64 protein-coding genes, 2 pseudogenes and 1 riboswitch (1 of these 67 cut by a window edge) are annotated in these 51,378 nt (G+C 72.1%); of the genes and pseudogenes, 33 read left to right on the top strand and 33 right to left on the bottom strand.

Features of this window, described 5'->3' with window-relative positions; genetic code table 11:
• The 3 genes from ACFPFQ_RS07715 to ACFPFQ_RS07725 all read left to right on the top strand — a co-directional run.
• On the top strand, positions 1–275 hold the 3' end of the coding sequence (locus ACFPFQ_RS07715; protein WP_379616252.1) for a TetR/AcrR family transcriptional regulator. Its footprint begins 355 nt before the window's first position; 275 of the gene's 630 nt are visible here — the last part of the coding sequence; its start codon lies off the left edge, out of view; the stop codon is at positions 273–275.
• A gap of 241 nt (positions 276–516) precedes the next feature.
• Positions 517–738, top strand: coding sequence for a hypothetical protein (locus tag ACFPFQ_RS07720; RefSeq protein ID WP_379616254.1), 222 nt, complete (start codon positions 517–519; stop codon positions 736–738).
• A gap of 1 nt (position 739) precedes the next feature.
• On the top strand, positions 740–2,023 hold the full coding sequence (locus tag ACFPFQ_RS07725; protein ID WP_379616256.1) for a reverse transcriptase family protein: 1,284 nt from the start codon (positions 740–742) through the stop codon (positions 2,021–2,023).
• Positions 2,024–2,048: 25 nt separating this feature from the next.
• Here the strand turns inward: ACFPFQ_RS07725 and ACFPFQ_RS07730 are convergent, their stop codons facing one another.
• Positions 2,049–2,711: a lysophospholipid acyltransferase family protein gene (locus ACFPFQ_RS07730; protein WP_379616258.1), complete on the bottom strand. Its 663-nt coding sequence runs from the start codon at positions 2,709–2,711 to the stop codon at positions 2,049–2,051.
• 173 nt (positions 2,712–2,884) lie between these two features.
• Between ACFPFQ_RS07730 and ACFPFQ_RS07735 the strand changes: the two are divergent.
• Positions 2,885–4,139, top strand: a pseudogene (locus tag ACFPFQ_RS07735) (ATP-binding cassette domain-containing protein).
• 74 nt (positions 4,140–4,213) lie between these two features.
• On the top strand, positions 4,214–5,365 hold the full coding sequence (locus tag ACFPFQ_RS07740) for an epoxide hydrolase family protein (protein ID WP_379616260.1): 1,152 nt from the start codon (positions 4,214–4,216) through the stop codon (positions 5,363–5,365).
• Here ACFPFQ_RS07740 and ACFPFQ_RS07745 read toward each other — a convergent pair.
• Complete coding sequence (locus tag ACFPFQ_RS07745) at positions 5,362–5,772, bottom strand: DUF3151 domain-containing protein (protein ID WP_379616262.1); 411 nt, start codon at positions 5,770–5,772, stop codon at positions 5,362–5,364. The two genes, ACFPFQ_RS07740 and ACFPFQ_RS07745, sit on opposite strands and share 4 nt — an antisense overlap.
• Before the next feature lie 65 nt (positions 5,773–5,837).
• Here ACFPFQ_RS07745 and ACFPFQ_RS07750 point away from each other — a divergent pair, with 65 nt between their 5' ends.
• Together ACFPFQ_RS07750 and ACFPFQ_RS07755 are read left to right on the top strand one after the other, a co-directional pair.
• Complete coding sequence (locus tag ACFPFQ_RS07750) at positions 5,838–6,746, top strand: hypothetical protein (RefSeq protein ID WP_379616264.1); 909 nt, start codon at positions 5,838–5,840, stop codon at positions 6,744–6,746.
• Positions 6,747–6,836: 90 nt separating this feature from the next.
• A complete protein-coding gene (locus ACFPFQ_RS07755; protein ID WP_379616266.1) occupies positions 6,837–7,250 on the top strand; it encodes a cytochrome P450 in 414 nt (137 codons plus the stop codon).
• Positions 7,251–7,253: 3 nt separating this feature from the next.
• Here the strand turns inward: ACFPFQ_RS07755 and msrA are convergent, their stop codons facing one another.
• Both msrA and ACFPFQ_RS07765 read right to left on the bottom strand, forming a co-directional pair.
• The gene (msrA, locus tag ACFPFQ_RS07760) at positions 7,254–7,784 is read right to left on the bottom strand and encodes a peptide-methionine (S)-S-oxide reductase MsrA (RefSeq protein WP_379616268.1); all 531 of its coding nucleotides are present in this window, start codon (positions 7,782–7,784) and stop codon (positions 7,254–7,256) included.
• Between the two features lie 27 nt (positions 7,785–7,811).
• A complete protein-coding gene (locus tag ACFPFQ_RS07765; RefSeq protein ID WP_379616270.1) occupies positions 7,812–8,438 on the bottom strand; it encodes a TetR/AcrR family transcriptional regulator in 627 nt (208 codons plus the stop codon).
• 50 nt (positions 8,439–8,488) lie between these two features.
• On the opposite strand from ACFPFQ_RS07765, the gene ACFPFQ_RS07770 reads away from it, so the two are divergent.
• Positions 8,489–9,412 (top strand): ketopantoate reductase family protein, encoded by a 924-nt coding sequence (locus tag ACFPFQ_RS07770; RefSeq protein WP_379616272.1) that lies wholly within the window; start codon positions 8,489–8,491, stop codon positions 9,410–9,412.
• On the opposite strand, the gene ACFPFQ_RS07775 is transcribed toward ACFPFQ_RS07770, so the two are convergent.
• Complete coding sequence (locus tag ACFPFQ_RS07775; RefSeq protein WP_379616274.1) at positions 9,395–9,688, bottom strand: carboxymuconolactone decarboxylase family protein; 294 nt, start codon at positions 9,686–9,688, stop codon at positions 9,395–9,397. The genes ACFPFQ_RS07770 and ACFPFQ_RS07775 overlap by 18 nt on opposite strands.
• Before the next feature lie 13 nt (positions 9,689–9,701).
• Here ACFPFQ_RS07775 and ACFPFQ_RS07780 point away from each other — a divergent pair.
• Positions 9,702–10,487: pseudogene (locus ACFPFQ_RS07780) on the top strand (sigma-70 family RNA polymerase sigma factor); the annotation flags it as partial.
• Positions 10,488–11,167: 680 nt separating this feature from the next.
• Here ACFPFQ_RS07780 and ACFPFQ_RS07785 read toward each other — a convergent pair.
• A complete protein-coding gene (locus ACFPFQ_RS07785; RefSeq protein WP_379616276.1) occupies positions 11,168–11,689 on the bottom strand; it encodes a GNAT family N-acetyltransferase in 522 nt (173 codons plus the stop codon).
• A 24-nt stretch (positions 11,690–11,713) separates the two neighbouring features.
• Complete coding sequence (locus ACFPFQ_RS07790; protein WP_379616278.1) at positions 11,714–11,932, bottom strand: hypothetical protein; 219 nt, start codon at positions 11,930–11,932, stop codon at positions 11,714–11,716.
• A 267-nt stretch (positions 11,933–12,199) separates the two neighbouring features.
• On the opposite strand from ACFPFQ_RS07790, the gene ACFPFQ_RS07795 reads away from it, so the two are divergent.
• On the top strand, positions 12,200–12,733 hold the full coding sequence (locus tag ACFPFQ_RS07795; protein ID WP_379616280.1) for a dihydrofolate reductase family protein: 534 nt from the start codon (positions 12,200–12,202) through the stop codon (positions 12,731–12,733).
• A 33-nt stretch (positions 12,734–12,766) separates the two neighbouring features.
• Here the strand turns inward: ACFPFQ_RS07795 and ACFPFQ_RS07800 are convergent, their stop codons facing one another.
• Positions 12,767–13,054 carry a hypothetical protein gene (locus ACFPFQ_RS07800; protein ID WP_379616282.1) on the bottom strand — a complete coding sequence of 96 codons (288 nt, stop codon included), beginning with the start codon at positions 13,052–13,054 and terminating at the stop codon, positions 12,767–12,769.
• Between the two features lie 184 nt (positions 13,055–13,238).
• Here ACFPFQ_RS07800 and ACFPFQ_RS07805 point away from each other — a divergent pair, with 184 nt between their 5' ends.
• Positions 13,239–14,390: a DUF6585 family protein gene (locus tag ACFPFQ_RS07805; RefSeq protein WP_379616284.1), complete on the top strand. Its 1,152-nt coding sequence runs from the start codon at positions 13,239–13,241 to the stop codon at positions 14,388–14,390.
• Between the two features lie 7 nt (positions 14,391–14,397).
• Here the strand turns inward: ACFPFQ_RS07805 and ACFPFQ_RS07810 are convergent, their stop codons facing one another.
• The gene (locus ACFPFQ_RS07810) at positions 14,398–15,567 is read right to left on the bottom strand and encodes a serine hydrolase domain-containing protein (RefSeq protein ID WP_379616286.1); all 1,170 of its coding nucleotides are present in this window, start codon (positions 15,565–15,567) and stop codon (positions 14,398–14,400) included.
• Positions 15,568–15,676: 109 nt separating this feature from the next.
• Between ACFPFQ_RS07810 and ACFPFQ_RS07815 the strand changes: the two genes are divergently transcribed.
• Both ACFPFQ_RS07815 and ACFPFQ_RS07820 read left to right on the top strand, forming a co-directional pair.
• Positions 15,677–16,669, top strand: coding sequence for a LacI family DNA-binding transcriptional regulator (locus ACFPFQ_RS07815; protein ID WP_379616288.1), 993 nt, complete (start codon positions 15,677–15,679; stop codon positions 16,667–16,669).
• 106 nt (positions 16,670–16,775) lie between these two features.
• Positions 16,776–17,240, top strand: coding sequence for a hypothetical protein (locus ACFPFQ_RS07820; protein WP_379616290.1), 465 nt, complete (start codon positions 16,776–16,778; stop codon positions 17,238–17,240).
• A gap of 261 nt (positions 17,241–17,501) precedes the next feature.
• Here the strand turns inward: ACFPFQ_RS07820 and nadE are convergent, their stop codons facing one another.
• Positions 17,502–18,332, bottom strand: coding sequence for an ammonia-dependent NAD(+) synthetase (nadE, locus tag ACFPFQ_RS07825; protein WP_379616292.1), 831 nt, complete (start codon positions 18,330–18,332; stop codon positions 17,502–17,504).
• A gap of 151 nt (positions 18,333–18,483) precedes the next feature.
• Here nadE and ACFPFQ_RS07830 point away from each other — a divergent pair, with 151 nt between their 5' ends.
• Both ACFPFQ_RS07830 and ACFPFQ_RS07835 read left to right on the top strand, forming a co-directional pair.
• Complete coding sequence (locus ACFPFQ_RS07830; protein ID WP_379616295.1) at positions 18,484–18,894, top strand: SgcJ/EcaC family oxidoreductase; 411 nt, start codon at positions 18,484–18,486, stop codon at positions 18,892–18,894.
• A 28-nt stretch (positions 18,895–18,922) separates the two neighbouring features.
• On the top strand, positions 18,923–19,882 hold the full coding sequence (locus tag ACFPFQ_RS07835; protein ID WP_379616297.1) for a sigma-70 family RNA polymerase sigma factor: 960 nt from the start codon (positions 18,923–18,925) through the stop codon (positions 19,880–19,882).
• Positions 19,883–19,897: 15 nt separating this feature from the next.
• Here ACFPFQ_RS07835 and ACFPFQ_RS07840 read toward each other — a convergent pair whose 3' ends face one another.
• Together ACFPFQ_RS07840 and ACFPFQ_RS07845 are read right to left on the bottom strand one after the other, a co-directional pair.
• Positions 19,898–21,214, bottom strand: a complete 1,317-nt coding sequence (locus ACFPFQ_RS07840) for a VWA domain-containing protein (RefSeq protein ID WP_379616415.1) — start codon at positions 21,212–21,214, stop codon at positions 19,898–19,900.
• Between the two features lie 49 nt (positions 21,215–21,263).
• Positions 21,264–21,719 carry a carboxymuconolactone decarboxylase family protein gene (locus ACFPFQ_RS07845; RefSeq protein ID WP_379616299.1) on the bottom strand — a complete coding sequence of 152 codons (456 nt, stop codon included), beginning with the start codon at positions 21,717–21,719 and terminating at the stop codon, positions 21,264–21,266.
• A gap of 86 nt (positions 21,720–21,805) precedes the next feature.
• Between ACFPFQ_RS07845 and ACFPFQ_RS07850 the strand changes: the two genes are divergently transcribed.
• On the top strand, positions 21,806–22,693 hold the full coding sequence (locus tag ACFPFQ_RS07850; RefSeq protein WP_379616301.1) for a sigma-70 family RNA polymerase sigma factor: 888 nt from the start codon (positions 21,806–21,808) through the stop codon (positions 22,691–22,693).
• Here the strand turns inward: ACFPFQ_RS07850 and ACFPFQ_RS07855 are convergent.
• From ACFPFQ_RS07855 to ACFPFQ_RS07865, 3 genes are all read right to left on the bottom strand, one after another.
• The gene (locus tag ACFPFQ_RS07855) at positions 22,686–23,555 is read right to left on the bottom strand and encodes an endonuclease/exonuclease/phosphatase family protein (RefSeq protein ID WP_379616303.1); all 870 of its coding nucleotides are present in this window, start codon (positions 23,553–23,555) and stop codon (positions 22,686–22,688) included. The genes ACFPFQ_RS07850 and ACFPFQ_RS07855 overlap by 8 nt on opposite strands.
• A complete protein-coding gene (locus ACFPFQ_RS07860) occupies positions 23,552–24,805 on the bottom strand; it encodes an MFS transporter (RefSeq protein ID WP_379616305.1) in 1,254 nt (417 codons plus the stop codon). Before ACFPFQ_RS07860 ends, ACFPFQ_RS07855 begins: the two co-directional genes overlap by 4 nt.
• Positions 24,806–24,896: 91 nt before the next feature.
• Positions 24,897–25,514, bottom strand: a complete 618-nt coding sequence (locus ACFPFQ_RS07865; protein ID WP_379616307.1) for a TetR/AcrR family transcriptional regulator — start codon at positions 25,512–25,514, stop codon at positions 24,897–24,899.
• A gap of 103 nt (positions 25,515–25,617) precedes the next feature.
• On the opposite strand from ACFPFQ_RS07865, the gene ACFPFQ_RS07870 reads away from it, so the two are divergent.
• Together ACFPFQ_RS07870 and ACFPFQ_RS07875 are read left to right on the top strand one after the other, a co-directional pair.
• The gene (locus ACFPFQ_RS07870; RefSeq protein ID WP_379616309.1) at positions 25,618–26,301 is read left to right on the top strand and encodes a hypothetical protein; all 684 of its coding nucleotides are present in this window, start codon (positions 25,618–25,620) and stop codon (positions 26,299–26,301) included.
• Positions 26,274–26,498, top strand: coding sequence for a hypothetical protein (locus ACFPFQ_RS07875; RefSeq protein ID WP_379616310.1), 225 nt, complete (start codon positions 26,274–26,276; stop codon positions 26,496–26,498). Before ACFPFQ_RS07870 ends, ACFPFQ_RS07875 begins: the two co-directional genes overlap by 28 nt.
• 7 nt (positions 26,499–26,505) lie before the next feature.
• On the opposite strand, the gene ACFPFQ_RS07880 is transcribed toward ACFPFQ_RS07875, so the two are convergent.
• The 4 genes from ACFPFQ_RS07880 to ACFPFQ_RS07895 all read right to left on the bottom strand — a co-directional run bounded on the left by ACFPFQ_RS07880 (position 26,506) and on the right by ACFPFQ_RS07895 (position 29,267).
• Positions 26,506–27,444 carry a phosphotransferase family protein gene (locus tag ACFPFQ_RS07880; RefSeq protein WP_379616312.1) on the bottom strand — a complete coding sequence of 313 codons (939 nt, stop codon included), beginning with the start codon at positions 27,442–27,444 and terminating at the stop codon, positions 26,506–26,508.
• A 47-nt stretch (positions 27,445–27,491) separates the two neighbouring features.
• Positions 27,492–28,277, bottom strand: coding sequence for a hypothetical protein (locus tag ACFPFQ_RS07885; RefSeq protein WP_379616314.1), 786 nt, complete (start codon positions 28,275–28,277; stop codon positions 27,492–27,494).
• On the bottom strand, positions 28,277–28,606 hold the full coding sequence (locus ACFPFQ_RS07890) for a hypothetical protein (RefSeq protein ID WP_379616316.1): 330 nt from the start codon (positions 28,604–28,606) through the stop codon (positions 28,277–28,279). The genes ACFPFQ_RS07885 and ACFPFQ_RS07890 overlap by 1 nt, the downstream gene beginning before the upstream one ends.
• Positions 28,607–28,694: 88 nt before the next feature.
• Positions 28,695–29,267 carry a TetR/AcrR family transcriptional regulator gene (locus tag ACFPFQ_RS07895; protein WP_379616318.1) on the bottom strand — a complete coding sequence of 191 codons (573 nt, stop codon included), beginning with the start codon at positions 29,265–29,267 and terminating at the stop codon, positions 28,695–28,697.
• A 99-nt stretch (positions 29,268–29,366) separates the two neighbouring features.
• On the opposite strand from ACFPFQ_RS07895, the gene ACFPFQ_RS07900 reads away from it, so the two are divergent.
• The gene (locus ACFPFQ_RS07900; RefSeq protein ID WP_379616320.1) at positions 29,367–30,308 is read left to right on the top strand and encodes an SDR family NAD(P)-dependent oxidoreductase; all 942 of its coding nucleotides are present in this window, start codon (positions 29,367–29,369) and stop codon (positions 30,306–30,308) included.
• 15 nt (positions 30,309–30,323) lie between these two features.
• Here ACFPFQ_RS07900 and ACFPFQ_RS07905 read toward each other — a convergent pair whose 3' ends face one another.
• Positions 30,324–30,689, bottom strand: coding sequence for a DUF4267 domain-containing protein (locus ACFPFQ_RS07905; RefSeq protein WP_379616322.1), 366 nt, complete (start codon positions 30,687–30,689; stop codon positions 30,324–30,326).
• A gap of 89 nt (positions 30,690–30,778) precedes the next feature.
• Between ACFPFQ_RS07905 and ACFPFQ_RS07910 the strand changes: the two genes are divergently transcribed.
• A complete protein-coding gene (locus tag ACFPFQ_RS07910; protein WP_379616324.1) occupies positions 30,779–31,357 on the top strand; it encodes a TetR/AcrR family transcriptional regulator in 579 nt (192 codons plus the stop codon).
• 115 nt (positions 31,358–31,472) lie between these two features.
• Here ACFPFQ_RS07910 and ACFPFQ_RS07915 read toward each other — a convergent pair whose 3' ends face one another.
• A complete protein-coding gene (locus ACFPFQ_RS07915; protein ID WP_379616326.1) occupies positions 31,473–32,234 on the bottom strand; it encodes an enoyl-CoA hydratase/isomerase family protein in 762 nt (253 codons plus the stop codon).
• A 170-nt stretch (positions 32,235–32,404) separates the two neighbouring features.
• Between ACFPFQ_RS07915 and ectA the strand changes: the two genes are divergently transcribed.
• Genes ectA through thpD form a run of 4 tightly spaced genes read left to right on the top strand, consistent with a single transcriptional unit; the run spans position 32,405 to position 35,437 of the window.
• Positions 32,405–32,869 carry a diaminobutyrate acetyltransferase gene (ectA, locus tag ACFPFQ_RS07920; RefSeq protein WP_379616328.1) on the top strand — a complete coding sequence of 155 codons (465 nt, stop codon included), beginning with the start codon at positions 32,405–32,407 and terminating at the stop codon, positions 32,867–32,869.
• 8 nt (positions 32,870–32,877) lie between these two features.
• Positions 32,878–34,140, top strand: coding sequence for a diaminobutyrate--2-oxoglutarate transaminase (gene ectB / locus ACFPFQ_RS07925; RefSeq protein ID WP_379616330.1), 1,263 nt, complete (start codon positions 32,878–32,880; stop codon positions 34,138–34,140).
• Positions 34,137–34,541, top strand: a complete 405-nt coding sequence (locus tag ACFPFQ_RS07930) for an ectoine synthase (RefSeq protein ID WP_379616332.1) — start codon at positions 34,137–34,139, stop codon at positions 34,539–34,541. Before ectB ends, ACFPFQ_RS07930 begins: the two co-directional genes overlap by 4 nt.
• A complete protein-coding gene (gene thpD, locus ACFPFQ_RS07935) occupies positions 34,538–35,437 on the top strand; it encodes an ectoine hydroxylase (RefSeq protein ID WP_379616334.1) in 900 nt (299 codons plus the stop codon). Before ACFPFQ_RS07930 ends, thpD begins: the two co-directional genes overlap by 4 nt.
• 78 nt (positions 35,438–35,515) lie before the next feature.
• Here thpD and ACFPFQ_RS07940 read toward each other — a convergent pair whose 3' ends face one another.
• Positions 35,516–36,325, bottom strand: coding sequence for an SGNH/GDSL hydrolase family protein (locus ACFPFQ_RS07940; RefSeq protein WP_379616336.1), 810 nt, complete (start codon positions 36,323–36,325; stop codon positions 35,516–35,518).
• Between the two features lie 108 nt (positions 36,326–36,433).
• On the opposite strand from ACFPFQ_RS07940, the gene ACFPFQ_RS07945 reads away from it, so the two are divergent.
• Together ACFPFQ_RS07945 and ACFPFQ_RS07950 are read left to right on the top strand one after the other, a co-directional pair.
• Entirely contained in the window at positions 36,434–37,186 is a 753-nt protein-coding gene (locus ACFPFQ_RS07945; RefSeq protein ID WP_379616338.1) for a DUF3159 domain-containing protein, read from the top strand.
• A 36-nt stretch (positions 37,187–37,222) separates the two neighbouring features.
• The gene (locus ACFPFQ_RS07950) at positions 37,223–38,008 is read left to right on the top strand and encodes a hypothetical protein (protein ID WP_379616340.1); all 786 of its coding nucleotides are present in this window, start codon (positions 37,223–37,225) and stop codon (positions 38,006–38,008) included.
• Here ACFPFQ_RS07950 and thiE read toward each other — a convergent pair.
• Positions 38,000–38,677, bottom strand: coding sequence for a thiamine phosphate synthase (gene thiE, locus ACFPFQ_RS07955; protein WP_379616342.1), 678 nt, complete (start codon positions 38,675–38,677; stop codon positions 38,000–38,002). The genes ACFPFQ_RS07950 and thiE overlap by 9 nt on opposite strands.
• A gap of 34 nt (positions 38,678–38,711) precedes the next feature.
• Positions 38,712–38,819, top strand: a riboswitch (TPP riboswitch).
• Here thiE and thiO point away from each other — a divergent pair.
• The 3 genes from thiO (at position 38,811) to ACFPFQ_RS07970 (ending at position 40,907) form a co-directional block, all read left to right on the top strand.
• On the top strand, positions 38,811–39,962 hold the full coding sequence (gene thiO / locus ACFPFQ_RS07960; protein WP_379616344.1) for a glycine oxidase ThiO: 1,152 nt from the start codon (positions 38,811–38,813) through the stop codon (positions 39,960–39,962). It overlaps the preceding riboswitch by 9 nt.
• Complete coding sequence (gene thiS, locus ACFPFQ_RS07965) at positions 39,940–40,140, top strand: sulfur carrier protein ThiS (RefSeq protein WP_379616346.1); 201 nt, start codon at positions 39,940–39,942, stop codon at positions 40,138–40,140. Before thiO ends, thiS begins: the two co-directional genes overlap by 23 nt.
• Before the next feature lie 2 nt (positions 40,141–40,142).
• Positions 40,143–40,907: a thiazole synthase gene (locus ACFPFQ_RS07970; protein ID WP_379616348.1), complete on the top strand. Its 765-nt coding sequence runs from the start codon at positions 40,143–40,145 to the stop codon at positions 40,905–40,907.
• A gap of 108 nt (positions 40,908–41,015) precedes the next feature.
• On the opposite strand, the gene ACFPFQ_RS07975 is transcribed toward ACFPFQ_RS07970, so the two are convergent.
• Positions 41,016–41,510 carry a MarR family winged helix-turn-helix transcriptional regulator gene (locus ACFPFQ_RS07975; protein ID WP_379616350.1) on the bottom strand — a complete coding sequence of 165 codons (495 nt, stop codon included), beginning with the start codon at positions 41,508–41,510 and terminating at the stop codon, positions 41,016–41,018.
• Between the two features lie 48 nt (positions 41,511–41,558).
• Positions 41,559–42,083: a gamma carbonic anhydrase family protein gene (locus tag ACFPFQ_RS07980; protein ID WP_379616352.1), complete on the bottom strand. Its 525-nt coding sequence runs from the start codon at positions 42,081–42,083 to the stop codon at positions 41,559–41,561.
• Between the two features lie 70 nt (positions 42,084–42,153).
• Here ACFPFQ_RS07980 and ACFPFQ_RS07985 point away from each other — a divergent pair, with 70 nt between their 5' ends.
• On the top strand, positions 42,154–43,014 hold the full coding sequence (locus ACFPFQ_RS07985; RefSeq protein WP_379616354.1) for a Gmad2 immunoglobulin-like domain-containing protein: 861 nt from the start codon (positions 42,154–42,156) through the stop codon (positions 43,012–43,014).
• A gap of 77 nt (positions 43,015–43,091) precedes the next feature.
• Positions 43,092–43,733 (top strand): hypothetical protein, encoded by a 642-nt coding sequence (locus ACFPFQ_RS07990; protein WP_379616356.1) that lies wholly within the window; start codon positions 43,092–43,094, stop codon positions 43,731–43,733.
• A 5-nt stretch (positions 43,734–43,738) separates the two neighbouring features.
• On the opposite strand, the gene ACFPFQ_RS07995 is transcribed toward ACFPFQ_RS07990, so the two are convergent.
• The 3 genes from ACFPFQ_RS07995 to ACFPFQ_RS08005 are packed head-to-tail and all read right to left on the bottom strand — an operon-like array spanning position 43,739 to position 46,902.
• Positions 43,739–44,854 carry an XdhC family protein gene (locus ACFPFQ_RS07995; protein ID WP_379616358.1) on the bottom strand — a complete coding sequence of 372 codons (1,116 nt, stop codon included), beginning with the start codon at positions 44,852–44,854 and terminating at the stop codon, positions 43,739–43,741.
• Positions 44,847–45,986, bottom strand: a complete 1,140-nt coding sequence (locus tag ACFPFQ_RS08000) for a vWA domain-containing protein (protein ID WP_379616360.1) — start codon at positions 45,984–45,986, stop codon at positions 44,847–44,849. Before ACFPFQ_RS08000 ends, ACFPFQ_RS07995 begins: the two co-directional genes overlap by 8 nt.
• Before the next feature lie 13 nt (positions 45,987–45,999).
• The gene (locus ACFPFQ_RS08005) at positions 46,000–46,902 is read right to left on the bottom strand and encodes an AAA family ATPase (RefSeq protein WP_379616362.1); all 903 of its coding nucleotides are present in this window, start codon (positions 46,900–46,902) and stop codon (positions 46,000–46,002) included.
• Positions 46,903–47,468: 566 nt separating this feature from the next.
• On the opposite strand from ACFPFQ_RS08005, the gene ACFPFQ_RS08010 reads away from it, so the two are divergent.
• Entirely contained in the window at positions 47,469–47,984 is a 516-nt protein-coding gene (locus ACFPFQ_RS08010) for a transglycosylase family protein (protein ID WP_379616364.1), read from the top strand.
• Positions 47,985–48,090: 106 nt separating this feature from the next.
• On the opposite strand, the gene ACFPFQ_RS08015 is transcribed toward ACFPFQ_RS08010, so the two are convergent.
• From ACFPFQ_RS08015 to moaC, 3 genes are read right to left on the bottom strand one after another with little or no spacing between them, the layout of a single operon-like run.
• Entirely contained in the window at positions 48,091–48,519 is a 429-nt protein-coding gene (locus ACFPFQ_RS08015; protein WP_379616366.1) for a molybdenum cofactor biosynthesis protein MoaE, read from the bottom strand.
• Positions 48,519–49,001: a MogA/MoaB family molybdenum cofactor biosynthesis protein gene (locus tag ACFPFQ_RS08020; RefSeq protein ID WP_379616368.1), complete on the bottom strand. Its 483-nt coding sequence runs from the start codon at positions 48,999–49,001 to the stop codon at positions 48,519–48,521. Before ACFPFQ_RS08020 ends, ACFPFQ_RS08015 begins: the two co-directional genes overlap by 1 nt.
• Complete coding sequence (moaC, locus tag ACFPFQ_RS08025) at positions 48,998–49,477, bottom strand: cyclic pyranopterin monophosphate synthase MoaC (RefSeq protein ID WP_379616370.1); 480 nt, start codon at positions 49,475–49,477, stop codon at positions 48,998–49,000. Before moaC ends, ACFPFQ_RS08020 begins: the two co-directional genes overlap by 4 nt.
• 425 nt (positions 49,478–49,902) lie before the next feature.
• Here moaC and ACFPFQ_RS08030 point away from each other — a divergent pair, with 425 nt between their 5' ends.
• Positions 49,903–50,508, top strand: coding sequence for a transglycosylase family protein (locus ACFPFQ_RS08030; protein WP_379616372.1), 606 nt, complete (start codon positions 49,903–49,905; stop codon positions 50,506–50,508).
• Here ACFPFQ_RS08030 and ACFPFQ_RS08035 read toward each other — a convergent pair.
• Entirely contained in the window at positions 50,498–51,115 is a 618-nt protein-coding gene (locus tag ACFPFQ_RS08035) for a nucleotidyltransferase family protein (RefSeq protein ID WP_379616374.1), read from the bottom strand. The genes ACFPFQ_RS08030 and ACFPFQ_RS08035 overlap by 11 nt on opposite strands.
• 38 nt (positions 51,116–51,153) lie before the next feature.
• Entirely contained in the window at positions 51,154–51,333 is a 180-nt protein-coding gene (locus ACFPFQ_RS08040) for a hypothetical protein (protein ID WP_379616376.1), read from the bottom strand.
• Positions 51,334–51,378: the final 45 nt, after the last annotated feature.

Genomic DNA, 51,378 nt, shown 5'->3' on the forward strand with positions numbered 1-51,378 from the left:
TGGCGCTCGCGAGCCCGGCGCTGGCGCAGCGACGGCTGCAGGCGGGCGAGCACATCGCCCGGCTCGTGGCGGAGCACACGCGCAACGACTACGCGGGCGCAGCGCCCACCGAGCGGCAGCTGACCCTCGTCTCCCGCTTCCTCGTAGGCGGCTTCACCGAGACCCTCACCGCGTGGCTGCGCGACCCCGCCGCCGTCCCCCGCGAGCAGGTGCTCGACGACTGCACCACGCTGTTCCGCGCTGCGCTGGCGGCCGTCGACCGCCTGGCGCCGTAGGCCCGCCCGTCCCAACTCGCGGGCCGATCCATCGCAACTCGCGGGCCCATCCATCGCAACTCGCAGGCACATCCATCGCAACTCGCGCACAGGTGCCTCACGCGCACCGGCGAGTTGCGACAGAACGCCCCGCGAGTTGCGACAGAACGCCCCGCGAGTTGCGGTGGATCGGCCCGCGAGTTGCGACAGGACGGCCTGCGTGCGGGCACCTCGTCGGGGTCCGCCGGTAGCGTTGATCCCGATGCAGCGGCGCGCGGACGAGACGGCGAGCAGCCGGTCGGGACGCTCCTTCGGGAGCGCACCCCGACCGGTCTCGCAGCTCCGGGGCAACCCCGGGGTGCACCACCTCTTCGCGGCACGGCGTCCCGCGCGCGAGGGGCACGAGGGCAGTGCCTGCGGCGCGCGGCCGACGGGAACACCGGTCGTCGGGCGCCGCTGCATCACCCACCGGACGGGCGGCTGAGATGGCCCCCGATCCGCACACCGTCGTCGCTGCCGCGATCGACGGCCCCTGGCGCCTCGACCCGCTCACCGAGCGGCTCGTCCCGCTGCGCGGGTGGCGCGGCCCCGACGAGGTGGGCGACGTCGTCGCGCTGCTGCTGAGCCGCTGGCGGGCTCGGCCGCGCGGCGCGCCGGCCCGCGTGCTGGCCGAGGTCACGGCGCTGCTCGCGGCGCGCCCAGGGGTCCGCCACCACCTCGACGACCGGCCCGAGCCGCAGTGGCGATGGCCGGTCGAGCCCTGGACCGATCTCGCCGGGCTCGCTTCGGGCCTCGACCTCGACGTGGGCGAGTTGGAGTGGTTCGCCGACCGCGGCGGCTGGCTGCACCGCAGCCCCGACGGGCCCCTGCACCACTACCGGCGGCGCTGGACGGCCTCCCGCTCGGGCGTGCCGCGGCTGCTGGAGACCCCCGCTCCGCGGCTCCAGGAGCTGCAACGGCGGGTCGGGCGGCACGTGCTGGCCGCGATCCCGTTGCACGACGCCGCCCACGGCTACGTGCGCGGACGGTCGCCCGTCACGCTGGCCGGGCTGCACGCCGGCCGCCCGATGGTGCTGTGCGTCGACCTCGAGGGCTTCTTCAGCCACGTCTCCGGGGAGCGGATCGCCGGGATGCTGCGCGCTGCCGGCTACCCGGCGCCGGTCGCGGCGGCGCTGGCCGGGTTGCTGGTCACGGCCACCCCGGCCGCCGTGCTGCGCGCCGCCCCGAGTGCCACCGCCGACCTCGCGTGGGAGCCGCGGCGCCGGCTGCTCGACCGCCTCGCGGGCCCGCACCTCCCGCAGGGCGCGCCGACGTCACCCGCCGTGGCCAACCTGCTGGCGTACCGGCTCGACCGCCGCCTCGCCGGGCTCGCCACCGCCGTCGGGGCCGAGTACGGGCGCTATGCCGACGACCTGGTCCTCTCCGGACCGGCCAGCCTGCCCGCCGCCGGGCTCGCGAAGCGCGTCACGCAGATCGCCGCCGAGGAGGGTTTCCGCGTGCGCCCCGACAAGACGCGCACGCTGCCGGACCATCACCGCCAGCGGATCACCGGGCTCGTGGTGAACGCCGGACCGGCGGCCGCCCGCTCGGACTACGACGCGCTGCGCGCCCTGCTGCACAACTGTGCCCGCACCGGCCCCGATGCGCAGAACCGCGCCGACCATCCGGCGTTCCGCGAGCACCTGCTGGGCCGGATCTCCTGGGTCGGCACCGGACGGCCCGCTCGTGCCGCCCGCCTGCGAGCGCTCTTCGACGCGATCAGCTGGTGACCAGGCGGCAATTCAGCCGGGCAACTCAGGCGGCGGGACGCTGGTGGTACTGGTCCACGTACACCTGCTCCGAGAGCATCGAGATGGCGTCCATGATCTCGTCGGTGACGGCCCGCCGGATCATGCTGGAGCTCTCCAGCCCGTCGTAGCGGGAGAAGTCGAGCGGTTCGCCGTAGCGCACCGTGACGCGGTGCAGCCGGGGGAACCTCGCCCCCACCGGCTGCACCCGCTCCGTGCCGATCAGCGCCACCGGCACCACGGGCGCTCCCGTGCCGAGCGCCAGCGTGGCCACACCGGTGTGGCCGCGGTGCAGCCGCCCGTCGAGCGACCGGGTGCCTTCCGGGTAGATCGCGAACGCCCCGCCGGCATCCAGGACGGTGCGCGCGGCGTGCAGTGCCGCGAGCCCCGCCTTGGCGTTGGTGCGATCCACCGGCACGTAGCCCAGCGCCGTGAGGAACGACGCCAGCGCGCGCCCCTTCAGGCTCCCACCCACGAAGTACTCGGCCTTGCCGAGGAACGACACCGGACGCCCCGCGGTGAGCGCCACCACCGCCGTGTCGACGGCGGCACGATGGTTCGACGCGATGATCACCGGCCCGGTGTGCGGGATCCGATCGGCACCTTCGACCTGCGGCCGGTAGAGGAGGCGGGCAAGGGGCGCGAGCAACCAGCGGACGAGCAGATGCACGTGAGCTGAACGATGGCGTTCTTGATCAGGTTCCGCGTTTCGCGAAATCCCGTTGCACACCACCCGGACGGCCGCCAGGCTGGGCGCAACATGGTGATCTGAGCGCAACCCGCACCGCGCCCGCGGCACTCGCCCGGCGGTTGCATCAACCGATCCTTCGGTGGTGTGCGTCCATGCCTTCTGCCCTCACCGCCCACGACGTCGTCAAGGTCTACGGCGACCGCACCGTCCTCGACGGCGTCTCGCTCACCGCCGCTCCGGGCAGGCGCATCGGCCTGATCGGCGAGAACGGAGCCGGCAAGTCGACGCTGCTGCGGCAGGCTCGGGCTGGCGGCGCTGCTCGTGCGCAGGCCGGGCGCGCTGCTGCTGGACGAGCCCACCAACCACCTCGACGACGACGCCGCCGCGTTCCTGGAGGAGCAGCTGCGCAGGCTGCCCGGGGTCGTCGTGGTGGCCAGCCACGACCGCGCGTTCCTCGACGCCGTGTGCACCGACGTCGTCGACCTCGATCCCGCACTCGGCGGGCCCACCCGCCACGGCGGTGGCTGGACCGACTACCTGGCCGCCCGGCGCTCCCAGCGGGCCCGCTGGGAGCAGCGCTACGCGACCGAGCAGGACGAGCTGGCGGCGCTGCGCCACGCCGTGGCCGTCACGGCCCGGCAGGTGGCGCCGCACGATCGCGCGCCCCGCGACAACGCGAAGCTGGTCTACAACTACAAGGGCGCCCGCGTGCAGGCGCAGGTGTCGCGGCGGGTGCGCAACGCCGCGCTGCGGCTCGAGGGCCTCGACCGGGAGCAGGTGCAGCGGCCGCCGGAGCCGTTGCGGTTCGCCGCGACGGTCGGGGCGCCCGCCACCGGCCCGGCCGCGGCGCTGCGCGACATCCGGGTGCCGGGCCGGCTCACGCTCGACGGCCTCGATGTCGGCGCGGCGGACCGGCTGCTGGTCACCGGCGCGAACGGGGCCGGCAAGTCGACGCTGCTCGCGGTGCTGGCCGGGCGGCTGTGTCCGACGAGCGGCACGGTGCACCGCCGCAACGGCCTGCGGGTGGGGTTGCTGGCGCAGGACATCGAGATCGCGCGGCCGGGTCGCACGGCCCGTGCCGTCTACGCCGAGCAGCTGGGCCCCGAGCGGGCCGACACGATCCCGCTCGCCGGGCTCGGCCTCATCGCGCCGCGCGATGTCGACCGGCCCGTCCGGGAGCTCTCGGTCGGGCAGCGCCGCCGGTTGGAGCTGGCGCTGCTCGTGGCGTCCGCGCCCCAGCTGCTGCTGCTCGACGAGCCCACCAACCACCTCTCACCGGCGCTGATGGAGGAGCTGGAGGCCGCGCTCGGCTCGAGCCCGGGGGCCGTGGTTGTCGCGAGTCATGATCGCTGGCTGCGCCGCCGGTGGTCCGGCCGGGAGCTGGCGCTCGCGGTTTCCACCGCTTGACCCGAAGTACTGGAACAGGACGTTCCGCTCTGCTACATTTACGGAACAGATCGTTCCGTTCTACGGGAGGAACCATGAGCGACCAGACCGTCCGTCCCTACCGCGTCGAGATCCCCCAGCCCGTGCTCGACGACCTCGCCGACCGGCTGCGGCGCGCGCTGTGGCCCTCGGAGCTGCCGGGTGTCGGCGACTCCTACGGCGTCCCGGCCGGCCGGATCCGCGACCTCGCGGCGTACTGGCTCGACGGCTTCGACTGGCGCGCGGTTGAGGCGCGGCTCAACGCCCACCCGCAGTTCGTCACGGAGATCGACGGCGAGGACATCCACTTCCTGCACGTACGGTCCTCGCGGCCCGACGCCACACCGCTCGTCCTCACCCACGGCTGGCCCGGCAGCGTCGTGGAGTACCTCGACGTGATCGCGCCCCTCACGGAGCCGGCTTCGGCGACGGACCCGGCGTTCCACGTTGTCATCCCGTCGCTGCCGGGCTTCGGCTTCTCCGGCCCGACGCGCAGCACCGGCTGGAACCGCTACCGCACCGCCCGCGCGTGGGCCGAGCTCATGGCCCGACTGGGCTACGACCGCTACGGCGCGGTCGGCAACGACGCAGGCTCGATGATCTCCCCGGAGCTCGGCCGGATCGACGGTGAGCACGTGGTGGGCGTGCACGTCACCCAGCTGTTCTCGTTCCCGTCGGGTGACCCGGCCGAGTTCGAGCACCTCACGGCGGACGACCATGCCGCGCTCGCGCACCTGCAGTGGTTCATGGACAACAAGTTCGCGTTCAACGTGCTGCAGAGCCAGCAGCCGCAGACGCTCGCCTTCGCGCTGGCCGACTCACCCGTCGGCCTGCTCGCCTGGAACGCGCAGCTGCTGGGCGAGACCCTCGACCCCGACTTCGTGCTGGCCAACGTCGCGATCTACTGGCTCACCGGCACCTCGGGGTCGTCGATCCGCTTCTACTACGAGGACGCCCACGCGGGCGAGCCGCCCGCGGGCCCGACCACCACGCCCACCGGGCTGGCGATGTTCGCGGGCGACTTCCGCTCGATCCGGACGTTCGCCGCCCGCGACCACGCGGGCATCGTCAGCTGGAACTCCTATGACCCCGGCCTGGCGACGGGTGGCGCGGCCGACGCGGCCGGCCACTTCGCCGCGCACGAGGCGACGGACCTGCTGGTGGGCGACATCCGGCAGTTCTTCGCCCAGCTGGGCGAGAGGAGCTAGAGGCCCAACGCGGCGGGTGCCGCCGGGTCGGAGTCGGCGAGGAACGTGGCGGTGCGCTCGGCCTCGTCGGTCTCCCCGATGGCCACCGCGGCCCTGTGCAGCGCGCCGAGCGCGCGCAGGAAGCCCTGGTTGGGCCCGTGGGCCCACGGCACCGGGCCGAAGCCCTTCCACCCGTTGCGGCGCAGCTGGTCGAGGCTGCGGTGGTAGCCGGTGCGGGCGTAGGCGTAGCCGGTGATCGTCTGACCGTCGGCGAGCGCGCGCTCGGCGAGCACGGCCCACGCGATGCTGGACGTGGGGTGGGCCGCGGCGACCTCCTCCGGTGCGACACCGCTGTCGAGCAGCGCGGCTGCGGGGTCGACGGGCAGGAGGGTGGGTTCGGGGCCGAGCAGGTTTCCGTGCAGCGTCATGGCTCCATCTTGCCTTTGGCACGGTCGGGTGGTTCCGGCGCCGTCGAACGGGGAACACTGTGGACGTGGATCTCGATCAGTACGCCCGTATCGGCAGGGGCCGGGGTTTCTTCGCAGCGCTCGACCAGAGCGGCGGGAGCACGCCGAAGGCGCTGGCCTCCTACGGCGTCGACGAGGACGCCTACAGCGGCGACGCGGAGATGTTCGACCAGGTGCACGCCATGCGCACGCGGATCATGACGAGCCCGGCCTTCACCGGCGCGCGGGTGCTGGGGGCGATCCTCTTCGAGGACACGATGGACCGCCGGATCGGGGGCCTGGACTCGGGCGAGTACCTGTGGTCGGTCAAGGGGATCGTGCCGTTCCTCAAGGTCGACAAGGGCCTCGCGCCGGTCGCCGACGGCGTGCAGCTCATGAAACCCATCCCGGCGCTCGACGAGCTGCCGTCCTACCCGATGGGCAGCGGCGACGACCTGACGCCACCGCTTCGAACCCTCGGCCTGCGATTCGGCACTTGGACCGAGACCTCGGGCAGCGCCACCAGCAGCGCTCACGGAATTATCGGAAGGCTGACGAGATCTGCTCGCAGCTCATCGAGCAGCACCCGCAGACGACCGAGGAGGACCTCGAAGCCCCACCGCGCCAACCAGTTGGCCACCGCGCCAACGTCAGGACGTCGGCGCGGTGGCGAAACCCTTGGCGCCGTCGAGCTGGGCGGCCACCGCGCCAACCCCGTAGCCACCGCGCCAACGTCCCGACATCGGCGCCGAGGCCAATTCGTTGGCGCCGTCACCGCCGATCCTCCCGATCACACCCGCTGGCGGCGGATGCTCAGCCGCGAGTTCGCCCTCCGGCGCATCCGCGCGCTCGAGCCGCGCATCACCGCGATCGTCGAGCGAACCGGACACGCTCGGCATGCTGGTGCGCCAGCACCCCGACGAGATCACCCCGATCGCGCTGGCCAACATCGCTGATCTGCTGCTCCTCGCGGGCCACGAGACCACCGCCAGCCTGCTCGGTGTCGCCACCGTGACCCTGCTGCAGAACCCGCGCAGCGCGACGCGGTGCGCAACGACCTCGACGCCGCCGGGCCGGCCGTCGAGGAGCTGCTCCGGTTCTGCTCGGTGCTGCAGATGAGCATCCCCCGCACCGCCACCCGCGACCAGGTACTGGCCGGGCACCACATCGCCGAGGACGACACCGTCATGGTCTCGCTGGCTGCGGCCAACCGGGACCCCCGCCTGCTCGCCGACGGCGACACGCTCGACATCGCCCGCACGCCCGTCCCCCACGTGGCCTTCGGTCACGGTATCCACCACTGCCTCGGTGCGGGCCTCGCCAGGGCCGAGACCGCGATCGCGCTCCCCGCCCTCCTACGACGGTTCCCCGCACTTCGCCTCGCCGCACCCGCAGGCGACATCCACTTCCGGCCTCCCGGGGTGTTCTACGGTGTGCAGACGCTGCCCGTCACCTGGTGAGTGCTAGCGCACGTCGGGGCCCGGTGAGCTCGCCCGGCGCGGGAGCTTCCAGTGCGGGCGGATCACGTGGCAGGTGTAGCCGTAGGGGTGTTTCTCGAGGTAGTCCTGATGCTCGGGTTCGGCCTCCCAGAAGGCATCGGCCGGTGCGATGTCGCTGGCCACGCGGCCCGGCCAGAGCTTGGAGGCGTCGATTTCCCTGATCGTGTCCACGGCGATGGCTCGCTGCTCGTCGGTCGTGTAGAAGATCGCCGAGCGGTAGCTGGGGCCGATGTCGTCGCCTTGCCGGTATCGGGTCGTCGGGTCGTGGATCTGGAAGAAGAACTCGAGCAGCTCGCGGTAGCTGATCTGCTCGGGGTCGAACCGGACCTCGACGGCCTCGGCGTGGTTGCCGTGGTCGGTGTAGGTCGCGTCGGGCGTGGTGCCACCGCTGTAACCGGCCCGGGTCGAGACCACCCCGGGCCGCTTGCGGAGGAGGTCCTGCATCCCCCAGAAGCAACCGCCGGCCAGTATCGCGGTTTCGAGGGGTTCGGTCATTGCGTCTCCTGTTCCTGGGCAGTGCCGTCACGCCGTGGTCGGTGGTGCGCTCATCGCCGCCGCGAGGAACGTGATCGCCCAGTGCCGGGCCGCGCTCGCCGTCGGGGGACAGCCTGCCGGGGGCGGCTGGTTGTGGGCCTCGACGCGGTCCACGGCGGCCACGGCGAGGATCCCCCGGATCCGGAACCACAGCTCGTCGGGGGAGAGGCCGGGTAGGGCGCGCTGGAAGGCTGCCTGGTAGCGATCGCGGACCGCCTCCTCTGCCGGGCCCGTCCAGCTGCGCATCTCCTCGGCCGGGTCACCGAAGATCGCCACGATCAGCCGGGACGTGCGGGCGCCGGACTCGTCGCCGGCCCGCGCGTCGTCGAACAGCGGGCCGGTGAACGCCTCCACGAGGCCGGCGACCGGCGGGTCCGCCGTCTCGGCGAGCAGCCGATCGAGCCCGGCGCCCTGCGCTGCGGTGATGGGATCGACCACGCGGCGGATGACCGCGGTCAGCAGTTCGGCCTTCGAGCCGAAGTGGTAGCCGACGGCGGCCAGGTTCGCCCCGGCGCGGTCGGTGATCGCCCGTACCGAGGTTCCGCGGAAACCGCGCTCGGCGAAGAGGTGCTCGGCCGCGTCGAGGATCTGCGTGCGAGTGTCGATCGGCGCCACGTGTGCCTACTATACAGACGTATGAATAAAACGAATGTATGAATGACCCGGTGAAGAGGGGCGTGGCCGTGAAGCTGCTCGTGTACGGCGCCGGGGTTCTCGGCAGCCTGTTCTCCGCCCGCCTCCACGAGGCCGGGCACGACGTCTCGCTCCTCGCCAGGGGCGATCGTCTGGCGGCACTGCGCCGACACGGCGTGCAACTCGCCGAGGGCGACAGCGCCACCGTCCGGCGGCTCCCGGTGCCGGTTGTCGAGCACCCGGACGGCGGGTACGACCTGACCGCCGTCGTCGTCCGCGCCCACCAGGTCGACGCGGTGCTGGAGTCGCTCGCCGGTCTCGACGGCGACGTGCTGTTCCTGCACAACTGGGCGGCGGACGCGCAGCCGCTGGGCGAGGTGATCGGCCTCGAGCGGGTGCTGCTCGGCTTCCTCACGTCCGGCGGCACGATGGACGGCGATGTGGTGCGCTATCGCGCGAGCAGCCTCCTGACCCGGCTGGTGCCGATGCCGATCGGCGAACCCGATGGCCGCACCACGCCCCGCCTGGAACGGATCGTGCGGGAACTGCGCACCGTCGGGATCAACGCGAAGGCCGAGCCGCAGATGGATGCCTGGCTCAAGACGCACGCCGCGTTCGAGGTGCCGCTCGGGCAGGCGGTGCACGCGGCGGGCGGCCCGGTCGCGCTGGCCGGCGATCCGGAGGCGATCCGCACCATGATCCGTCTCATGCGGCAGCACCTGGCCGCCCTGCCGAACCGTCCGGTACCCCGCGGGTTCGATGCGCTCCGCGTGCTGCCGCATGGGCTGCTCGTGGCCGTGCTGCGGCGCTTCCTGCGGAGCTCGACGGTCGCGCACAGCGGGCTCAACAACACCTCGCATGCGGAGACGGCGGAACTCGCGCGGCTGGCCGAACAGCTGGGTGTCCTGGCGGGGTCCGAGCCGGAACCGCCTGTCGGCCTACGGCCGGGGCCGTAGGCGACCCTGCGATCCGGGCGGCCCAACGATGGAGCCCGCATCCGTCATGCGGTCGAACGTGCCGGGCTCGTAGGAACCGCCCTTGGTGTGCGTGATCGTGAGGAGCCGGTTGGCGGCGTTGATCATGGCGATCTCGGTGAACACGGTGGACTCGCGCCAGGCGGCGACCAGGTTGATCCGGACCGCGGGTTCGCCTGCGGCCGCCAGCTCCTTGGCGTGGGCGTCGACGCAGTAACCGCAGCCGTTGATCGTCGCCCACCGCAACCTGCTGTTCACCGTGGCCTACGAGATGCTCGGCTGGGCCGCCGACGCCGAGGACGTGCTGCAGGAGACCTGGCTGCGGTGGGTGGACGTGGATCTCGCCACGGTGCAGAACCGGCGTGCCTACCTCGTCCGGATCACCGCCCGGCAGGCGCTCAGCCGGCTGCGCACGCTCGGTCGACGCAAGGAGTCCTACGTCGGTCCCTGGCTGCCCCGAACCGCTGCTCACCGCGCCCGACGTGGCCGAGGACGTCGAGCTGGCCGACAGCGTCTCGATCGCGATGTTGCTGGTGCTGGAGACGTTGACGCCGACCGAGCGGCGGTGTTCGTGCTGCGCGAGGTGTCCGACCTGGAGTACGACGAGATCGCGGCGGCCGTCGACAAGACACCGGCCGCCGTCCAGCAGATCGCTCATCGGGCGCGGGGACACGTCGCCGCGCGCCGGCCGCGCGGAGCTGCTTCCGTGGCCGAGACCCGGGTCGCGCTCGCAGCGTTCCAGCGGGCGGTGGAGACAGGCGATCTGCAGGGTCTCGTCGACATCCTCGCACCGGATGTCGTCTTCCTGGGTGACGGTGGCGGGATGGCGCAGGCCGCGCTCTCGCCGGTGGTGGGGGCCGACGAGGTGGCCGGCGTGCTGGCCGGGAGCCGGTTGGCCACGGCCGCCGCCACGGTGCCGCTGCAGCCGGCGCAGGTGAACGGCTACCCGGGACTGATCCTCCGGCTCGACGGCAGGATCGACACGGTGGTGGCGGTGCGCGTCGAGGATGGTCTCATCACCGGCCTCTACGCCGTGCGCAATGCCGAGAAGCTGTCAATCGACGCGATCATCGGCACGCCCCGCACGAGGTTCGTCGGCGGGGCGGCCGGGTTCGCGCGCGTCGAATCGGAGACGCGCCTGTCCCTTCCGATGCGGGCGGGGGCACCGAGGCCCGTGCTCGGCACGGGGGTGTCGATGGTGTTCCTGCTCCCCGGCCTCGGGGAGGCGTTCCGGCTGAACGGCATGGCCGTCGACGACCGCGGCGGACGCATCGCCGTCGACATGACCGAGGCGTACCTGCACTGCGCGCGGTGCGTGCTCCGGTCGAAGCTGTGGACGGCCGTTCCCGGAACCGCTCCTGCACCCGCTGCGCAGCCGGCGGACGGACCGCTCTCCGCCCCGGGTGTCGCCGCATTCTTCGCTGCCTCGCCGTTCGCCGTGATCTCCTCTCGCGACGATGGGGATCGGGCCGACACCAGCCCGCGCGGCGACGGGGCGGGCCTGCTGCAGGTGCTCGACGGGGTCACCGTCGCGCTCCCCGACCGCCGTGGCAACAACCGAACCGACCCCCTGCGCAACCTCATGACCTGGTGCGCAGCGCTGCCGTGGACATCCTGTGGAGCCGGGAACTGCTGCCGGATCTGAACGCGATCGCGGCCGCACCCACGAGGCTCACCCGCCGCGCCATGGACGCGGCCTACCGCTCGGCGCTGCGCGACGAAGGGTACTGAGCGGTCTCAGGCCGTCAGGTCGGCGATGATGTCTTCCATCGTGATGTCCCATCCGTTCGGGTCGAGCGCGGCGGTGATCACCACGACGTCCCCGTCGGGGCGGAGCACCGACCCTGGGAACTCGGCGGCGAACAGGCGACGGGCCGCGATGTTCTCCCGCAGCACCCGCGCCGTCAGCCGGGTGACCCCGACCGCACGACCACGGGCCGCGAGCGCGCTCACCAGCTCCCGACCGACCCCGCGGCGGTGCCACTGGTCGATCACCGCCACCGCGATCTCGGCCTCGTGCGGCGCGCGGGAGTCGCGGATCATGCGGGCGACACCGATCGGGCGACCGGATTCCGACACCGCGACGACGGCGATGTGCCGGCAGTCGTCGACATCGAGCAGTACCCGGCGCATGCCCGCGCTCAGCGTCCGGATCGGCGTGTGGAATCGGAAGAACCGGCTTCGCCGCGACATCCCGGCCATGACCTCATCGAGCAGATCGGCCTCTTTCCGACCCAGCGCGCGAACGACCACGTCCATGACATTCCCTCCTCTCCGTGTCCGTCATTCGGCGTGTCGGCCCGCGGCCGACACGCGCCCGAAGACGCTGATGCGCAGCGCGGCGAACCACGCCTGCAGGCCGATACTGCGGTGGGCGCGATTCGACCGCGGTCGGCGATCGTGCGTGCGCGCAGCCTTTCCGAAGCGCCATCGATCGCCGTCTCGGAGCAGATCTCGGCGGTGCTCGAAGGCCATTGCCGCAATCGCGTCAGACTGGTACATCGGGAAACCTTCCACAGGGAGAACCGCGCATTCGGGCAACATCCCAGGGTGGGACGTCGTCGCTTCCGAATGGCCGGGCCGCCCGCACCTCGGGGGCGACTTCCAGCCTGACCGCAAAAGTCATCAGACGACATGGCCGCTGCGAGAGGGGTTCGCCGCGGAAGCACGGCATCGGTGTCACCGGATGGCAACCCTCGTTCGGACGCGCCGCCGATGAGTTCGGGTGGGCCGGGCCGTCTACCCCTCATGGGCACACTGAGCTACTCGATGAGCATCTCCCTCGACGGCTACATCGAGGATCCGACCGGCAGCATCGCGTTCTCCGCGCCGGACGAGGAGGTGCACCGCTTCGCCAACGAGCAGACCCGCGAGACGGCGGCGTTCCTGTTCGGGCGTGGCCTCTACGACGTCATGGAGGAGTTCTGGACGGCGCCGGAGCGTGCCGACGGCGACGAGGTGGAAGCGGAGTTCGCCCAGCTCTACGCGGCGACGCCGCGGATCGTGTTCTCCGACTCGCTGCCGTCGGTCGCGCCCGGATGTCGGCTGGTGCGCCGTGCCGAAGCGATCGACGAGGTGGTCCGGCTCAAGAGGGAGATCGATGGTGACCTGTCGCTCGGCGGTGCCGGTCTGGCCGCGTCATTGGTGGACCTGATCGACGAGTTCCGCCCCAGTGTGGTGCCGGCCTTCACCGGTGGCGGCAAGCCGTACTTCCCGCTCGGCGCCGACCTGCGGCTGCGACTGGTCGAGCAGCGCGCCTTCCGCGGCGGCACCGTGTACCTGCGCTACGAGCGGATCGGCTGAACGGCGTACGGATGGACGACGCCGGCGAATTGCTCAGTGGCCGCCGGCGAGGTGGCCCGCGAGGCGGGTGTGGCGCAGCCGGCTGTGCGCGTTCATGCCGTTGATGTGCACCGTGGCACCGCGGTCGACGGACCTGGTGGTGATGGCGTCGAGCGTGGCCACGGTGGAGGCGTCCCAGATGTGGGCATCGGTCAGGTCGATCACGACCGGGTCGGGGTCGTGGGCGTGGTAGTGCACCTCGGTCCGCAGGACCTCCGGGGCCACCCAGGCGGGGTGGACGAGTGCGGGCAGCCGGGACCGGAGGCAGGAGGGCGGGATCATCTCGGGAGCTGCAGGCGGCGCACACGGGTCAGCAGCAGGCAGCGCCCGGGATCATCACCGTGGGAGTGGTCATGGCGGTGGCAGGCGTCGCCACGCTCCTCGTGCGCCACGCGATCACGTCCGCGCAGCCTGGAGTCGCGGCGCAGGCCGAGCCGGACTGGTGGACCGACCGTGAGCAGGACCGATGAGCGAGATCGATCCCGTCGACCACGAGCGGAGCGTGCGGCCACGAGCGGAGGCCGGCGACCCGGCCGCGATGGCAGGGTTGGGCTGGGCCCTGTTCGAGCAGGGGAACGACGCCGAGTCGGAGCGGTGGTACGAGCGCGCCGCGCAGGCCGGCGACCTGGCCGGGATGACGGGCGTCGGGTTCATGCTGAACCGGCGCGGCGCCCACGACGAGGCCTGGCGCTGGTGGCGCCGGGCGGCGGTCGCGGGTGACGTGCAGGCGATGGCGAACCTCGCCGCCAACCCGGGCTCCGCGCACCGGGAGGAGGCGCAGCAGTGGGGTTGGCGGGCCGAGGCTGCGCGCCGCGGCGCCCATCCCGACGAGGTGCCTGCCGACGTCCGGACCGCGGCCGCCGATCTCGGTGCACTGCAGGTGACGTTGGGGCGCGACGCGCTGCCGTCCGGCGCGGCCGACATCGGCTGCGGTCTCGTGCTCGCACTCATCCCGGCGGCCATCGGCGTGGTGCTGATCGCGGCCGGCGCGTCGGCCGGCTGGGCGGTGCTGTGCCTCGTCCTCGCCGCCGCCGTCCCGATCCTGTTCGCCTTCGGTGTCCGCGCGACGCGCGGTGACGTCCCCGAACGGGCCTTCGTGTTCGAACGGGGCCTCGTCTGGGGCGACCACAAGGGCGCGCTCACCGTGCTGCCGTGGTCGAGGGTCCGGTTGCTGCGCAACGTCAGGCGGATCGACCGCAACGGCCGGTACGAACGAACCGACTACGCCTACACCGTCGTCCACGACGACGGCACCAGGCTCATCCTGCACACGCCGAAGCTCCCGCAGGGGCACCTCTTCGTGCTGGGCGACACGATCGAGCGCGAGATCGTCGCGAGCCGGGTGCCGCGTGCGCTCACCGCGATCGCCGACGGCAGGCAACTGGCGTTCGGCGGTCTCGCCGTCGACGCCACCGGGATCAGCGCCGGCAAGGACACGCTGCCGTGGCGGGAGGTCGAGGAGATCGAGGTGACCGACCAGCTGCGGATCAAGCGCCGCGACGGGTGGGTGGCCTGGGCGAGTGCCCGGGTGGCCGACGTGCCGGACGTCGCGGTGCTGCTCGTCGTCGCCGAGACGTTGCGGGGCTCCGAGCGCGACCGGAGATCGCTCCGCCCCTGATCCGGGTTCAGCCCAGGCTCGCGCGCACCGCATCGATCAGCGTGGCGACGCGCAGGTCGTTGATGACCTGCAGATCGTTGGTCAGGAAGGCGAACGCCACCCCGGAGTCGCGGTCGGCGAACGACAGCTGCCCGCCGGCGCCGCCGTGTCCGAACGATGTCGGTCCGAACAGGGGCATCGGCTCGCTGGGCACGTTGAAGCCCGTTCCCCAGGACTCCTCGGGCAGCCCAGGGATCCTCCAGAGCGGCTGCCCAGAGGACCGGGTGACGGTCATGTCGTCGAGGACGGCGGCGGGCAGCGGCGTGGTTCCGGGCGTCGCCACGATGGCGGACGACCAGAGGCTCGCGACGGCGCGGGCGGTGGCGATCCCTACCCCGGCGGGGATCTCGGCCTGTTGCAGTGCCGGGTCGTTCAGCCCGGTGCCGTCGCCCGCGGCTTCGGCCGGGATCGCCCCGCCGAGCTGGAACGCGCGCTCGAACCGTTCCCGGTCCGGGACGCCGTCGGGGAGCGTCAGGCTGAAACCGGGACCGGGCGCCAGGTGCGCCACCCGGTCGAGCTCGGCCGCCGGCACGCCGATCCACGCCTCGGCGCCCACGGGATCGGTCAGGTACCGCGCGAACGCCGCCCCGACCGACAGGCCCGTCACCCGCCGGACGACCTCGCCGACGAGCCAGCCGTAGGTCAGCGCGTGGTACTGGTGCGCCTCGCCGGGCGTCCAGAGCGGTGCCTGCGCCGCCAAAGCGGTGACGACGGGATCCCAACGGAGGAGGTCGTCGCGGGTGAGGTCCTGCACGGGGTAGGACAGACCCGCCCGATGGGCCATGACCTGCCGGACCGTGATGGCGTCCTTGCCGGCCTGCGCGAACTCCGGCCAGTAGCGCGCCACCGGTGCGTCGAGGTCGATCAGCCCCTGCTCCACGAGCCGGGCCACCAGCAGCGCGACCAGGCCCTTCGTCATCGAGAACATGACCGACGTGGTCGACTCGACCCACGGACGGCCGGACCGGACGTCGGCGGACCCGCCCCACAGATCGACGACGGTGGTGCCGTCGACGATCACGGAGAGGGCGGCCCCGCCGCGCGGGCTCTGCTCGAGCGCCGTGGCGAAGGCGACACCGACCTGCTCGAAGCCCGGCGCGACCGTTGCGGCTGTGCGGGTGATGGCGATGTCGTTCACGGTCGTCCTCCGGCGCGGATCTCTAATACGTATTAGCTGGGTGTCAGCCAGAACGTACGGAGCCGACCAGGCGTGCGCAAGCTCCGTGAGAGACTTTCTCCGGAGGACCATGAGCAGGATCACGAGCCAGGACGTCGCGCGCGCGGCCGGCGTCTCGCAGACCACGGTGAGCTTCGTGCTCAACGGTCGCGACCAGGGGATCTCCGCGCAGACGCGGAAGGCCGTGCTCGATGCGGCCGATCGGCTCGGCTACGTCCCCTCGGCCGCGGCACGATCGTTGCGCAGCGGCCGCAGCAACGTCGTCCTGTGCACCCTGCCACCACTGCCCGTCGCGCAGGCCATCGAGGAGTTCAAGAGCCACCTGACCGCCGCCCTGCGCGAGGCGGGCTACACGTGTGTGTTCGCGCAGGTCGGCGACGTCGACGGGCCCCTGTCCGACATATGGCGGCACGTGCACCCGGCGGGGGTCCTCTCGCTGGGCACGCTCACAGCGGCCGACGCCGCGGCACTCACCCGCGCCGGCATCCCCTTCATCGACGGCGTCCTCGACCCGGACCGGCCGGCAGGCAATGCCATCGACCAGCCCGCGGTCGGGGCGCTGCAGGTGCACCACCTCGCCGAGCGGGGACATCGGCGGATCGGTTTCGGGGCCGTCTCCGACCCGCTGGAACGCCCGTTCTGCGAGCCGCGCCTCGCCGGCGCGCGGCGGGCGTGCGCCGAGCTGGGGCTCCCCGCCCCGGTCGTCGCCTCGCTGAGCTACACGCGCGACAGCGCCCGCAAGGCGCTGGCCACCTGGACGGACCCGGGTGCCGCCGTCACCGCGGTCGCGGCCTTCAACGACCTGGTCGCGGTCGCGGTGCTGGCGTCCTGCCGGGCGGTCGCCGTTCGCGTCCCCGATGATCTGGCGATCGTCGGCGTGGACGACCTGCAGGTCACCACGCTGGTCGAGCCCGCGCTGTCCACGGTGGTGCTCGATCTGCGGTCGTCGGCGCGGCGCCTGGCCGGGCGGCTGCTGTGGGAGCTGCCGGATGCGCCGTCCGGCGTCGAGCAGCACGACCTGCCGGTCTCCCCGCTGCGGTTGATCCAGCGCGAGAGCAGCTGACACCGCGGTCGCCGGTCTGGTTCGGGGTGCCCCGGGGCTAACCCAAGGGAGCAGTGCGGATGCGCTCTCGTGACAGGGCCCAGGCGCCGACGACTACGCTGGATCCATGTCCCGACCTGCCGCGGAGGAACCGCGCCGTCGCCCGTCGCCCCCCGCCGCGCTCGCGGGGCTCGTGGGTGGTGGCGGGATGCGGCGGATCTTCGTCGACGGGCTCGGGGTGTCGGTTCCCATGCCGTCCTCGGTCCGGCGCCTGGTGGTCACCGATGACGTGGTCGGGGCGTTCCTGGTGGAGCTGGGCGGCACGCTCGCCGGCTGCGCGGGAACGCTCGATGGCATCGAGTCGGTGGGGCCTGCCCGCGCGCCCGATCCGCGGCTGGTGGCGGCGCTGAAGCCGGACCTGATCCTGTCCGGCTGTGCCGACGGCGCCCACGACCTCGCCGATGAGCAGCTGGTCGTCGCGCTCTGGCGGATCGCCCCCGTCATCGCCGTGGATCTCGGGCGCCGGGTTGCCGCCGCGGCGGACATGCGGGCCCTGCTCGGGCTGACGGCCGGGCCGCGCGCCTCCCGCTGACCCGAACCTGTCGCCGGCACCCCGCCCGCCCCATGTAGTGATGCGGCGAGCGGGGCACTGGAGCACCGCCGGTACGGCCGGGCACAGCACATCCGGCGGCCACGTACCTGGTCCCGCTTCTCGACCGGGCACATCCGGCAATCGGTCCGGGCCGCAGCACGGTTCGGATCGGCGCGGGGGTTCCACCTGATCGGATGCCCGATTCGGCCGGTTCTCCCCCGCCTGCCGTAGTCCGGCCACCGGAATGCGCCGATCGGGTCATCAGGACACGGCGATGGGCTGCGCTCGCTTGTGGACGGTGCGACGGTGCCATCCGATGATCGTCTCGGCGGCCTTGTCGTCGACCGGCAGCCCCTCGAGGAAGTCGTCGATGTCGTCGTAGCGGATGCCGAAGGCGTCCTCGTCGGGCAGCCCGGGCGCCGACGACTCGAGGTCGGCGGTGGGCACCTTGTGCACGACCTGGGCCGGGGCGCCGAGGTGCTCGGCCAGCGCTCGCACACGGCGCTTGGTGAGCCCGGACAGCGGCGTCGCGTCGCAGGCGCCGTCGCCGAACTTGGTGAAGAAGCCCATCACCGCCTCGGCGGCGTGGTCGGTGCCCACGACGAGCCCACCGATCGCGCCTGCCACCGCGTACTGCGCCACCATGCGCTGGCGGGCCTTGATGTTGCCGTGCAGGAAGTCCTCGCGCGCCGGGTCCGGGAAGGTCGTCTCCACCTTGACCGATGCGAGCAGCGCGTCGCTCGCAGGCGCCACGTCGACGATGATCGTGCGGTCGGGGGCGATGAACTCCAGCGCCCGCTGCGCGTCGGCCTCGTCGCGCTGCACGCCGTAGGGCAGTCGCATCGCGACGAACGTGGCCTGCCCGCCCGCGGCCCGCACGCGTTCCACGGCGAGCTGGCACAGCCGGCCCGCGGTGCTCGAGTCGACGCCGCCGCTGATCCCGAGCACGAGCCCGGCCGCGTTCGACGTGGCGAGCAGGTCGGTCAGGAACCGGATGCGCCGCTCGACATCCGTTGCGGCATCGAACGAGTGGGGGACGCCCAGCTCGGCGATGATCAGCTCCTGCAGGTACCGGCGGTCGAGGTCGCTCATCCGCCCAGCCTTGCACGATGCCGTTGGCTGAACAGATGCACGGCTCCGGAAGGGCGTTGCCCCGCGCGCGGTGAGTTCCGGCCCCGGCGCCGGTATGTACTGGGGAGTTCGCCGGGGCACCCCGTGGCGGACCCTTCGCAAGGGAGAACCGATGTCGGACGTTCGCGCGATGGACGAGGCTGCCATCCGGGCCGTGCTGGTGGACTCCTACCGGGCGTGGGAGGCAGGCGACGCCGCGGGCATGGTCGCGGACTACACCGCGGACGCGACCGCCATCATGACCGGCTCGCTCCGCGACAGCCGTGAGGTGATCCGCGAGAGCATGGCGCTGGCGTTCGCGGGCCCGCTCAAGGGCAGCTCCACCTACAACAAGCAGCTCAGCCTGCGCTTCGTCGGCAGGGACGCCGCGATCGTCGTCAGCGAATCGGGGATCCTGTTCGGCGGGGCGACCGAGGTCCCGGACACTGGCAAGGTCAACGCGACCTGGGTCCTCGAGAAGCGGGACGGCCGGTGGATGATCGCTGCCTATCACAACAGCCCCGCGCTGGCGCCGCAGCGGTGAGGCAGTTGCCGCGGAAAGGGGCGTGGGCGTGACGACGAAGGTGGCGGGCTTCGATCGCCGGGTCGAACCGTTCCGGACGGAGCTGCTGGCGTACTGCTACCGGATGCTCGGCTCGTCCCAGGACGCCGAGGACCTGGTGCAGGACGTCTACCTGCGGGCGTGGCGGTCGCGGGAGCGCTACGACGAGACGCGCAGCTCGTTGCGGACCTGGCTCTACCGGATCGCGACGAACGCCTGCCTGACCGGCTTGGAGGTTCGCGGGCGCCGGCCGCTGCCGTCGGGGCTGGTGGCCGCGTCGGACCCGCTCGCACCGCTCGTGCCGGGGGAGAACGCCTGGCTCCAGCCCCTGCCGGACTCCCTGCTGGACGCGGGCGACCCGGCCGGCACGGTCGTCGACCGCAGCAGCGTCCGGCTGGCGTTCGCTGCCGCCCTGCAGCACCTCTCGGCGCGTCAACGTGCGGCGCTGGTCCTCCGTGACGTGCTCGGCTTCTCCGCGTCCGAGGCGGCGGAGATCCTCGGTGCCACCGTCGTGTCGGTGAACAGCTCCCTGCAGCGGGCGCGTACCCGGATGCAGGAGGTCGGGGTCCGGCCGGACCGGCTCAGCGAGCCGTCGGATGCCGAGCAACGTGCCTGGATCGATCGCTACATGACGGCGTTCGAGCACGCCGACGTCGAGGGGCTCAAGCGGCTGCTCACCGAGGACGTGCTGATGGAGATGCCGCCGATGCTCAACTGGTTCGTCGGCCCCGACAACTACGGCCTGTTCATGGAGTGGGTCTTCGCGGCGGCCGGCACGGACTGGTGCCTGAAGGTGGTCGCGGGCAACGGCCAGCCCGGTTTCGCGGCCTATCGGCGTGTCGATGACGGATACGAGCTGCACACGCTGCAGATCTTCACCGTCACCGCCGAGGGCATCAGCCGGAACTCGGTGTTCCAGGACTCCGAGATCTTCGCGTCCTTCGGCCTGCCGACCAGGCTCGACGGCTGACGGTGTGCGGCAGCGTCAGCCTCGCACGATGCCGTGCTCGCGCGCCGCCCTGATCCAGGAGGGGAACTCCGACAGGAGCCGGTCGTAGAGATCGGCGTCCGGGAGCCGGTCGATGTCGTCGACGGCGAAGAAGCCGACGTTGTCCACCACCCGTCCCGGCAGCGTGTCGAACTGCTCCAGCACCCCGAAGGCGGCGCGCCCGAGCCCGACGAACTGCCAGAACACCGGCTCGGCAGCCGCGGCCCGCAGCTCGTCCTCGATCTCCTTGTTCTTGTACACACCGCCGTCGGAGAAGAACAGGACGAGCGTGGGTTCCGCGACCGGTGCGGCCCGCACGAACTGTCGCACCTCCGCGATCACCTTCGGCTCGTCGTTGGCGATCCCGACGGTCTTCATGTCGATCTGGCCCGGCTTGAGCCGCCGCTGCTTCATCAGCGCCCCGACCCGGACGTGCAGCCGGATCCACTCCGGCATGTCACCCAGCTGCAGGTCGGGGAGCCGCGCCGGCCGCGAGGCGAACGTCCAGGCCTGCATCTCGCCGTCGTCATCGAGCTGCGCGGCGACGGCGGCCATCCGCTCGACGACGCGCGCCACCGTCAGGTTGTTGTAGAGCGTGGTCATCGACCCGGACGCGTCGAGCACCAGCACCACACGCGCCCGCAGCCCGCTCGCGCCGCGCTTCTCGAGCGAGATCGCCACCTGCTGCTTGCGCAACGACAATCGCTTGCGCATGTCGACGGGCAGCTTGTCCTCACCCTTCGTCATCCGCGGTGCGGGAGCGCCCATCGGTGCCGGTGCGGGCGGGGCCGCCGCGGCCGGTGGCTCCTCCGCCGCCACGCTGATCCCGAAGTCGGTGGCCAGGCCGCCCAGCCCGGACGCGTAGCCCTGACCGACGGCCCGGAACTTCCATCCACCGCCGCGGCGGTAGAGCTCCCCGCCGATGAATGCCGTCTCGGTGCTGGCGGTCATCGGGAAGTCGGCAACCGCCGCCCCCGACGCCGTGTCGAGCAGTTGCAGCCGCAGCCCCTGGACCTGCCCGAACGTGCCGCCGTCGGCCGAGGCGGCGAGCACCACCCGCTCGATGTCGGGTTCGATCCGACGCAGATCGACCTGCAGCGCATCAGCGGTGGACTGCTTGCCGAGGTGCTGCACGGCACCGGAGTCGTGGTCGGGCTGGTTGTAGAAGATGAAGTCGGCGTCGTTGCGCACCGCACCGGCGGCGGTGAGCAGCAGCGCCGACGCGTCGACGTCGGGAGCGCCCGGGCCGCCCGTCCAGGACAGGACGGCCCGAACGGCCGGTACGTCGATGGGTACGTTGGCGCCCTTGCTCATCACGGTCACACCCGCCGATAGTGCCCGACGCGGGAGCGCCTCGTGTGCGCTACCAGGTTCCGCCGGCGACCTGGCGGGTCGTGGCGTTGATCCGGTTCCAGATGTTGATCAGCCCGATCGAGAGCACGATCGAACCGAGCGCCTCCTCGCCGAAGTGCTTCGCGGCCTCCTGCCAGATGGCGTCCGGTACCGGGTCCGAGCTGTCGGCCAGCCGCGTGACGGACTCGGTCAGGTCGAGCACCGCGCGCTCGGCGTCGGTGAAGAACGGGCTGTCGCGCCAGCCAGCCACCGAGAAGATGCGTTCGTCGGACTCGTCGAGCTTGCGCATCTCCTGCGAGTGCATGAGCACGCAGACGCCGCAGCCGTTGATCTGGCTGGCGCGCAGCTCGATCAGGAGCCGGGTCGTCGCGGGAACGTCGTGGTGCTCAGCGGCCTTGCCCAGCGCGTGCAGCGCCTTCATCGCGCCGGGGACGACCATCGCCGGGTTCTGCATCCGTGCCTGCATGACAATCTCCGTTCAGGGGGCCGAGTCACATCGGCCGGTTCTCGTCCGTCACAGCACTGACGGATCGCGACGGAGGAATGTGACCGATGGATGAGCACGATCTGCTGGCCCGGCGGTTCGAGGAGAGCCGCGGCCAGATGCGGGCGGTGGCCTACCGGATGCTGGGCTCGCTCAGCGAGGCCGACGACGCCGTCCAGGAGGCCTGGATCCGGCTCAGCCGGGTGGACGCGGGCGGGGTGGAGAACCTCGGCGGCTGGCTGACGACGGTGGTCTCCCGGGTGTGCCTGGACATGCTGCGCTCGCGCCGGTCGCGCCACGAGGAGTCGCTCGAGGTGCACCTGCCGGACCTGCTGGTGAGCCGGGCCGACGGCATGGACCCGGAGCAGGAGGCGCTGCTGGCCGACTCGGTCGGCGTCGCGATGGCCGTGGTGCTCGGCGAGTTGGCCCCCGCCGAGCGGCTCGCGTTCGTCCTGCATGACATGTTCGCGGTGCCGTTCGACGAGGTCGCACAGGTGCTGGGGCGGGAACCGGCCGCGGTCCGCCAGCTCGCGAGCCGGGCCCGGCGCCGCGTCCAGGGTTCGGTCCCCGCGCCCACGGCCGACCGCATGCAGCAGCGCGAGCTGGCCGACGCCTTCCTCGCCGCCTCGCGCAGCGGCGACCGCGACGCGCTGCTGGCCGTGCTCGACCCGCACGTGCTGCTCCGCGTCGACGCCGGTGCCGACGCGCCGGCACCGGGCACCTCGAAGCTGGTGCGCGGGGCCCACGACGTGGTGGCGCAGGCCCTGATGTTCTCGAGCGCGGCGTGGTTCGCCCGGCCCGCGCTCGTGAACGGGACACCGGGCTTGATCACGATCCACGACGGCCGGACGCTCGGGGTCATGGGTTTCACCGTGCGCGGCGGGAGGATCGCCGAGATCCACATCCTCGCCGACCCGGTCCGGCTCGAGGCGCTGGACGTGAGCGCGTTCAGGTGAGCCGGACGGTGCCGAGCACGGGGTAGTGGTCAGAGGGTTCCTCACCGCGGGGGAAGGGCAGTGTCGCGGTGCTGATGTGCAGCGCCGGGCGGTGCCCGTTCTCGTCGACCGACCCGATGTAGTCCAGGACGTTGCGGGTGTCCGGGCACTCCCTGCTGGCCAGCCGGATCACGGTGGTGTCGTAGGTGTGCTCGTGGACGGGGCCGTCGGGGAGCAGCCGCCCGCCGAGCGAGCGCGCGGCGGCGACGTGATCGTGGCCGGGCCGGGCGGCGGAGTCCCAGTACTCGACGTTGAGGTCGCCTGCGATCACCACCGGCTCGGCGGGCGGCACCACGGCGGCGATCGCCGCGCGGGCCTCGGCGAGCTGCGCCATGCGCACGTCGTGGGTGGCCGGGTAGGTGCCGTCCTCATCGGCCTGCAGGTGCGTCGCGGCGATCCACAGTGGCCCGTCCGCGGTGCGCAGCCGCACCAGCGCGACACCCTTGTGGGACAGGCGGTCCTGCGTGCGCAGGTCGCGGGCGTGGTAGATGTGCTGGTGCAGCTCGTCGATCGGCAGCGTGCTCAGCACCGACACGCCACCCCCGATGAAGCCGCTGAGCACGTTCCAGCGTCCTGACGTGCCGGTCCACCGGCGACGTCCGGACCAGGTGCCGATCTGCGGCGTGGTGCGGTAGCCCGCGCGGCGCAGCCGGGCGAGCAGCAGCCAGGTGCCCGACAGCGGATGCGCCTCGTTGAGCACCACGACGTCCGGACGGTGGGCCAGCACGAGCGCAGCGGCCTGCCGCGCTCGCCGGACGGGGTGCTCCAGCACCGAGAGCAGCGGGATCTGCCGGATGTTGAACGTGAGGACCCGGACGGTCACTGCACGGCCTTGATGGGCCACACCGTCAGCGCCGCGATCACCGCGGTCACCAGCACGAGGATCATCAGCGTCGGGTAGCCGAAGAGGCTGATCACGGTGCCGCCGATCAGCCCGGTGGCCGCGTAGGGCAGCACGTTGGCGATGTTGATGACCGCCAGGTCCTTCCCCCGGTCCTCCGGATGCGGCAGCACCTGCGTGACCAGCGCCTGGTCCACGGCGGCGTAGGCGCCGTAGCCGAGTCCGAGCACCAGCGCCGCCACGATCGCGGCCGGGAAGAACGGCAGGAACGCCATGATCAGTCCGGCCAGGCCCTGCAGGACCGAGGCGATCACGACCATCCGCTTGCGCTTCATCGTGCGGTCGGAGATGCGCCCGCACGGCAGCGCGGCCACGACGACGCCGACGGTGTAGACGACCACGAGGATCAGCGTGCCGATCTCCGGATCGGCGTAGTGCACGTAGTCCTGCAGGTAGAAGTACAGGAAGACCTGCGCGAGCGCGTTGGACAGCTGGATGAAGAAGCGTCCCGACCAGGCCCAGGCGAAGTCGGCGTGGCGCAGCGGCGCGACGATCCCGACCAGTGTCGATCGGATCGAGAGCGGTGGGCGTTCCGCGACCAGCAGCTGCGGCCCGCGGGTGCCGAGCGCGTAGGGCAGCCCCAGTACCAGCGCGAACAGTCCGAGCAGCAGGAAACCCGGCTGGATGTCGGTGACCAGCACGGACACCAGCGCGATGCCCACGAGCGGGCCGACCGCCACCGCGTTGCTGTAGAACGACGACACGTAGGCGCGCTGCGTGACGGGCACCTCGTCCGGAACGGCCGCGAACAGCCCGGCGGTCATCAGCGAGATGCCGACGTTGGCCAGCGCCCACACCGCCACCATCGCCAGCGCGGTGGTGGCGAAGCCCTGGCCGGCCACGAAGACCCCGGTGATCACGGCACCGGTCAGCACCCAGGGCTGGCGACGCCCGCGCCGCGACAGCGTCCGGTCCGAGAGCACCCCGCTGAGGAAGACCACGATGATCGTCACGATCGACGCGACGCCGGTGACGATCGCGAGCAACGCGACCTTCCCGTCGCCCGCCACCGCTTCGGCCTGCTCGGGCAGCACGATCTGGGCGGCCGCGTAGTAGGCCATATACATGCCGAACAGCGCGGCTGTCCAGGCGCTGATCCAGCGGCGCCCGACGCGGACCGTCGGTTCGGTGAGCGCTGATCGCGGTGAGGCGGCGTTGTCGGTCATCCCCATGAGGGACTCCTCGGATGTCCGGAGCGAGACGGCAGAAGCACGACCTGGTGGTGCGACGAGAGTGGGACCAACGACACACTGTGTCAAGCGTCTAGTACGGATGACCAAGAATGGGGCCGGGTCGGGCCGAGGTCGCGAGGTGGTCGGCGAACAGCGCGAGCACGTCGAGTGCCGCGGCCGAGTCGCGGTCGACGATCCACGCCAGCGTGGCGCCGTCGAGTGCGGAGTGCAGCGCGCGGGCGAGCACCGGCAACGGCGCCGACCACTGCGTCCCGGAAGCCGCGGCCGCCGTCGTGAGGTAGTCGGCGCAGGCCTGCAGGTAGTGCTCGTACTGCCGCCGCGCGAGGTCGGCGAGCTCCGGGGTGCGCAGCGCGACCTGGGTGAGCTCGTAGGTGACCTGGTGCTCGCCGGGGTTCTCCTCGACGGCGCGGAAGTAGGCGCGGACGCTCGCGCGCATCGTCGACCGCAGGTCCTCCCCGGGTTCGATCACGCTGAGCCCCGCGAGCAGGTTGCGCCGGTTGATCGTCTCGATGACCTGCAGGAACAGCTCGTGTTTCGAGGTGAAGCAGTAGCTGAAGAAGCCGAGCTGCATGCCGGCCTCGGCGACGATCGCCCGGGTGGTGGCTGCCGCCACCCCGTCGCGGGCCATCACCCGGATCGCGGCCTCGACCAGCTCCTCGCGTCGGACCTCGGCGGATACCCGAGCCATGCCCCACCGCCCTTCTCGTCGACGTACCGAGCCTGTGCGAGCGTGCAAGTCCGCTGCCAGGCTCTGCGGCCACCAGGGCCCGATCGGATGAAGGAGTCCCCGCATGCCCGTTCGGGCCAGTATTCGCCTGCGCACGTCGAAGGTGGCTGCCGCGATCGCCGTCACCGTCGCCGCCGCGCTCGTCGGTTCGGCCGGCACCGCAGCGGCCGCCCCCGCCACCGACTTCGCGGAGTACGTCGCGCTCGGGGACTCCTGGACGGCCGACGTCGTCCTGCTCGGACCGCCGACGGGGCAGTACGTGCCGCTCGGGTGCGTCCAGTCCGCGGGGGACTACCCCAAGAAGATCGCGGCGGCGCTGCAGGTACCGAAGTTCTTCGACGCCAGCTGTGGCGGCGCCGAGGTACAGAACTTCGCGACCCCGCAGCCGGCCCCGCTCGGCGGGACGAACCCACCGCAGAACTCGCACCTGACGAAGACCACGGACCTGGTCACCATCGGCATCGGCGGCAACGACATCTCGCTGGCGTCGGCCATCGTCGGCTGCATCAATCTGCTGCCGCCGGTCACCCTGCTGCCGGGGGTGACGCTGCCGGCCCCGCTCGGCGGCTCCTGCAAGGCGAAGTTCGCCGCCGGTGGGATCGACCAGATCTCGGAGAACATCAAGGCGGCCGAGCCGAAGATCCTGGCCAACGTGAAGGCGATCAAGCCATGCCGTGGCTCTACGACAAGCTCAACGAGCTCAACGCCATGGTCAAGCGGGTGGCGGCCAAGGCGGGCTACGGACTGATCGACACCTGGACCCCGACGGTCGGGCACGACGTGTGCCAGAGCCCCTTCACGCGCTACGTCGAGGGTGTCATCCCGGTGTCGCTCAACGGCCCGGCGCTCGCGGTGCCCTTCCACCCGAACTCGGCCGGAGCCGACGCCCAGGCCGAGATCGCGCTCAAGGCGATCCGGGGCGGGGCGAGCTCGGCAGCGGGGTAGCGGGGCCCTACTGCCCGGTGAGCTCCGCGAGGTCCGCCGCGATCCCGGGCAGGTGCCGTTGCTCACCGGTCTTCGCGAGCCGGTCCCACCGCTCGAGCGCGTGGTAGGTGCTGTAGATCCGCAGCCGGGCTTCGACGTCGGCGGGCAGGTCGCCGTGGCCCTCGAGCAGACCGGCCCGCTTCACCGGGTGGTGGCGCGCGGCGCGGTAGTCGGTACCGGCCAGGTCGAAGACCGGGTCCGCGGCCACCGCGTTCCCGACGTCGACGAAGCCGGTGACGTTCCAGACGTTGCCGGCCCGCGCCACCAGCACGTTGCCCTCGTGCAGGTCGTTGTGGCAGAGCACGGGCTCGACGGGCATCGCGAGCACCGGGGCGTGATCGGCGACCGCCCTCCGGACCGCCCTCGCGAGGTCTGCGGGCCCGCCCAGCTCGGCGAACTCGCAGAGCTTCCGCTCGAACATGCGGTGCAGGGCGGCCTGGTTGGACGGGGCGGGGTCGAGGATGTCGGTGACGAGGTAGCCGAAGCCACCCATCGGCACCCGGTGAACGGCGCGCAGCAACTGCCCGATCTGGACGTAGATCCGGCGCCGGTCCGCCGGGGTGAGCTGCGGATCCAGCTCGTGGAGCGGGGTGCCGTCGAGCCTGGTCAGCACGGTGCAGGCGGGGCCGTTCGGGCCGGTGCCGCGCTCGTGCCCGAGCACCTGCGGGATCCGCCCGGCGAGCCCGGTGCCCGCGCCCGCCAGCAGCGAGTAGACGTGGATCTCCTTGGCCTGCTTCCAGGCGGCCTGCGGTTCGTAGAGCTTGACGATCACCGGATCGTGGACACCGAGATGGGCCTCGTAGACGGTGCTGGCGCGGCGCGCCAGCCGTTCGACCGGCGCGGTGATCCCGGCGCGCGCGAGCATGCCGCGCACCGCGGCCTCGTCGATCGTGAGCAATTCGGACATCGCACAAGGCTAGGAACGCGAGGTGCGGCGCGACACCAGATTTCGGCTCACCGCACGTGCCAGTCGGTGTCGTCGCCGTCGGTGAGGCTCCCGTCGGTCATGTCGGTGGTGGATACCGGCCAACACCCGGCCGGGAACGCCGTGTCCGTGGCAAGGGCCCGGTCGAGGGCCGCGGCGCGCGCCGCAGCGACGTTGGTGATCGTGGTGAGCGCCGCGGTGGCGTTCGCGAGGAACGCGATGCCGGCGGTGAGCGTGGCGACCAGTGCGGCGAGCGCGATCAGCGCCGAGGGCGGGGCGCTCACGCCGATCACCGCGCTCGCGATGGCGGCCGCGAGCGTGAGCACCGCCATCGTCACTGCGTTCCAGAAGCTCTCGATCGCACCGGCGAGCTCCTGCAGCCCCGCGTCGACGTCGTCGGCGATCTGCTTGACCAGCACCAACGCCTCCCGCTGCGCGGGCAGCGTGTTGCGGTAGGCGTCGGCGGCCACACCGCTCCAGCGGTCGTCGACCCGCAGCCGATCGAGCGTGACCGAGCCCCCGACCGAACTGACGGCGGCGCCGACCGCGATGTTCCACGTGGAACCGGTGGCGCGCAGCGTGTCGGGCGAGCCCGCGTAGTCACACATCCGGCGCAGACCCGAGAGGAACTCCTCCAGCCGGAGCCCGGCGGTCTCCAGCGCCTCCCGGGCCCACGCGACGACCTCGTCGGGAAGCACGGCCAGCGCCCCGTCGACGGCGTCGATGATCTCCGTCGCACCCTGCCGGATCTCGCGGATGCCCTGTTCGACCGCGGCCGGAGCGCCACCTGCTCCCGGCTTCAGTGCCCCCGACATCAGTGGATGCCTCGCAGCCGGTGGACCCCGGCGGTCTCGTCGGCGGCGTAGGCCGCCGCGGATGCGTGCAGCGCACCGCCGATCGCCTCGAAGTTGGCGGCGCCCTGCCGGAGCAGGGCGAGCACCCGTTGCCGCGTCGTCTCGTACGCGACGGCGATCGCGGAGCCGGCGAACGAGAAGGCCGCAGGATCGACCTGTAGCCCGGCGACGGCCACGGCGCCGCGGTGCAGCGCGCCGGCGTGCTCGACCCAGCTGTCGGCGTCGGATCGCAGCGCGTCGAGCGCCACGGTGATCTGTTGCGGGGTCGGCGTCGGCCCGATCGGTGTCATCGTCTGTGCCCCCTCTTCGAGGGCGACGCTAACCCGGCGGTGGTGCTTCCCGTGGCGTTTCGGGAGATCGGGCCGTTCCCGGGAGCTCTCAGGCGCGGAAGCGCAGGCCGTCCATCAGCAGGTCCAGCATGCGGCCGGCCTGCTCTCGCTGCGCCGGTTCGCCCGCGGCGAGCGAGACGCCGGTGATGCTCGCCAGCACGTCGGAGGGGTCGACGTCGGGGCGCAGGCTGCCGTCGGCGGCGCCGGCCGTGAGCAGGCTGCAGATCGCCGCACGCATGCGCTCCCGGCTGTGGGCGAACGGGTTGCCACCGGAGGCGACCAGCGCGCGCAGGGCGTCGGCCATGCCGCGCTTGGTGGTGATGTAGGCGACGAAGCGGTCCATCCAGGCGCGGGTGGCCACGTCGGGCGCCATGGTGGCCAGCAACTCGGCCGCGGCGTCGCAGAGCCGGTCGAGCTCGTTGCGGTATGCGGCCTCGATCAGGGCCTCGCGGGTGGGGAAGTGCCGGTAGAGCGTGCCGATGCCGACCTCGGCCGCCTTGGCGATCGCGTCGAGGGTGACGTCGGGCCCGTCGTGCGACAGCGCGCGGACGGCCTCCTCGAGCAGCCGGTCGCGGTTTCGCTGCGCATCGGCGCGCAGCGGCCGCGTCCCGGAAGTTGTCATGTCATGAGAGTACGGGTTGCGAATCGGAAGCGCCTCCGCTTACAGTGCAGAAGTAACGGAGGTTCCTCCGTTTCATCTTCACGGCAGGCAGGGAAGATCATGACTGCACCCACGCTCATCACCACCCCGTTCTCCTTCTCGTCCACCGCCGCCGAGGTGCTGGCCGGTGTCGACCTGGGCGGCCGTCGCGCGGTCGTCACCGGCGGAGCGTCCGGAATCGGCATCGAGACGGCCCGCGCGCTCGCGGGCGCAGGTGCCGAGGTGACGCTCGCCGTCCGCGACGCCGCCGCCGGCAGGCGTACTGCTCGCGACATCATCGCGACCACCGGCAACCCGAAGGTGCTGGTGGCGCCGCTCGACCTGGCCGACCGCGCGTCGATCGCGGCGTTCGCCCGCAGCTGGTCCGGACCGCTGCACATGCTCGTCAACAACGCCGGCGTCATGGCCTCGCCCGAGACCCGCACGCGGGAGGGCTGGGAGCTCCAGTTCGCCACGAACCACCTCGGGCACTTCGCGCTGGCCAACGGGCTGCTCGGCCCGCTCGCCGCGGCAGGTGACGCGCGGATCGTCGCGGTCAGCTCCAGTGCCCACCTGCGCTCACCGATGATGTTCTCCGACATCCACTTCCGGGACCGGCACTACGAGCCGTGGGCCGCGTACGGCCAGTCGAAGACGGCCAACGTGCTGTTCGCGCTCGAGGCGTCGGTCCGCTGGGCCGCGGCCGGCATCACGGCCAACGCCCTCATGCCGGGGGCGATCATGACCAACCTGCAGCGCCACGTCTCGGCGGCCGAGATGGCGCGGGCGCGGTCGCAGGCGGGCGCCGTCCTGCGTCGCAAGACGCCGGAGCAGGGTGCGGCAACGTCGGTGCTGCTGGCCGCGTCGCCGCTGCTCGGTGGCGTCGCGGGCCGCTACTTCGAGGACTGCAACGAGGCCGGTCCCAACGAGCCGGGCACCCTCACCGGCGTGGCCGACTACGCGCTCGACCCGCAGGCCGCCGAGCGGTTGTGGCGGGTGTCGGAGGAGATGCTGCGCGCCTGACCCCTGTCAGAGCTGTCAGGCGGAGAGCAATACCGCGGCGATCACGATCATGACGGCTGCGGTGGCACCGTGGATACCGAGAGCGGCCTTCCGCGTGCCACCGCTGCGCAGCACGATCACCATGTCGCCGATCGGGATCACGGCCAGCGCCAGCAGCCCCACGCCGAGCAGGTGGGGGCCGCCGAAGACCATCAGCGCGAGTGTGATCAAGCCGGACGCGATGTCGCGCACGCCCTTGACGGCGTAGAAGGGGTTGGCGGCAGGCGGGCTCGGCACGCCGAAGCCGGCCGCCGTCCGCGCCGGTGCGAACAGGTAGGCGGCACCGACGTAGATGATGCCGGCCGCTATCAGCCCGGCGAGTGCGTAGGCGGCGATCGTCATGAGGCCCTCCGAGATCTAGCAGTGCTAGGAACACAAACGACGCTATCAGTGCCGTTGCTCGAATGTCTAGCACTGCTAGTATTGCGGCCATGACCGTGCAGTCCCGCCGCGAGCGCGAGCGCGCCGAGCGCCACCAGCTGATCATCGACACGGCGCGGGGCCTCGCCGAGTCCGAGGGCTGGGAGGCGGTCACCACCCGCAGGCTCGCGGCGCTCATCGAGTACAGCCAGCCCGTCCTCTACAGCCACTTCGCGGGCAAGGACGCGATCATGGCGGCGGTGGCGCTGGCGGGCTTCGGTGAGCTGGCCGCCGAGCTGCGCGAGATCCGCGCCGGGATCCCGGACGCGGCGCAGGCCTTCGCCGGGCTCGCGGCCGCCTACCTGGCGTTCGCCGACGCGAAGCCGGCCCGCTACGACGCGATGTTCGTGCTCACCACCGACCTCGCGTTCGCCTCGTCCGAGACGCCGCAACCGTTGCTGGACGCGTTCGACGCGCTGTGCGAGTTCGCCGCGCCGGTCGCGGCAGGCCGCGACGTCGCCGCCCTCACCGAGCTGTTCTGGGCGGCCCTGCACGGGCTGGTGACGCTCGAACGCAGCGGCCGGGTGCCGGCGGCGCAGCGCCGCGACCGCCTCCGGATGCTCGTGGCGCAGTTCCTCGCCGTGCCGTAGGGGCGCCGAACGCCCACTGGCTCATGATCGAACCCGAACCAGTGGGCGCTCGGCCGGGACGACGCCGCCGAACGCCCACTGGCTCATGATCGAACCGGAACCAGTGGGCGCTCGATCAGCGCGAACCGAGCGTCGCCCGGTAGCCGGCGAGGTGCGCGGCCGTCTCGGGCTCGGCGAACACGGTGGCGAACTCCTCGACGCTGGCCGCGGTGCCCTCGGCCAGCGTGCCGTTCTGCCACAGCTCGAAGAGCCGTTTCTGGGACGCCGTCACGGCCCGGGTGTGGCCGCTGACCCTCCCGACGAACCGCTCGACGGTGGCCTCGAGCTCGACGGGCGCGACCACCGCGTTGCAGAGCCCGGACGCCGCCAGCCGGGCCACCGGGTAACCGTCGCCGGTGAGGATCATCTCCTTGGCCAGGCTCAGCCCGACATACTGCTGCAGCAGCGCCGCGTCGATGACCGACGGGATCCCGACCTTGATCTCGGGCAGCCCGAACACCGCGCGGTCGGTGGCGATCCGCAGGTCGCACGCCAGCGCGAGCTCGAACGCCGCGCCGAGGCAGTGGCCGTCGACCGCGCAGAGCGCCGGCACCGGAAGGGTGCGCACGCGCTGCAGCAGCGCGCGCAGATCGGCGATGAACGCCCGCGCGCCGGCCGGGTCGAACCCGAGGAACGTGTCGACGTTCATCCCGGCGCAGAACGCGCGGTCACCCGTGCCGGCGAACACGACGGCGCGCACCCCGGAGGGCAGCTCCAGCGCCGCGTGCAGTGTCGCGAGGTCGTCGAGCGTGAGGGCGTTGAGCGTGCGTGGGCGGTTCAGGACGATCCGCCGGACCGATCCGTCCATCTCGACCCGGACGCCTTCGGTGGTGGTCATGCGCCCACGATCGCACCCGCCGGTTACCTGCGTAGACGCGGCCTATTCCCCATTCTTTGGGTCCCTAAACCACCCTGTGGGTGGTGTCACTCGAATTCGGCGCTGGTCCATTTGCGCTGTTATCGTCGACGGCCATGTCGGTGTTTCAGTCAGATGTCCATCAGTTCACGGTGACATCGCCTGCGGTCACCGACGGCGGTGCCTGTTGGCGCATCGCCGCGGCGTCGAAGGTGCTCGACGTCAACTCACGCTACGCGTACCTGTTGTGGTGCCGCGATTTCGCGAGCACATCGGTCGTCGCCCGCATGGGTGGCGACGTCGTCGGGTTCGTCACCGGGTACCTACGGCCCGACGACCCGTCGACGCTGATGGTGTGGCAGGTGGCCGTCGACGAGCGCGCCCGTGGGCGCGGTGTCGCCGCCGCCATGCTCGATGCCCTGGCCGAGCGCCTGGACTTCCGCCATCTCGAAACCACGATCACGCCGGACAACGCGGCGTCGGTCGCGCTCTTCACCGCGCTCGCCCGCCGGGCGGACGCATCACTGCAGCGCTCGGAGCTGTTCGGTTCCGACCTGCTGGGAGTCGATCACGAGCCCGAGCTGCTGTTCCGGATCGGCCCGATCTCGCGAGGATGATATTCACGATGAACGTGTTCGAGAATCTTGAGTCCGAGGTCCGCAGTTATTCCCGATCGTGGCCGGTGGTTTTCGACACCGCCCACGGTTCCCGTATGACCGATGTCAACGGCCGGAGCTACCTCGATTTCTTCGCCGGAGCCGGAGCGCTGAACTACGGCCACAATCCGGCGGTTCTGCAGAAGCCACTCATCGATTATCTCACCCGGGGTGGCGTCACGCACGGGCTCGACATGATGACCGTGGCCAAGGCCGAGTTCCTGCAGACCTTCCAGGAGCTGGTGCTCGCGCCGCGCGGGCTCGACTACAAGGTGCAGTTCCCCGGACCGACCGGGTCCAACACCGTGGAGTCGGCGCTCAAGCTGGCCCGCAAGGTCACCGGCCGCGAGGCTGTCATCAACTTCACCAACGCGTTCCACGGCATGACTCTGGGGGCGCTCTCCGTCACCGGCAACTCGATGAAACGCGGCGGCGCCGGCATCCCGCTCGTGCACGCCACCCCGATGCCGTATGACAACTACTTCGACGGCACCGTTCCGGACTTCATGTGGCTGGAGGCGCTGCTGGGCGACTCCGGCAGCGGGCTCAACGAGCCGGCAGCGGTGATCGTCGAGACCGTGCAGGGCGAGGGCGGGATCAACCCCGCCCGGATCGAGTGGTTGCAGGGGCTCTCCGACCTGTGCCGGCGCCACGGCATCCTGCTCATCGTCGACGACGTGCAGATGGGTGTCGGTCGAACCGGCCCGTTCTTCTCGTTCGAGATCGCGGGCATCCAGCCCGACATCGTCTGCCTGTCCAAGTCGATCAGCGGGTACGGCCTGCCGATGGCGCTCACCCTGATCAAGCCCGAGCACGACGTGTGGGGCCCCGGCGAGCACAACGGCACCTTCCGCGGTTTCAACCCCGCGTTCGTCACGGCGACAGCGGCGCTGCGGCACTTCTGGGCCGACGACGCGCTGGAGCGCTCGACGCTCGCCAAGGGCGAGCGGGTGGCCACGGCGCTGGGCGAGCTGGCCGCGGTCTCGCAGGCCGTCGAGCTGACACCGAAGGGCCGCGGGCTGGCGCGCGGCCTGTCGTTCGAGCAGCCGGAGCTGGCCGCCAAGACCTGTGCCGCGGCGTTCGAGCGCGGCCTGCTGATGGAGACCGCCGGGCCGTCGGACGAGGTCATGAAGATCATGCCGGCGCTGACGATCACCGATGCCGAGCTCGACGAGGGTCTCGCGCTGGTGGCAGATTCCGTCCGAGCCGTCACCGAGGGAGTGTCTTCATGATCGTGCGCACGCTGGACGAGATCACCGGTACGGAGCGGGACGTCGTCACCGACAACTGGCGCAGCAAGCGCATCGTGCTCGCCGGCGACGGTGTGGGCTTCTCCGTCCACGAGACCGTGCTGGACGCGGGGTCGATCAACGACTTCTGGTACGCGAACCACATCGAGGCCGTGTTCATCGTCGAGGGCGAGGGCGAGCTCTACGACAAGGACAACGACACCACCCACAAGCTGGGGCCGGGCTCGATCTACGTGCTGAACGGCAACGAGCGCCACCAGCTCCGGCCGACCACGCAGATGCGGACCATGTGCGTGTTCAACCCGCCGGTCACCGGCCGCGAGGTACACGACGAGAACGGGGTGTACCCGCTGATCACAGAACCTGCGAGAGAGGAATCATGACAACGCTGGACACCCAGACGACCGATCGCTACCGGACGCGCGTCGCGGACCGCCCTGCGCTCGTCGAGCGCGTGGAGCCCACGGTCCACGGCGGCGTCGACGCGCCAGGGCTCCTCGGCCGCGACGAGCTTGCCGCGCACGACCGCGACGGCTTCGTCACGGTGCCCGAGCTGCTCACGGCGTCGGAGGTGGCCACCTACTCCGCAGAGCTGGACCGGCTGGCCACCGACCCGACCGTGCGCGCCGACGAGCGCACCGTGGTGGAGAAGAGCTCGCAGCAGGTGCGCTCGATCTTCGAGGTGCACCGGATCAGCGAAGCGGTGGCGGCGCTGGTGGCCGACGAGCGGGTGGCCGGTCGCGCCCGGCAGATCCTCGGCTCGGACGTCTACGTGCACCAGAGCCGGATCAACTACAAGCCCGGTTTCGGTGGCGGTGGCTTCTACTGGCACTCCGACTTCGAGACGTGGCACGCCGAGGACGGGATGCCGGCACCGCGCGCGGTGAGCACGTCGATCGCGCTCACCGAGAACTTCACGCACAACGGCTGCCTGATGATCATGCCGGGCTCGCACCGCACGTTCGTCTCGTGTGTGGGGGAGACGCCCGCCGAGCACTACCGTGAGTCGCTGCGCGAGCAGGAGATCGGCACGCCCGACCCGGACAGCCTCACGACGCTCGCCGACCGGCACGGCATCGCGATGCTCACCGGCCCGGCCGGTTCGGCCACGCTGTTCGACTCCAACTGCATGCACGGCTCCGGCAGCAACATCACCCCGTACTCCCGGTCGAACATCTTCGTGGTGTTCAACAGCGTGGAGAACGCGCTGGTGGAGCCGTTCGCGGCCCCCGCGCCGAGGCCCTCGTACATCGCGGCGCGCGAGTTCACGCCCGTCTGAGACTCCCTGACGCACACCGTCAGGGGGTCACGCACACCGTCAACGGTGTGCGTGACCCCCGCACGGTGTGCGTCAGCGTCAGGCGACCGGGTAGGGGCCCCGGTCCAGCGGGAGCAGCTCCGGGCGCTTCGGTTCGAAGCCGTCGCCGGTGTGGTGGCCCTGCAGCCGCTTGCGCACGAAGGGCAGCACCCACTCGCGCATCCACCGCAGGTCCTCCTGCTGGCGCGAGCGCCACGTGCTGGGTGCGGCGACGGGCAGCGGGCTGCGCCAGTCCTCGGCAACCGGCTCGCCGAGCGTCTCCAGCACGCGCAGCACCACGCGGCGGTGGCCCTCCGCGGTGAGATGCAGCCGATCGCTGCCCCAGGTGCGCGGATCGGCCAGCGGGGCCATGCCCCACAGATCGACGACGATGCTGCCGTGACGCTCCGCGCTGGCCCGCATCAGCTCGTTGTAGCAGGCGACGCGGCCGCGCAGGCGGCGGATCAACGGGTGCATCCGGCCCAGGTCGAAGCCGGTGAACACGATGACCTGCGCTCCCGTTGCGGTGACGCGCTCCAGCGCCGCGTCGAACCGCCGGGCGAGGTCGTCGGTGTCGCAGGCGAACCGGATGATGTCGTTGCCACCCGCGCAGAACGCGATCAGGTCCGGGCGCAGCCGCTCGGCCACCGGCACCTGGTCGTCCACGATCTGGTCGAGCAGCTTGCCCCGCACGGCGAGGTTGGCGTAGCGGAACTCCGGACGCCCGGTGCCCAGGTGCTCGGCCAGCCGATCGGCCCAGCCCCGGGGCGTGCCGTCGGCGCGCAGATCGTCCAGACCCTCGGTGAAGCTGTCTCCGACGGCGACGAAGCTGTTCCAACGTCCCATGGTGTCGCCCCCCTTCTCGTTCACCTCCCCGCCATCCTGACGACGGTTGGAGATCTCCTCAATATCACCCACAACCCGTGATGAATGCCAGTAGGGGTGAGACATCGGCCGGTGATAGGGCACCCTTGCCTCATGAGCAGTTCCGAGGAGCGCGTCGAGCGCGCCGAGAACCTTCGTGAGCTACTGGGCGGCCGCGGTGGCGCGCTGGACGCGACGGTGCCCGTCGTGGGCTTCGTTCTCGGTCTCACGGTGGCGCAGGCGGCCGGGTGGCCGTCGCCGATCGCGTGGGGCAGTGGGCTTGCCGCGCTCGCCGCCGCCGTGCTCGGCGCCGTCCGGCTGGCCACCGGTCGCAGGCCGCGGTCGGTGCTGTTCGGCCTGCTCGGCGTGGCTGTCGCGGCGCTGATCGCGCTCTACACCGGGCGGGCGATCGACTTCTTCCTGATCCAGATCATGACGAACGCGGCGAGCGCGCTGGCCTGGGCGGTGTCGATCGTCATCCGGTGGCCGCTGCTCGGCGTCGTCGTCGGCACGCTGCTGGGCCAGAAGACCCGCTGGCGCCGCGACCCGGATCTGATGCGCGGCTACCAGCGCGCCAGCTGGGCGTGGGTGGCGCAGTACCTCGTGCGGCTCGCGGTGTTCCTCCCGCTCTTCCGGGCCGACCAGGTGGTGGCGCTCGCGGCGGCCCGGCTGGTGCTGACCTGGCCACTCGTCGCGGTCTGCGTGGCGGTGTCGTGGCCGTTGCTCCGTTCGGCCCTGCCGAAGGGCCATCCGGGCCTGCGCCACCCGGTGGAACCGAAGGGGGTGCAGCCGGCTCCCGGGGTGAACGCGCTCACGAACAGTGATCAGACTGTAGCGATCAAGGCCGACCGCGCGTTGGAACAGTAGGAGTACGACGACAACGCAGTGATCGCGACAGGAGCCATGCCACAGCCACCGTTCGCCCCCCGCCCCACCCCGACGCGGCCGACCCCGAACCGGCCCACCCCGACGCCTCCGGCCGTTGCAGAGGAGGAGCCCAGGAAGGGCATCGACCTCACGGTCAACAAGGTGCTGGCCGGGTCGGGCGCCGCGGCGACGAGCGCGGTGCTCGGTTCCTACTTCGGGGCCACGGGCACGGTGATCGGTGCGGCCTTCGGCTCGCTGGTGAGCACGGTGGCCTCCACGCTGTACCAGCGCTCGCTCGACACCACCCGCGACCGGCTGGTGCGGCGCATCCGCCCCGCCGACGAGGGCGGCGCCTCCACGATGCCCATGCCGCGCCTGCCGCTCGACGCGGAGACGGTGCGGCTGCGCGTCGAGCCGACCGCCCCGCCGCGCAGGCGGTTCCGCTACGCCGTCGTCGCGCTGGTGGCGTTCGCCGTGGGCCTGCTGGCCGTCACCGGCGCCGAGTGGATCAAGGGGTCGACGCTGGTCACCGGCCAGGCCGGCACGTCCGTCGGCCGCGTCATCACCGGCAACGGGCAGAACGAGCAGCAGCAGCAGTCGAACGACCAGCAGGACCAGCAGCAACGACACGACCAGCAGGACTGGAACGACAACAACCCGGACCCGTCGAACGACCCGACCACGAGCCCGGCCACGCCGTCGGACAAGCCGGATCCGAGCTCGACGAACACGCCATCGACGCCGTTGCAGGATCGCAGGGGTGGTGGCGGACTGGGCGGGTTGCTCCCGTCGCTGGGCTCGCCGTCGACCGGCTCAGGCTGAGTTCGCGCGCACGCGCGCGGCCAGCGACGCTGCCGCGGCCCGCGGGTCCGCCGCCTCGGTGATCGCGCGCACCACCACGATGCGCGTGGCACCGGTGGCGAGCACCTCGTCGAGGCGCTGCTCGTCGATGCCGCCGATGGCGAACCACGGGCGGGCCGGTTCGCGCCCCGCGACCGTGCGCACCAGGTCGAGGCCGGGTGCGGGGCGTCCCGGCTTGGTGGGGGTCGGCCAGCAGGGTCCGACGCAGAAGTAGTCGACGCCGGCCTCGTCGGCGGCCACGAGCGTCTCGTCGGCGCTGTGGGACGAGCGCCCGACCACGATGTCGTCGCCCACGATCTTGCGCGCCCACGCGACGGGCAGGTCGTCCTGACCCAGGTGCAGCACGTCGGCGCCGGCGGCCAGCGCGATGTCGGCCCGGTCGTTGACGGCCAGCAGCGCACCGTGGCGCGCACAGGCCTCGGCGAGCACCTCCAGGGCGGCGAGCTCGTCGCGTGCCTCGAGCGGCCCGTCGCTGCCCTTGTCGCGCAGCTGGACGATGTCGACACCACCCGCGAGCGCGGCGTCCACGAACTCCGCGAGATCGCCGCGATCACGCCGCGCTCCCGTGCAGAGGTAGAGGCGGGCGTCGTCCAGCCGTTCGCGCAGGGCGGTTCCATCGAGTCCAGGCACGGTTTCCGACACTACGCGGGCGTAGGGTGGGCGACAGGTGACGCACGGGAGCCCGGCTGGGCTGAGAGGGAACCGCACAGTGGTTCCGACCGTCGAACCTGATCCGGGTCATGCCGGCGCAGGGAGCGGGGAGATGACGATTTCACGGTTCACGGTGATCGGCGCGGGCGTGATCGGCCTGTCCTGCGCCTGGCGCGCCGCAGCGGGCGGCTTCGACGTCACGGTGCTCGATCCGGCACCGGCAACGGGCGCCTCGTGGGTGGCGGGCGGCATGCTCGCCCCGGTCACGGAGGCGTGGCCGGGGGAGGAGGCGCTGCTCGAGCTGGGCGTGGCGTCGCTGCACCGGTGGCCGGGCTTCGCCGCCGAGCTGACCGCGGCGGCCGGCCGCCCGGCCGGGCTGCGCACCGAGGGCACCGTCGTGGTGGCCACCGGTGCGGGTGATCGCGCCGAGCTCGACACGCTCGCCGGCTACCTCGCCGCGCTGGGCCGCGACGTCGAGCGGCTCGGCGGCCGTGAGCTGCGCCGGCTCGAGCCCGCGCTCGGGCCGGAGGTGCGCGGCGGGCTGTCGGTACCCGGTGACCTGGCCGTGGACAACCGGTTGTTGCTGGCCGCGCTGCGAGCCGCCGCGGAGCGGGCCGGGGCGCGCTTCGTCGAGCGCTCGGCGATCGGCGTGCTCGAGGACGGCGGTCAGGTGGTCGGTGTCGCCACGGACGGCGGCGACGTCGCTGCCGATCACGTGCTCATCTGCGCAGGCGCCCGGTCCGGCGCGCTGCGACCCGAGCTGGCCGGACTGATCCGGCCCATCAAGGGCGAGATCCTGCGCCTCGCGCACCGTGCGGGGGCGTTCCCCGCGCCGACGCGCACCGTCCGGGCGCTCGTCGACGGGCGACCCGTCTACGCCGTGCCTCGCGACGGCGGGGGCCTCGTCATCGGCGCCACGCAGTACGAGACCGGCTTCGACACCGACGTCACCGTCGGCGGGGTGCGCGACCTGCTGCGCGATGCCGAGCGCGTGCTGCCCGGCATCGCCGAGTACACGCTGGTGGAGTCGGCGGCCGGGGTGCGGCCGGGCAGCCCCGACAACCTGCCGCTGATCGGAGCGCTGGGCCCGGCCGGGCTGCTCGTCGCCACGGGTCATCACCGCAACGGGATCCTGCTCGCGCCGATCACGGCCGAGGCCGTGCTCGCGCTGCTGCAGGGGCACCCGGTCCCGGACGCGGTGCCGGCCGCCGATCCCAGTCGTTTCGCGAAGGAGGTGGCCCATGCAGGTGTGGATCAACGGTGAGTGCCGCGAGCTGACCGTCGGAGCCCGGGTGCCCGACGCGCTCGGCGTGCTCGGGGTACCGGGCCGCGGCGTCGCGGTCGCCGTCGACGGGGAGGTGGTGCCCCGCGCGGTGTGGGCGGAGACGGAGCTGAACGAGGGCGCCCGCGTCGAGGTGCTGACGGCGGTGCAGGGAGGGTGACGATGGACGACGACATTCTGGTGATCGGCGGGCGGAAGATCGGCTCGCGGCTGATCATGGGCACCGGCGGCGCGTCGAACCTGGAGATCCTCGAGCGGGCGCTCGTGGCGTCGGGCACCACGCTGACCACCGTCGCGATGCGCCGCGTCGACGCCGCCACCGGCACCGGAGTGCTCGACCTGCTGCGCCGCCTCGGGATCGAGGTGCTGCCCAACACCGCGGGCTGCCGCACCGCGGCCGAGGCCGTGCTCACCGCGCGGCTGGCGCGCGAGGCGCTCGAGACCGACCTCGTCAAGCTCGAGGTGGTGGCCGACGAGCGCACGCTGCTGCCCGACCCCGTCGAGCTGCTGGACGCGGCCGAGCAGCTCGTCGACGACGGGTTCACCGTGCTGCCCTACACCAACGACGACCCGATCCTCGCCCGCCGCCTCGAACAGCTCGGCTGCGCCGCCGTGATGCCGCTGGGATCGCCGATCGGCACCGGGCTGGGCATCCGCAACCCGCACAACATCGAGATGATCGTGGCCGAGGCGCGGGTGCCGGTGGTGCTCGACGCCGGCATCGGCACGGCGTCGGAGGCGGCGCAGGCGATGGAGCTGGGGTGTTCCGCGGTGCTGCTCGCCACCGCCGTCACCAGGGCGGGCGATCCGGAGCGGATGGCCAACGCCATGCGGCTCGCGGTGGACGCCGGTCGCGCCGCGTACGGGGCCGGCCGCATCCCGCGCCGGTACTGGGCGCAGGCCAGCTCGCCCGACCCCGACGCCTGACCGCGCCAACCAGTTGGCCACGGCGCCGATGTCGAGACGTTGGCGCGGTGGCTACTGGGTTGGCGCGGTGGGTGGGGCGGGTGACGGCGCCAACCGGTTCAGCGTCGGTCAGCCGGGCCGGCTCAGCGGGTCCGGCATATCGGCGCCGCGGGCCGCGAGCTCCTCGGCCAGCGCGGCCACGAGCTCGGCCGTGGTCCGCACGTCGGCGACCGGACGGCGGGCCAGCGCGCCCCGCACCCAGTCCTGGCGCAGCGTGCGGGAGCTCTCCAGCACCTGCAGCCCGTCTGCGGTGAGGCGGATGAGGCTCGCGCGGTGGTCGGTCGGATCGGGGCGGCGGCAGACGAGCCCGCGCCGCTGCAGGTCGGTGACCTGCCTGCTGATCACCGACTGGTCGACCCCGCGCAGCTCGGCGATGCGGCTCAACCGATGCTCGTCCTCCCCGAGCAGGCGCGCCATCTCCATCGTGGCCGCGATCCCCGGGGGATGCTCCGGAACCCGGCGGCTGATCGTGCGCCAGGCGTGGATGAGCGCGATGACGGCCGCTCCGAGCTCGTCGACGGCCTGGTCCGCCTCGGCCGGGCTGCCGGACGGGGTGGCGTCCATGGCGTCCACTGTCCTCCCTGCTATTGCGCCGTGCAACGGTTGGCGCGATCAGCCGACAGCACGCACACCATCGCGGTGCCGCGCGGCGAGCTCCCGGTAGATCGACGGGTTGCCGTCCACCCACCAGCGCGCCGAGTCGGTCAGCGGCCCCTTCTCCCGCGCGACGGTGCCGAGCACCAGCTGCCCGTCGGGCACCACGGTGTTCGGGGGCACGGTGGAGCCGGCGCCGACGAGGCAGCGGGCGCCGATCCGGGCGCCGTCCTGCACCGTGGACCCGTTGCCGATCAGCGCCTCCGCGCCGATCACGCAGCCGTGGATGACGCACAGGTGCCCGATCGTCGCGCCCTCCCCGATCTCGGTGATCGGGTCGTCGCCGCCGTGCAGGACGCAGCCGTCCTGCACGTTGGCGCCCGCGCGCACGATGATCGGGCCGAAGTCGGCGCGGAGCACGGCGTTGTACCAGATCGACGCCTCGGCCTCGACGCGCACATCGCCCACGAGCGTGGCCGTGGGGGCGATGAACGCGGAAGGATGCACGGTGGGGGCGAGGCCCTCGAACGAGAACAGCGGCATGGCGACACGGTGCCACCCGTGCGGGTGCGGCGCGCCGTCCGGGTCGCCCCGCTGCCCGCGGGCAGCCTGGATGCAGGAGGTGATCGCGGTGCGGCGAGTCGGACCGATCGGGCTGCTCGGAGTGCTGGTGCTCGTGCTCGCGGGTTGCTCCGGCGCCTCGGCGCCGGTTCCGGTGGCACCGGCCGCCACCACCGTCGCGACCCCGACCCCGACCCCGACACCCGGCCAGGTGCGGGCCCTGCCCGTCTACTACGCCTCGCAGACCCCGTCCGGGCTGCGCCTCTATCGCGAGTTCCACCGCGTCACCACCGTGGACCCGGTCAGCGACGCCGTCCGCGAGCTGTTCACCGCGCCGCTCGATCCCGACTACCGCACGCTCTGGCCGTCAGGTGTGGCGTTGCGCGCGCCCGTCACGTCCGAAGCGGGTGTCACCACCGTCGATCTGTACGGTGTGGACGGTACGCGGGTGGCGGCGGACGCGGCGCCGTTCGCCGTGCAGCAGCTGGTGCTGACGGTGCAGGGCGCCCGGCAGTCCACGGATCCGGTGCGGGTGCTCGTGGACGGCAGGGCCGTGAACACGCTGTGGACAGTGCCGGCCACCGCACCGATCGCGCGCGGCGACGTCTACGCGCTGCGCTCGCTCGTGCAGATCGACGACCCGGCGCAGGGCGCCACGGTCGGTCGCGACGTGGTGGTCTCCGGCGAGGCCGCCGTGTTCGAGGCGACCGTGCACTGGGAGGTGCTGCGGGGCTCCGCCGTGGTGCGCTCGGGGGTCGCCAGCAGCGCGGAGGGGCAGAAGTTCGCGCCGTACCGGTTCACGATCACGCTCGAGCCCGGGCAGTACACGGTGCGCGTCCGCGAGGACGACCCGTCCGACGGGGCCGGGCGCCCGGTGCTCACCGACGACAAGGCGTTCACCGTCGGCGGCTGACCTGGCTCCCGGGGATGCACCGGTAGAGCCCACCGCGGGGGAGGCGGCCGGGCCGCGGTGCTCGTAGCGTTGTTGTCATGACGGTCATCGAGCGGGACCCACTGCTGCGGGGCACGGCGATGGGCACGCTGCTGCGCCGCGCCGCCGCCGCCGGGGTCGGTCAGCCCGAGCTGTGCGGTCTCGATGCGCTGGTCGGGCCGGGCGAGGTCTGCTTCGACCTCGGTGCTGGCCACGGTGCCTACAGCCTGCGGCTCGCGGCGCTCACCGGACCGACGGGCACGGTGCACGCGTTCGAGACGCGGCCGTCGCGGCTCCTGCGGGTGAGCGCGCGGCTCGCCGGTGCGGCGGTGCGGGTGCACGGCGCGGCCGTGGGTGCCGCCGAGCTCCGGGAGTCACCACCCACCACCACGCTCGACGGCGTGTGCGCGATGCAGCGGATCGAGCGGGTGGCGTTCATCCGGGTCGGTGGTGAGCCTGCCGGCGTGCTCGCCGGAGCGGTCGCCACGCTGCAGCACCACCGCCCGGCGCTACTGCTGACGCTCGCCGACGGGGAGCTGGCCGCGGACCTGCGCCACCGGTACGGCTACCACGTCTCCGCCTGGAGCCGGGAGCGCTGGGAGCGCACCGACGCGACGGCACCGGGCCGCTACCTGTTCACGGAAGCCGAACGCCGCCCCGGCGCCCGGCCGGCGTCGCGGCTGCTACGGATCGTCCGCTGACGGGGTCAGGTGACGTGGATCGGGCCCTCGCGCTCAGCGAGGCGGACACCGGCGCCGCCCCAGTGCTGGGCGATCATCTCGGCCGCGATCGAGACGGCCGTCTCCTCGGGGGTACGCGCACCGAGGTCGAGGCCGATCGGGCTCGACATCCGCGCGATCTCCGCCTCGGTGATGCCGCGCTCGCGCAGCCGCTCGAGCCGGTCGTCGTGGGTGCGCCGCGAGCCCATCGCCCCGATGTAGCCCACCTCGGGCAGTCGCAGCGCCACCTCGAGCAGCGGGACGTCGAACTTCGGGTCGTGGGTGAGCACGCACAACGCGGTGCGGGCGTCGATGCGACCGGCCTCCGACTCAGCGGCCAGGTAGCGGTGCGGCCACTCCACGATCACCTCGTTGGCGCCGGGGAACCGCGACGCGGTGGCGAACACGGGCCGCGCATCGCAGACGGTGACCCGGAACCCGAGGAAGTTGCCGATGCGCGCGACGGCCGCGGCGAAGTCGATGGCTCCGAAGACGATCATGCGCGGCGGTGGGGCGAACGACTCGACGAACACCGAGAGGCCCTCACCCCGACGCTGACCGTCGACACCGTAGGTGACCATCGCGTTGCGACCGACGTCGAGCAGCCCGCGGGCGTCGTCGCGGATGGCGTCGTCGAGGCGGCCCGAACCCGTGCTGCCCTCGACCCGGTCGGGCCAGACCACCAGCCGCTTGCCCAACCGTTCGGCCGGGCCCACCACGACGGTGGCCACGGCCACCGGTGACTCGCCGCGGACGGCCTCGGCGACCCGGCCGAGCTGCTCGTAGCTCTCCGGGTCGACCTTCTCCACGAAGATGTCGATGATGCCGCCACACGTGAGCCCGACGGCGAACGCGTCGTCGTCGGAAACGCCGTAGCGCTGGAACAGCGGCCGCCCGTCGGCGAGCACCTGCTGCCCCAGCTCGTACACCGCACCCTCGACGCAGCCGCCCGACACGCTGCCGACGGCCTCGCCCTCCGAACCCACGAGCATCGACGCACCGGGCTGGCGCGGGGCCGAGCTGTAGGTGCCCACGACGGTGGCGAGCGCGGCGGTGTCGCCCTTGCTCCACCACTCGTCCAGTTTGGCCAGCACATCACGCATCGCGCACCACCTCGAGAAGCTGTTCCAGCGTGGCCAGGCTGTGCCCGGCCAACAAGTCGTCCAAGTACGGAAGTGCCGCGACTATTCCACCCTGCACCGGCGCGTAGCCCTCCTTGCCGACATGCGGGTTGACCCACACGATCCGGTGGGCCAGCCGTCGCAGCCGGGACATCTGGGCAGCGAGCAGATCGGTCTCGCCACGCTCCCAGCCGTCGCTGAACACCACGACGACGGCCCGTCGGGCCGCGCCGCGCTGTCCCCAGCGGTCGACGAAGGCCCGCAGCACCTCGCCGAGGCGGGTACCGCCCGACCAGTCGGGGATCGCCTTGCCGGCCGCGCTGAGCGCGTGGTCGGCATCGCGCATGCGCAGCTCGCGGGTGATCCGGGTCAGCCGCGTGCCGAGGGTGAACGCCTCGACGGTGCTGGGCGAGCGCCGCACGACGACGTGGGCGAAGCGCAGCAGGGCGTCGGCGTAGGGCTCCATGGAGCCGGACACGTCGATCAGCAGCACGATCTTGCGCGGCCGCGGTGAGCTGTCGCGGCGGTGCAGGTGGCGCAGCTCCCCACCGTTGCGCAGGATGGCGCGCAGGGTGCGGCCCGCATCCGGCCCGCCGTGCCGAGCCGGGCGCAGGCGCCGCGACGGTCGTTGCGGCATCTCCGGACGCAACAGCATGAGCAGCCGGCGCAGGTGCTCGCGCTCGGCCGGGCTGAGCTCGGCGAGATCGCGATGGCGCAGCACCTCGGTGCCGCTCGCCCGCGCGTGGATCTGCGGTGCCTCCCTGCCGTCGTCCTCGCCCGTGCCCGGGTCGGACGGGCCGAGCGCCGCGATCCGGGGCGGCGGTGCCGGACGGTCGTCGGTGATGCGGGTGCGGCTGCCGCGCGGCGGGGTGAACCACTCCTCGAACGCGCGGTCGAAGCGGTGCAGGTCGTCGGGATCGGAGCAGAGCGTCAGCCGGCCCGCCCAGTAGGTCTGCATCCGGCTGGTGACGTCGAGCGCGTCGAGTGCGGACAGGAACGCCGCGACCCGGTCGGTGGTGATGGCGAGACCGGCCGCCCGCAGCACGGCGGTGAAGCCGACGAGCCCGGGGATCGGATCGCCGTTGACGTCTGCCGGTGTGATGGTGCTCGTCATCGGGTGCAGATCCTCAGGAGGCGAGCAGCGTGTCGAGCTGCTTGCGGACCCGATCGGCGTCCTCGCGGTACTTCAGCACCGCGCCGAGGGTGGCCGCGGCGCTGTCGACGTCGAGGTGGGTGGCTCCGACGAGCTGCAGCGCGCGGGCCCAGTCGAGCGTCTCGGCCACGCCGGGTGGCTTGATGAGGTCGGCCTGGCGCAGTGCCCGCACCGCACCGGCCACCTCCGCGGCCAGCCGCTCGGGCAGCCCCGGCAGCCTGCTGTGCAGGATCTCGATCTCGCGCGTGATGTCGGGGTGGTCGAGCCAGAGGTAGAGGCAGCGCCGCTTGAGCGCGTCGTGCACCTCGCGGGTGCGGTTGGAGGTGAGCACCACCAGCGGCGGCACCTCGGCCCGGATCTCGCCGATCTCGGGGATGGTGACGGCGTGCTCGGTGAGCACCTCCAGCAGGAAGGCCTCGAACTCGTCGTCGGCGCGATCGACCTCGTCGATGAGCAGCACGCTGGGGGTGGTCTGCAGCGCGCGCAGGATCGGTCGCGCGAGCAGGAACCGCCGATCGTAGAGCGACGCCTCGACCGCATCGGCGTCGAGCTTCTCGTTGCCGGCGCTCGCGGCCGCCTCCATCGCGCGCAGGTGCAACAGCTGGCGCGGGAAGTCCCAGTCATAGAGCGCCTGGGACGCATCGATGCCGTCGTGGCATTGCAGCCGGATCAGCTCGGCTCCGAGCACCTGCGCCAATGCCTGTGCCAATGCCGTCTTGCCGGTGCCCGGTTCTCCCTCGCAGAAAAGGGGCCGATTCATCTGCATTGCGAGGTACGCGGCGGTCGCCAGGCCGTCGTCGGCGAGGTACCCCGTGGAGCGCAGCGCGGTGGCCAGTGCGGCGGGGGAGGCCGCGACGGCCGCGTCGGGATGGTTCACCCCGACAGCATGACTGACCGACCGCCCTGCGGGCCACTTCGAGGGCGAGGGAGTCCAGCGCGCAGTGATCGAGTGACCACGTTCCGTCCACTATCGGGTGTGACGCAGTCGGTAATAGTTTCGTTTTGGAGGTATTGACCGGATCGTGATCTGGCCGTGATCACATCCCTCTGACCTGCAGTAATCCATGTATCGGAACGATAAAACTGTTGTTACCGTGACGATGGTCACCCTGTCGAGGATTGACGGTTTCCGGCCCTGGACTCGTAGCGTCGTCGGTCGGCCGTTCGTGAGAACGATCGAAAATGCATCCGGAACCGTCGCGCCAGGCCCTGTCCCGCGGTTCCGGTCCGTCGAGATGGAGTGCGGGACAGGGCCGAGGCGCACATTTCGCAGGAGTCCCCCCGGCTCCTGCGAGAACGACCGGGATTGCTCGGCCGGGTCACTCCCTGCCCGCTGACGAGCGCATCCTCCTCGACGGTGCGACAAGGAGAACAACACAAATGACTTCTCGACCCGCGCATCGCACAGGCCGAAGTCTTCTTCGTTTGGCAGTTGCTGGAGCAGTGGCAGTCGGTACCCCGATTGTGCTCGCCGGCACCGCGAACGCCGCCCCCGACTCCGCCTGGGACAAGCTCGCCCAGTGCGAAGCCGGCGGTCGTTGGAACATCAACACCGGTAATGGCTTCTCCGGAGGCCTGCAGTTCACGCCGTCGACATGGCGCGCATTCGGTGGCACCGGCGAGGCCTGGCAGGCCAGCCGTGAGGCGCAGATCGCCGTCGCCGAGCGCGTGCTCGCCGCGCAGGGTTGGGGCGCCTGGCCCTCCTGCTCGACCAAGATGGGCCTGCGTGGCCTCCCGGCCGAGCCGAGCACGGTTCGCGCCTCGGCTCCCGCCCCGGCGGCTCCCGCCGCCGCACCGGCCAAGGCCGGAGCGAACTACACCGTCGTCGCGGGCGACACGCTCAGCAAGATCGCAGCCGCGCACGGTGTGGCCGGCGGCTGGCAGGCGCTCTACGCCCGCAACTCCGACGTGCTGAGCAGCCCGAACGCGCTGCGCATCGGGCAACAGATCGTTCTCTGAGTTCCGCCACCGCCACCGACCCCTGATCACCGCCGATCAGGGGTCGATCGGCGTTCGGGCAGGCGTCGGATCCGGGCAGGCGAGAACATTCGACCTGACGCGTCGATCAGGTCGAGTTGACCCACTCGTCGGTGCCGTCGGCGAACGTCTGCTGCTTCCAGACCGGCAGCAGCCGCTTGACCTCGTCGACCAGCTCGGCGCAGGTCTCGAAGGCCTCGCGCCGGTGGTCGGCCGCAACCGCGCACGCCAGCGCGACGTCGCCGATCGCCAGCTTCCCGACGCGGTGGCTCACCGCGATGGCCCGCACCCCACCGGCCCGCGCCGCGACGTCGGCGGCCACCTGCGCCACCACCGCACTCGCGGTGGGATGCGCGCTGTAGGACAGCTCGCTGACCGCGCGGCCACCGTCGTGGTCGCGCACCACGCCCGCGAACGTGACCACCGCCCCGGCCGCGGCCTGGTCCACGAGCGCGGCGAGCTCCGCCACGTCGAGCAGATCCTCGCCGACATCGGCCCGCAAGACGACTGCGGCCATCAGTGATCACCCCCGTGCAGCTGGTCGACCGCATGCTGCAGCACGCCGTCGAGAACGGACAGCCCGTCGCGGACGCCGCCGGGCGATCCGGGCAGGTTGACGATCAGCGTGCGTCCCGAGACGCCGCTCAGCCCGCGCGACAGGACGGCGGTTGGCACCTTCGGCGCACCGGCCGCCCGGATCGCGTCGGCGAGCCCCGGCACCTCGTAGTCGAGCAGGGCGCGCGTGACCTCGGGGGTGGCGTCGGTGGGAGAGATGCCGGTGCCCCCGGTGGTGATGGCGACGTCGACGCCGCCTGCCACCGCGGCGCGCAGTGCATCGCCGACCGGCGTGCCGTCGGGTACGACGACCGGGTCGGGAGTGTCGAAGCCGCGCTCGCGCAGCCACTCGACGATCAGCGGGCCACCGCGGTCGGCGTAGACGCCTGCGGCGGCGCGGTTGGACGCCGTGACGACCAGCGCGGTGCGGGCCGGGGCGCTCACGAGCGCTCCGCGGGCCGGACCCAGGTACCGGTCTTGCCGCCGTCCTTGCGCTCGACGCGCACGGCGTCGAGCACGGCGGCCGGATCCACGGCCTTGATCATGTCGTGGAGCGTCAGCCCGGCGACGGCGACGGCGGTGAGCGCCTCCATCTCGACCCCGGTGCGATCGGTGGTGCGGACCGTGGCGCGGATCCGGATCTCGGCACCCTCGGCCTCGAGGTCGAGGGTGACGCCGCTCAGCGCGATCGGGTGGCACAGCGGCACGAGGTCCGGGGTGCGCTTCGCGCCCATGATCCCGGCGATGCGGGCCGTGGCCAGCGCATCGCCCTTGGGCAGGCCGTCGCGCAGCAACAGCGTGATCACCTCGGCCGTGGTGCGGACCGTGCCGGTGGCCACCGCCGTGCGCGCGGTCGGTTCCTTGCCTGTGACGTCCACCATCCGGGCGGCACCTGCGGCGTCGACGTGCGAGAGCTCCACGACGGTGACCCTACGGCGTGACGCACCGTGGCGTTGCGAGGTGGGGGAGAGGTCCGGATAGCGGCCATTCGAGTGATGTGAGTCACTTTGAGGCAACCTCCCCTGAACGGGTTCGTCCCCGTTCGCTGTCACCGTGAGCTGCGGGGACACCACCTGATTGAACCGTTCGGCCCAGTGCGCATCGGCGCGCCTGGACCGCCACGCCGGGTTCCCTCTCAGGCAAGTCACACGTAGCGTGCTCGATGGCCCTCACGGACTCCCCGGTCCGGGTCGGCTCCGAGACCGCAGCGCTCCCCTGTCCGGCGGTCCCGGCCCCCCATTGCCTCACGAACCCCGCGTGGGACAGGAACGACCTCGGCGGTCACCCCAGGGCCGCCACCCGCCAGCTCCCCGGCGGAGGTCTGCGCAGCGCGCCGGAGACACTCATGGCTCGCTACCGCGGCCGTCATCGCGTCCCCAGCACAACCGGGCGCACCATCGCCCGCACCGCGCTCGCCGGCGCCGTCGTCGGCGCCCCGCTGCTGATCTCGGCCCCGGCTGCCAACGCCGCGACCGATGCCACGTGGGACCGGGTCGCGCAGTGCGAGAGCGGCGGCCGGTGGGACATCAACACCGGCAACGGCTTCCACGGTGGCCTGCAGTTCTCCCCCACCACCTGGACGGGCTTCGGTGGCGGCGAGTTCGCCCCCGTGGCGTACAAGGCCACGAGGGCCCAGCAGATCGTTGTCGCCGAGCGCGTGCTCGCGTCGCAGGGCTGGAACGCCTGGCCGGTGTGCTCGGTCAAGGCCGGGGCGCGCGGCGAGGCGGCAACGCAGCGGTCGGCGCCCGGAGCCGCGGCTCCCGCCCCCGTGCAGCAGGTGCGCCTGTCCGGGCCCACCACCGGCGGTTACACCGTCAAGTCCGGCGACACGCTGTCGCTGATCGCGGCACGCAACAACGTCGCAGGTGGCTGGCAGGCGCTGGTGCAGAAGAACCCGGCGCTCGCCGGCAACCCGAACTCGATCTTCCCGGGTCAGCAGATCAGTCTGTAGCAGTGGCGCTGCGCGCGCGGAAGCGCGCGAGCTCCTCGGGTGTGTCGACGTCGCCGGCATCGGCGATGTCGCCACACTCCACCAGTTCCAGCTGGGGATGGCCCGCGAGATAGCCGCGGGCGCCCGCGTCGCCGGTGGCGGACGTGCTCACCGCCGCCCAGTGGGTGCGGCCGATCAGCACCGGGTGTGCGGCTTCGCCGTCGTAGGCCGCGCGGCGCAGCACGTCCGGTGTGGCGCCTGCCGTCAGCCGGGCGATCGCAGCGTCCGTGACGCCCGGCAGGTCCACGAGGTGCACCAGCACGGCGTCCGGCACGGGATCCAGGTCGGCCATCGCCGCGAGCCCGGCCCGCAGCGACGCGCCCATGCCGTCGGCCCATGCGCTGGCGACGACCGCGCGCACTCCATCGGGCAGCGCGGCACGCACCTCCGTGGCTGCGGCGCCGAGCACGACCACCAGTGGCGTGCAACCGCCCTGGTGGAGCGCGCGCAGCGCCCGGCGGACCAGCGGCTCGCCGCCGAGTTCGACGAGCGCCTTCGGCCCGCCCATACGGCGCCCGGCGCCCCCGGCGAGCAGCAGCCCGGCAGCGGGTGGGATCTCCTGGGTCATTCGCCTTCTCGATCGGTCCGGACGGACCCAGCGGACATCTACTTGTTGATCTTGGTGATGGGGTGCTCGTACGGCACCGAGTCGAGGGGGAACTCGAGATCACCGAATGGTGACAGCGAGCCCTGCATCGGGCTGGCGAGCTCGCTGACGGGGTGCTCGCCGTCGGGCAGCTCCGGCCAGGTGGGATCGATGCGACCCGGGCGGGCGGGCTTGGCCACGGTGTCCTCCTGTGGTGGGGCGGTCTGGTGCAAGTATCTCGCACG

Source organism: Pseudonocardia sp. GCM10023141, from assembly GCF_042653605.1.

What these genes read in the sequence shown, in the direction of transcription:
- ACFPFQ_RS08015 (WP_379616366.1), bottom strand. Translation starts at nt 48,519, where the DNA reads ATGGCCGCAGTCGTCTTGCGGGCCGATGTCGGCGAGGATCTGCTCGAC.
- thiO (WP_379616344.1), top strand. Translation starts at nt 38,811, where the DNA reads ATGACGATTTCACGGTTCACGGTGATCGGCGCGGGCGTGATCGGCCTG.
- ACFPFQ_RS07905 (WP_379616322.1), bottom strand. Translation starts at nt 30,689, where the DNA reads ATGACGATCGCCGCCTACGCACTCGCCGGGCTGATAGCGGCCGGCATC.
- ACFPFQ_RS07785 (WP_379616276.1), bottom strand. Translation starts at nt 11,689, where the DNA reads ATGGACGTGGTCGTTCGCGCGCTGGGTCGGAAAGAGGCCGATCTGCTC.
- ACFPFQ_RS07725 (WP_379616256.1), top strand. Translation starts at nt 740, where the DNA reads ATGGCCCCCGATCCGCACACCGTCGTCGCTGCCGCGATCGACGGCCCC.
- ACFPFQ_RS07900 (WP_379616320.1), top strand. Translation starts at nt 29,367, where the DNA reads ATGACTGCACCCACGCTCATCACCACCCCGTTCTCCTTCTCGTCCACC.
- ACFPFQ_RS07865 (WP_379616307.1), bottom strand. Translation starts at nt 25,514, where the DNA reads ATGGCTCGGGTATCCGCCGAGGTCCGACGCGAGGAGCTGGTCGAGGCC.
- ACFPFQ_RS07950 (WP_379616340.1), top strand. Translation starts at nt 37,223, where the DNA reads ATGCCACAGCCACCGTTCGCCCCCCGCCCCACCCCGACGCGGCCGACC.
- ACFPFQ_RS07870 (WP_379616309.1), top strand. Translation starts at nt 25,618, where the DNA reads ATGCCCGTTCGGGCCAGTATTCGCCTGCGCACGTCGAAGGTGGCTGCC.
- thiS (WP_379616346.1), top strand. Translation starts at nt 39,940, where the DNA reads ATGCAGGTGTGGATCAACGGTGAGTGCCGCGAGCTGACCGTCGGAGCC.
- ACFPFQ_RS07805 (WP_379616284.1), top strand. Translation starts at nt 13,239, where the DNA reads ATGAGCGAGATCGATCCCGTCGACCACGAGCGGAGCGTGCGGCCACGA.
- nadE (WP_379616292.1), bottom strand. Translation starts at nt 18,332, where the DNA reads ATGAGCGACCTCGACCGCCGGTACCTGCAGGAGCTGATCATCGCCGAG.
- ACFPFQ_RS07860 (WP_379616305.1), bottom strand. Translation starts at nt 24,805, where the DNA reads ATGGGGATGACCGACAACGCCGCCTCACCGCGATCAGCGCTCACCGAA.
- ACFPFQ_RS07980 (WP_379616352.1), bottom strand. Translation starts at nt 42,083, where the DNA reads ATGCCGCTGTTCTCGTTCGAGGGCCTCGCCCCCACCGTGCATCCTTCC.
- ACFPFQ_RS07815 (WP_379616288.1), top strand. Translation starts at nt 15,677, where the DNA reads ATGAGCAGGATCACGAGCCAGGACGTCGCGCGCGCGGCCGGCGTCTCG.
- ACFPFQ_RS08000 (WP_379616360.1), bottom strand. Translation starts at nt 45,986, where the DNA reads ATGACGAGCACCATCACACCGGCAGACGTCAACGGCGATCCGATCCCC.
- ACFPFQ_RS08035 (WP_379616374.1), bottom strand. Translation starts at nt 51,115, where the DNA reads ATGACCCAGGAGATCCCACCCGCTGCCGGGCTGCTGCTCGCCGGGGGC.
- thpD (WP_379616334.1), top strand. Translation starts at nt 34,538, where the DNA reads ATGACAACGCTGGACACCCAGACGACCGATCGCTACCGGACGCGCGTC.
- ACFPFQ_RS07995 (WP_379616358.1), bottom strand. Translation starts at nt 44,854, where the DNA reads ATGCGTGATGTGCTGGCCAAACTGGACGAGTGGTGGAGCAAGGGCGAC.
- ACFPFQ_RS07830 (WP_379616295.1), top strand. Translation starts at nt 18,484, where the DNA reads ATGTCGGACGTTCGCGCGATGGACGAGGCTGCCATCCGGGCCGTGCTG.
- ACFPFQ_RS07915 (WP_379616326.1), bottom strand. Translation starts at nt 32,234, where the DNA reads ATGACCACCACCGAAGGCGTCCGGGTCGAGATGGACGGATCGGTCCGG.
- ACFPFQ_RS07845 (WP_379616299.1), bottom strand. Translation starts at nt 21,719, where the DNA reads ATGCAGGCACGGATGCAGAACCCGGCGATGGTCGTCCCCGGCGCGATG.
- ACFPFQ_RS07990 (WP_379616356.1), top strand. Translation starts at nt 43,092, where the DNA reads ATGACGGTCATCGAGCGGGACCCACTGCTGCGGGGCACGGCGATGGGC.
- ACFPFQ_RS07800 (WP_379616282.1), bottom strand. Translation starts at nt 13,054, where the DNA reads ATGATCCCGCCCTCCTGCCTCCGGTCCCGGCTGCCCGCACTCGTCCAC.
- ACFPFQ_RS07720 (WP_379616254.1), top strand. Translation starts at nt 517, where the DNA reads ATGCAGCGGCGCGCGGACGAGACGGCGAGCAGCCGGTCGGGACGCTCC.
- ACFPFQ_RS07945 (WP_379616338.1), top strand. Translation starts at nt 36,434, where the DNA reads ATGAGCAGTTCCGAGGAGCGCGTCGAGCGCGCCGAGAACCTTCGTGAG.
- ACFPFQ_RS07880 (WP_379616312.1), bottom strand. Translation starts at nt 27,444, where the DNA reads ATGTCCGAATTGCTCACGATCGACGAGGCCGCGGTGCGCGGCATGCTC.
- ACFPFQ_RS07840 (WP_379616415.1), bottom strand. Translation starts at nt 21,214, where the DNA reads ATGAGCAAGGGCGCCAACGTACCCATCGACGTACCGGCCGTTCGGGCC.
- ACFPFQ_RS07930 (WP_379616332.1), top strand. Translation starts at nt 34,137, where the DNA reads ATGATCGTGCGCACGCTGGACGAGATCACCGGTACGGAGCGGGACGTC.
- ACFPFQ_RS07910 (WP_379616324.1), top strand. Translation starts at nt 30,779, where the DNA reads ATGACCGTGCAGTCCCGCCGCGAGCGCGAGCGCGCCGAGCGCCACCAG.
- ACFPFQ_RS07790 (WP_379616278.1), bottom strand. Translation starts at nt 11,932, where the DNA reads ATGTACCAGTCTGACGCGATTGCGGCAATGGCCTTCGAGCACCGCCGA.
- ACFPFQ_RS07850 (WP_379616301.1), top strand. Translation starts at nt 21,806, where the DNA reads ATGGATGAGCACGATCTGCTGGCCCGGCGGTTCGAGGAGAGCCGCGGC.
- ACFPFQ_RS07885 (WP_379616314.1), bottom strand. Translation starts at nt 28,277, where the DNA reads ATGTCGGGGGCACTGAAGCCGGGAGCAGGTGGCGCTCCGGCCGCGGTC.
- ACFPFQ_RS08030 (WP_379616372.1), top strand. Translation starts at nt 49,903, where the DNA reads ATGGCTCGCTACCGCGGCCGTCATCGCGTCCCCAGCACAACCGGGCGC.
- ACFPFQ_RS07890 (WP_379616316.1), bottom strand. Translation starts at nt 28,606, where the DNA reads ATGACACCGATCGGGCCGACGCCGACCCCGCAACAGATCACCGTGGCG.
- ACFPFQ_RS07975 (WP_379616350.1), bottom strand. Translation starts at nt 41,510, where the DNA reads ATGGACGCCACCCCGTCCGGCAGCCCGGCCGAGGCGGACCAGGCCGTC.
- ACFPFQ_RS07895 (WP_379616318.1), bottom strand. Translation starts at nt 29,267, where the DNA reads ATGACAACTTCCGGGACGCGGCCGCTGCGCGCCGATGCGCAGCGAAAC.
- ACFPFQ_RS07985 (WP_379616354.1), top strand. Translation starts at nt 42,154, where the DNA reads ATGCAGGAGGTGATCGCGGTGCGGCGAGTCGGACCGATCGGGCTGCTC.
- msrA (WP_379616268.1), bottom strand. Translation starts at nt 7,784, where the DNA reads ATGACCGAACCCCTCGAAACCGCGATACTGGCCGGCGGTTGCTTCTGG.
- ACFPFQ_RS07795 (WP_379616280.1), top strand. Translation starts at nt 12,200, where the DNA reads ATGAGCATCTCCCTCGACGGCTACATCGAGGATCCGACCGGCAGCATC.
- ACFPFQ_RS07740 (WP_379616260.1), top strand. Translation starts at nt 4,214, where the DNA reads ATGAGCGACCAGACCGTCCGTCCCTACCGCGTCGAGATCCCCCAGCCC.
- ACFPFQ_RS07745 (WP_379616262.1), bottom strand. Translation starts at nt 5,772, where the DNA reads ATGACGCTGCACGGAAACCTGCTCGGCCCCGAACCCACCCTCCTGCCC.
- ACFPFQ_RS07970 (WP_379616348.1), top strand. Translation starts at nt 40,143, where the DNA reads ATGGACGACGACATTCTGGTGATCGGCGGGCGGAAGATCGGCTCGCGG.
- ectB (WP_379616330.1), top strand. Translation starts at nt 32,878, where the DNA reads ATGAACGTGTTCGAGAATCTTGAGTCCGAGGTCCGCAGTTATTCCCGA.
- ACFPFQ_RS07820 (WP_379616290.1), top strand. Translation starts at nt 16,776, where the DNA reads ATGTCCCGACCTGCCGCGGAGGAACCGCGCCGTCGCCCGTCGCCCCCC.